Raw genomic sequence first — 51,512 nt, forward strand, 5'->3', positions numbered from 1 at the left:
TAATACAAAAGAGGGTGACCTTTTGGGACACCCTCTTTGCTTTTTATTATCTGAATTATATTGCTCTAAAGGCATATACAAAGGAGATTACAGAGACTAATATACCTACTGTGAAAACCGTATATGTTATGTTTAGAAAGCGATATTTTCTATTTAATACGGCTCCTAAACTGTAGAGGTCTTTTGTCAAAGCATGGTGAAGGTAGCCTTTGTCCTTCATGATATTCATTAGTGTATCTTCGTACTCCTGGTAGGGCATCTGGTGGAATGTACCAAAGAATAATAGATTGACCTCTCTATTTTCGACTTGTTCTCTTGTAAATTTTCCCGATGTTACTTTTGGTCTTGTCGATAAGATTGCAAATATGATTGTGGCTACACTGAATATCATCAAAATAAACGTGGGATATATCAAATGGGCATTACTTGGACTATCTAATTTAGGTATTAAAGTAGAGAGGCAAATCGAAATGATAATGGCGTTAACTGATAGCAGGATATTAGCTTTGCGATCTGCTATGGCACTTAGCTGAGTGTGATTTCTCAATGTTGTTCTAAATAGCGTATCAATCGTCCTATTGGTTTCGACCTTTTCTTTTTTCTTTTTCTTCTCTTTAATTTTTTCTATCTCCTTTAAAATTGCCAGTAAATTTTCTTGCTTTTTGGGTTGCCAATTTTGTTGTGCATAGGCAGTATAGTATCGATGTCTATACAGCATGACATCTCTATTTTGTTCGTGCCATTCTAAATCAGTGTACGTCTTGTGATTAAGAGACTGTAACTCTTTGCGCAAAAGGTTGCTTACCTCTACATAGTTGTCATCTGAGAAGTGGGCAAAATCTGCATCTTTTATTATGCACTCAAGGTCATTATCGGGGATATAATCGAGTTTTGTTGCTCTGATTAATTGCATTACTTGTAAAACAACATCGACATCAACGCCATTTTCTAACAAAAAGGTCTGTGCCATTTGAGCACCGCGTTCTTCGTGTTCTTCCAGTGAATTAATGTATCCAACATCGTGAAACCATGCAGCATATCTCAAAATTTCAGTGTCTTTTTCACTCATTGGTTGATGGATGAGTATTTCTTCTAATCCATTCACTACACGTAGAGTATGATTAAAATTATGATACGTATATTGATGTGATAATGTATCTTTGTGTATCTGAAAGATATGTTCTTCAACCTTTTGTAGAATTGTCATTTTTTCAAAAACTTTATTGACTCTAAATTATGAAATTAATTCCTCACATAGGACTAAACGCTGTTAAAAGTCCTTTAGTATCTATATTTAGTATTATTCTGCTGTCCTATGGTTGTGCTTCTTACAAAGATCGTGCAAACAATATGCAGGGAATGAGTATATCTCCCTCTTATGAACAGGTTGAGGTATCTCATACGTATTACCTGTTGGGAAATATGGGCTACTTGGAGAATGAAAAGGTCAATCCCTATTTTTTAAGTGGAGGGGATAAAGCGAATCAGACAATTGTATTCTTGGGAGATAATGTTAGTGGCGGCTTGTCAAAGAAGCATCAAGAACAATATCAAAAGAGTCTCAAACAACTTGAGAATGAGGTACAATTAGCTAAATCATTTGGAGGCAATACTGTGTTTATTAATGGAAATAAGGAATGGTCGGCTGGATATGAGGGTATCAAGCGCATAAGTGATTACTTAGAAAGTGAATTGGCAAATAAGAAAGCACTCTTACCGCGAAAGGTATGTGGTTTTGAGCGATTAAAGAACAATGATGAGACTGTATTAATTGTTGTAGATAGTCAATGGTATCTTGAGGATTGGAACAAGCAACCGAATATCAATGAAGATTGTGATATAAAGACAAGAGAGGATTTCTTCGAAGAATTAAGAGGGGAGATTAATAAGAATCAGAACAAGGTAGTGCTCTTAGCTATGCACCATCCGGTAGTGAGCAATGGAAATCACGGAGGCAAATTCTCTTTTAACGATCATTTGTTTCCCTTTGAGTCTAAGATTCCTATGCCTCTCATAGGCTCTCTATTTAACTATACTCGTGCTATGTCTGGAGTGTATGCGCAGGATTTGCAAAGTAAAAAATACAATGAGTTCAGTAAGCATCTTCGTACAATGACACAGATGTATGAGAATGTTATCCTTGTGTCAGGTCATGAAAAGAATCTACAGTATATAGAGAGTAGTGGTGTAAAGCAAGTAATTAGTGGTGCTATGACGAATAGTAATACTGCTGCTCGAGCAATTGATGTAAATGACTTCACATCTACTAAGAAGGGGTACGCCAAAATAGAAGTATTAAAGGATAGAACTACTTGGCTCTCTTTTTGGGCTTTAAACCAAGATAAAGAAGAGCTCATCCACCGTCAGAAAATACTTGAGATAGAAAATCCTTCCTTTGACCCTATTAATGAAATAGAGGAAGGAGTTACATTCGCAAGTGTTTACCCACAAGAATGGGTAAAGAAAACAAGTTGGTACAAGTTTTTATGGGGCGAACATTATAGGGATACTTATGGAACACCTATAGAAGTACCAATCGCAGATATAACGAAGATAAACGGCGGATTAACACCTACTATTTCTGGAGGTGGTAATCAATCTATGTCATTGCGTTTGGTCGATAAGGACGGAAAAGAATATGTCATGCGTGGAATTAAGAAGAGTGTGGCCAGATTTGTGCAAACAGCTGTCTTTAAGGATCAATATGTTATGAACTCTTTTGACAATACTTGGGCTGAGCGCTTTATTTATGACTTTTACACGACATCACATCCCTATACTGCTTTTGTGTTGGGAGATTTGTCAGATAAAATAGGATTGTTTCACACAAACCCTAAGCTGTATTATATCCCTAAACAAACTGCCTTGGGAAGGTTTAATGCAAACTATGGGGATGAGTTGTATATGATTGAAGAAAGGCCTACAGATGGCTTTGAGGAAGAAGATAGTTTTGGGAATGCTGCAAATATTATTAGTACTTCGGATGTGATTGCAAAATTGCGCAAAGATGAGAAGTACGAAATAGATCAAACAGCTTTTCTGCGCGCGCGCATTTTTGATATGCTCATAGGGGATTGGGATAGACATGGGGATCAATGGAGATGGTCAGAGTTTAAAGAGGAGGACAAAGTTATATACAAACCAATACCACGAGATAGGGATCAAGCTTTTGCCAAAATTGATGGTGCATTATTGAGGTTAATTAAGAAATTACCTCCTTTAAGACATATGCAGAATTATCAAAAGAGCTTTGCAAACCCAAGATGGCTAAATAAAACTGCATTTCCATTAGATCAATATTTATTAAAGTCAACAGAGTTAGATGATTGGTTAACTCAAGCAGAGGATATTGTCAGCAAGTTAGATGATGAATCTATTGAGACGGCATTTGCAGCATTGCCTAAAGAAGTTCAAGGTAAAGAAGTTGAGGATATTATTGCTGTTTTGAAGTGGAGGAGAGATCACATCAAAGGGTACTTACCTAAGTATTTTGATAAGTTGCGTCAATATGTGGTTTTGGCAGGTACAGATAAGAAAGATAGATTCGATATTGAGCGTTTAGAAAATGGAGATGTCAGCGTTAAACAATATCGCCTTAAAAAGAATAGTGATGAGTTAGTTTTTGAACATGTGTATTCTTCTGCTCAAACAAGTGAGATTTGGTTGTACGGACTTAATGATGAGGATGTTTTTAATGTAAGAGGAGAAAGTAAATCGACTATTCGCTTGAGATTAATCGGAGGCAAGAATCAAGATAAATTTGATGTTGCAAATCCATCGAAAGTAATCGTTTACGATTATAGAGATAAAACAAATGAAATCATTTCACCAAATGGCTCTGTCCGCAAATACATCAGTAATTCTTATGACTTAAATAATTTTAATTATGAGCGTTTGCCTTTAAATGTCAATATGCTGTTGCCTAATATTGGATATAATCCTGAAGATGGTGTAAAATTGGGATTCTTATATAGTTCGACACGTTCTAAATTTGTTCAAGATCCGTATAGTGCAAAACATACTTTGAAGGGTTTCTATTCTTTCAATACAAAGGGATTAGAAGCGGAGTATAAAGGTTATTTTCCTAATGCAACGAACAATTGGATGTTTACAATAGGAGGAAGAGCGACAAGTCCAAACTTTGCTATTAATTATTACGGCATAGGCAACGAGACTTATTACTTTGATAATGAACTTGGAAAGGACTATAAACGCGTTAGAATCGAAAGTTATTCTATATCCCCTGGATATAGATATGAAGGAAAACAAGGAGGGAGCTTTGAGACAAATATAGAATACGAAGCTTTGAAAGTGCAGGATAAAGCGAATCGATTTGTTACGAGTACACCTGAAGTTGTAAATCAAAAGGTGTTTGATTTTCAGCAATATGCAACTGTAAAAGGAGAGTTTAACTATGAACAGTATAATTACAAAGCAAATCCAACAGTTGGTTTTGGTTTTAATGCAAAGGTGGGTTGGAAGTTGAACTTAAGAGATACTGATCAAAACTTTACTTATTTGGATTTACAAATGAACTTTGTACATTTTATCGATAGGAGTGAGCGATTAGTACTCGCTACAAATTTTAATTATCAAACGAGATTTAATGATAATTACGACTTCTATCATGCATCAACTATAGGAGGAAATGCAAACTTGCGTGGTTTTAGACCTGAGCGATTTACAGGAAAGACTTCTTTTGTACAAACAACAGATTTAAGATATAATGTTGCTCAATTTACTGCTGGGTTTTTACCATTGACTTTTGGCCTATATGGAGGGTTTGATTACGGTAGAGTTTGGACACCAAATGAAAATTCAGACAAATGGCATAATGCCTATGGTGGTGGAATTTGGTTTACAGCAGTAGAACAAGCGACCATCCACTGTTCTTATTTTGGAAGTGTTGATGGAGGTCGCTTTGTATTTGGTTTAGGGTTTGGGTTTTAATGTACCCAAATCTACCTTGTAAATTTTACCGCCTTTTTTATCTTTGACTTCGTCAGCAAGATATAGCGTATTGTTGTCTTTGAATGTGATTGCCTCTTTTTGAGAAACGTGGTGTAGCTTATGTGTGGTAATTTTACCATCCATAATTGCATTTGGGTTAAAGCTATCTACGATCCACACTTTTGAATGTGATAATAATACAAAGGAGTTCTCATCTGGGCTAATGGCAGCACCAGTAATAGCACATTGTTTGTATATATTACAGCCTTTAAATTTCTGAACGTATTGTGCTTTGTGATGTCCAGCTACGTTTGGTACTTTATAGACTAAAGAAGTGCCATCAAATGCTTTGCTTCTATTCTTTGTAAAAATGTAGAAATTATCATTGTAAAAAAAGAAAGCCTCTGCATCGTAAAATAGTTCTGTATCAACAGGGGGGAATGCCGTTTGTTCTGGGTATTCAAATGAGATAATAGCAGCTGGTGTTGCTGACTTTTTACTTAGATCCTCTTTGTTGATTTTGATAATTCTCAAATCTTTTCGTTGGTTTTTGTTATTTCCAAAATCGCCAATGTACAGATTTCCTTCTCTATCAGCAGTTAATTCTTCCCAATCAATATTCTTCGTTTGGGCAACTTCTAACGTATTAATGATATTTCCCAATGAGTCAATTTGATATAGCTCACTTTTATTTCCGCTATCTTGTAGGGTCCAGAAAGTCTTTGATTCCGCATCATAGTGTATACCAGAAACTTCTTTCAGTTGATTTGGAAGCGTGATATAATCTTGTGTGATATCCTTTTTTTGTCCGCAGCTTGTCAGTGCAAACAGACTAAATAAAATCAGGGTAGAATATACTCTCATAGCAATAATTATTTTTAAACTATAAAGTTACTAAAGAGTTAAAGATAAATGAAGCTGTGTTTTGAAAAATATTGTGATTTTTTGAAGGAAATAGTTTATAATAATTTGATAGTCGACGAAAAAAAGCATATATAATTCAAACTTTAAAGTATATTTGCAAAATATAGGGTTATTGTACTGTAATAGAAAGAGTATAAACGCCTTAAAACAATGATTATATGATTATTGAAAGTGGTTTCAATACTTCTAATGGGCATGTAATCACTAATTAAACTTTGATATTACGAAGAATGAAGAACATTAGAAACTTTTGTATCATTGCTCATATTGACCATGGTAAGAGTACGTTAGCGGATAGATTATTAGATGCTACACAAACGGTAACAGCTAGAGAGCAACAGAATCAGTTGTTGGATAATATGGATTTGGAACGCGAGAGAGGTATTACTATCAAGTCTCATGCTATCCAAATGGAATATATGCACAATGGAGAGAAATATATTTTAAATCTAATTGATACTCCAGGGCACGTAGACTTTTCTTATGAAGTTTCTAGGTCTATTGCAGCGTGTGAAGGAGCGCTTTTGATTGTTGATGCTGCGCAAAGTATTCAAGCACAGACTATCTCTAACCTTTATTTAGCGTTAGAAAATGATTTGACAATCATTCCTGTTTTAAATAAAATTGATTTGCCAAGTGCCAATCCTGAAGAAGTAAGCGACGATATCGTTGATTTATTAGGTTGTGACTATGAAGATATTATCCCTGCATCTGGTAAGACAGGACTTGGAGTTGATAAGATCTTAGAGGCAATTATTAATAGAGTACCTTCTCCTAAGGGGAACCCAGAGGAACCACTACAAGCGTTAATTTTTGATTCTGTCTACAATCCCTTTAGAGGTATTGAGGTTATTTTCCGTGTGATAAACGGTAAAATTACGAAAGGGCAAAGAATTAAATTTATGGCTACTGGGAAGGAATATTTTGCAGACGAAATTGGGACATTAAAATTGACTCAAGCGCCTAAACAAGAAATTTCAAGTGGTGATGTTGGATATCTGATCTCTGGTATTAAGGAAGCAAGAGAAGTAAAAGTAGGGGATACGATTACTGATGCAAAAGTACCTACACAGAATATGATTGAAGGGTTTGAGAACGTGAAACCAATGGTATTTGCTGGTATTTACCCTGTTGATACGGAGGATTATGAAGAATTGCGTAACTCTATGGAGAAACTCCAATTGAATGATGCTTCTTTAGTATTCGCTGCAGAGAGTTCAGCAGCTTTAGGATTTGGTTTCCGATGTGGATTCTTGGGAATGTTGCACATGGAGATTATTCAGGAGCGTTTAGAGCGCGAGTTTAACATGACGGTTATTACAACTGTACCTAACGTGTCTTATTTAGCCTATACGAAGAAAGAGCCAGATACGGCTATTATTGTAAATAACCCGTCAGACCTACCTGAACCTTCTAAGTTAGAGAGAGTTGAAGAACCATATATTAAAGCAACTATTATTACTAAAGCAGACTTTGTTGGTCAAGTAATGAGTTTGTGTATTGATAAACGTGGTATTATTACTAATCAAACTTACTTAACTGAAGATCGTGTAGAGTTAATGTTTGATATGCCGTTAGCAGAGATTGTATTTGACTTCTACGACAGATTAAAAACGGTATCTAAAGGGTATGCTTCTTTTGACTATTCGCCTATAGGTATGCGTACGTCAAATTTAGTTAAAGTCGACGTGATGCTTAATGCGAATGTAGTAGATGCGCTGTCTGCTTTAATGCACGCAGATAATGCTTATTCAATTGGAAAGAAAATGTGTGAGAAGTTAAAAGAGCTTATTCCACGTCAACAATTTGATATTCCTATTCAGGCAGCTATTGGTGTGAAAGTTATTGCTCGTGAAACAGTAAAAGCTTTACGTAAAGACGTTACAGCTAAATGTTATGGTGGGGATATTTCTCGTAAACGTAAATTACTTGAAAAGCAAAAAGCGGGTAAGAAACGCATGCGACAAGTGGGTAACGTTGAGATACCGCAAGAAGCATTTATGGCAGTATTAAAATTGAACGATTAATTAGGGTAACTTACTCTATTTGACAATATTAAGAGACAATCATTTTTTAAGTGATTGTCTCTTTTTTTGCATTACATTTGCGGCGTTTATTTTTAAAATATATATGAAGATAATTTTAAGTAAAGTATTGTTTGCTTTATTGTTACTATTAGGTTTCTACGGATGTAAGGAACAAAAGGCGGCTGAAGTCGTTAAGGTAGTAGAAAATCAAGAATCGAAGGAAGTTCAAGAAGTTCAACAGGAGAAACCTATCACAATAGAGAAAACTGTTCTACCTAGAGAATCAAAAGTAAATTTCAATTTGATTATTCCTGCGTATTACAATCAGGAGGGAGAAAAGAGTGTTTACGAATCTATCAATGACTCTTGGTTGGAGTTTAGAGAGGTAAATGGTGCATTTGTCGTTCAAAAAGCAGAGTATAATCTATCAGATCCCCTGATGAATGAGTGTACAGGAGAATTACAAGTGGGAGTCTTTTCGCCAGATGAAGAAGAACCCCTTATTTATTTTTCACCTGATAATAGCGATATTAAAGAGGGAGAGTTGATCTCTTTGCCTAAAGGGGCTTTGCCATTCTGGACTGAGAATGTAGTAGAATACGTTTACCTTTTCATCTACAGGTAAGCTTACGGACTTTTATGAATATACTACAGATGACATTGAGGAGCCACAAATGCATAAAAGTTATTCGGACTATGTGTTGTATTTATCTGTCAATGGAAAAGACAAACAAGAGATACTCAAAGTAGATAGTTTCGATGGAACTTTTTTACAAGTTTTATTTGTAGGAGATATGGATGGAGATGGCAAACTTGATTTTATATTTGATACATCAAGTTTTTATGAAGAGAAATCTATTGATGTCTATTTATCGAAGGGAGCTAAGAATTACCTATACCTTGCCTCTCAAGGTAGAAATGACTTTAGTTGTTAATAAATAAAGAAGGAGATTACACTGTGTAATCTCCTTCTTTATTTAATAATTGTCTTGGTATTGATTGATATATCCCATCAGGGTCTGCTTATCCATATAGCCTGATTGTCTCCACAATAGTTTGCCTTTTCTAAAGAGCATCGTTGCAGGTACTCCTCTCAGTTGAAATTGCGTACTGTATTGTGCTACAATCGACTGGTTTTTATCAACGTCTATTTTGACAATTGTAATTTGATCTTCTAAAGTTCTTTTAACTTCTTCTAATACTGGTGCAAACATTTTGCATGGACCACACCAGGTAGCAAAAAAGTTAACAAGAACTAATTGATCGCGTTCGATTAGTTCTTGAAAATTATTCATTCTGATTATTTATTTGTAGTTGAACAAGTTGAAGAACAGCTTCCGCCTTCAATAAGCGATAAGTTGGTATTCTTGATTGCTCCAAATCCGCCAATTATATCTATCATATTGTGGTATCCTCTTGCCTTAAGGATAGAGGCTGCTATCAAAGAGCGGTATCCTCCAGCACAGTGAATATAAAACTTCTCATTCGTAGGGAAATCAGCAATGTTTTCATTGATGTAATCTAATGGAGAATGTGTTAAGTCACTGTAATTTAAGTGAGCAGAGTTGTACTCTCCTGGCTTGCGTACATCAACAACTTTAATTGGATCAGTATTTAACTTCTCAGCAAATTCCTCAGCAGTGATTTGTTGTACAGTGTCATATTCATGTCCGTCTTCTTTCCAAGATTTGAATCCTCCTTTTAAGTATCCAAGGGTGTTGTCATAACCTACACGTGACAGTCTAATGATCGCCTCTTCTTCACGTCCCTCAGGAGTTATAAGCATGATAGGTTGTTTTATATCTGTAATTAAAGCACCTACCCAAGGAGCAAACTGACCATCAAGTCCTATGAAGATAGAACCAGGGATGTGGCCTGAAGCAAATTCGGCTGCTGGTCTAACATCTAATAAAAGTGCCCCAGAATCATCAGCTAATGCTTGAAACTCTTTAGAGTTAAGGGCTTTGTTGTTAGTAACTATAGTTTCTACATTCTCATACCCTTCTTTGTTTAATTTAACATTCAACGGGAAATAGGCAGGAGGTGGTAGTAAACCATCCGTTACTTCTTTAACAAATTCAGCTTCTGTCATATCAGCTCGTAAAGCATAATTTGTTTGTTTTTGATCTCCTAATGTTCCTACAGTTTCTTTACTCAAGTTTTTACCACAAGCAGAACCTGCTCCGTGTGCTGGATAAACGATTACGTCATCAGCAAGCGGCATAATTTTGGTGCGCAAGCTATGGTACAAGGTAGCTGCTAATTGTTCTTGTGTTAAGTTAGCCGCTTTTTGAGCCAAGTCAGGTCGACCAACATCTCCTAAGAATAGGGTATCACCACTAAAGATTGCGTGATCTTTGCCGTTTTCATCTTTTAATAAGTACGTTGTACTTTCCATTGTATGCCCAGGAGTATGTAGGGCTGTAATAGTGATATTCCCAAGTTTGAATACTTCCCCATCTTTAGCTATATGTGCTTTATATGTAGGGTTTGCATTCGGCCCATATACAATAGGTGCATTTGTTTTTTCTGCTAAGGTGACATGTCCACTTACAAAGTCTGCGTGAAAGTGCGTTTCAAATATGTATTTGATTTTAGCGTTGTCTTTAGCAGCTCTATCTAAGTACGGTTGTACTTCTCTTAAAGGGTCAATGATTGCAACTTCTCCATTGCTTTCTATATAGTAAGCTCCTTGAGCTAAACATCCAGTATAAATTTGTTCTATTTTCATATCGTTGTTTATTTTTTTAAGTTAAGTAAAAGTAAGAAGTTGTTTTTAATAACACAGTAACTTAGGTTACAAACTATAAAAACACTTCTTTGATAAGTATGTAGATTGCCATAGTCAAGACAAAATAGCCAAAACCTTTTTTCAGATTATTGTCAGGAACGAATCGGGTAAGGTAGATTCCTATAAAGATTCCAATGATTGATATTCCACTAAAAGTCAGTAGTAAAGTCCAATCAATCAAAGTATGTGAGAGATCGCCTAAAAAGCCAATTAAGGACTGTATGGCGACAATACACAAAGATGTTCCTACGGCCATTCGCATGGGCATATTGGTAAATAAGACTAAAGCCGGTATAATTAAGAATCCTCCACCTGCTCCAACGGTACCCGCTAAAAGCCCAATCAATATTCCTTGAATGACAAGGTTAAATACACGAGGGTTGTCGTTTTGTATTTTTGAGGCCTTTGCAGGCTTAATCATTTTTGTAGCAGAAGTAAACATGACTAAGGCGAATAATACCATTAGAGCCATGTTTTTATCTATATTCCATGCTCCTATTGATATAAATGGGGGAATCAAGGGTAGCAAATAAGCGCGGGTGATAAAAACAGCAATAAGAGAAGGTATTCCAAATAAAACAACAGCTTTAAGATCTACTTTTTTGTCGATGTAGTTTTTTATTCCTCCGATTAATGCTGTAGAGCCCACAATAAATAGAGAATAAGCTGTCGCTACAAAAGGCTCTACTTTCATAATGTAAACCAGTATAGGCACAGTTAAAATAGATCCTCCACTTCCAATTAAGCCGAGTGATATTCCTATTAACAATGCAAGACCATAGCCTATAAATGCTAAATTTTCCATATTGTAATTAAGGTTTTAGCAGCTCAATATATTTTCTGTTAAGTTGTATGATACCCTCGTTTTCCAGTGTTTTTAGTATTCTTGAGATGACAACTCTTGAAGTATTAAGTTCGTCCGCTAATTCTTGATGTGTATTATTAATAAAGCGACTATTGTATATCTTAGCTTTGTTTCTAAGTAAATTACACAGTCTTTCTTCCATGTTCAAAAATGCCAAGCTATCGATAGCTGTTAGCATTTCATTCATCCTATTGTTGTAGCTATTTAATACGAAGTTTCTCCAACTTTTGTATTTGACCAACCACTCATCCATTTTGCCAACAGGGACTAAGACAACACTTCCATCTCTTTCAGCAATGGATCTGACTTGACTTTTAGTTTCACCTAAACAGCAAGTGAGCGTCATGGCACAAGTATCACCTTCTTCAATAAAGTACAAGACTATTTCTCCCTCTCTCTGATCTTCTCTAATAATCTTGATAGCGCCAGATAACAACAAGGGAATTTTTTTGATGTATTCTCCAATTTCCATTAGTATTTCACCTTCTTTAAAATCTTTAATTGTTGAAACTTCAATAATTTCATCTAATAGTTTTTCCTCGAAAGTGTGACGATATTTGTTCCTTATTGCATGTTCCATAGAAATGTGGTAAATGGTTTAAAAGTCCTAATTTACTTTATTGAGATAATATAACAAAAGTATTGGAGTTTTTAATCCAAATAGCACATTAATGAGGGAGCCATTTTCTAATTAGTCCGTAGAACCACGTACCTAAAAGTGCACCAATTATCGCTATCGCTATTGGATAGAAACCTGCACCTAATAAGGCAAACATTGGACCAGGACATGCGCCTCCAAGTGCCCATCCTAAACCGAAGAAAATACCGCCAATAAGATATCGAGGGATACTCTTTTCTTTTGGTGTAAATTCAATTTTATTTCCAGAAAAATCCTTAATATTTTTCTTTTTGATTATCAGAGTAGCAATAACGGCTATAGTTAAGGCTGTTCCCATAATCCCATACATGTGGAAGCTGTCAAACTGAAACATTTCATAGATTCTAAACCACGATGCTGCTCCTGATTTAAACATCCCTATTCCGAATAACATTCCTACTAATAAATATGCTAATTTTTTCATCTTGTATCGTTAATATAACTATTTGTGATTGTTTTTTTTTGTATTCCCTTTGAGTGAATGCTCTTGCTTAAAAGATGAAAGGGAATAAGATGTGAACCATAATAAGCCCACCGATGAAGAATCCAATAACCGCTATTAAAGATGGAAGCTGTAGATTGCTCAAACCGCTAATAGCATGACCTGAGGTACAGCCACCTGCGTAGCGCGAACCAAACCCTACAAAGAAACCTGCGATAAGCAATAGTACAATGGATTTCACTGATGAAAATGCTTCGGTTCCAAATAATTCAGTAGGGATATATGATTTTCCAGCACTTTCAATGCCAAGTTCACTTAGTTTGCTTATTGTATTTTCACCTAATGGAACCGCTGCAGTGTCTATGCTTAAAAAATGATACGCAATAAAACCACCTAAAATAGTACCCACTAAAAATAACAAGTTCCACGTTTGTGCTTTCCAATTAAAACAGAAAAAATCACAACTTTTTCCTGCTCCCATCATTGAGCACATTGTTCTTAAATTGGATGAGAATCCGAAAGTTTTCCCCATTAAAAGTAATAGTATTAGGGTTATCGCGATGAATATTCCTCCAATATACCAAGGCCATGGTTGTAGTATCAAATCCATAATTTTTGATTAAGTAAATTAATATTGTAGCAAATGTCTTTAATATAAATGAACTTAAATGTAACCTAAGATACAATACTCAAAAAAAAGTATTTCAAGTTTAATTAGGGCGATAGCTGTGGTTTTTGTAGTTTTATAGGTACATAAACAATATATCAAAAACTTTAAAATGTAGTATTATGAAAGATGCTAAACACAGAGTAGTTTTTCAACTGAACACAGATAATATTATCGAACAAAATGCTTTAGTTACTTATACTAATAATGTAAAAAAACATTGGGGAGATGATGTGGAAATTCACGTAGTTGTGCATGGACCTGGCATTGGTATGGTGAGAAAAAGTAAGTCTATGATCGAGGAGCCTATTAAGGCATTAATGCTTAAGGGAATTAAATTTTTTGCGTGTGAGAACACGATGAATGCTCGTCAGATTGACAAGGCTGATATCATGGAGAATGTTGGTTATGTTCCTTCTGGAGTGGTCTATATTATCGAACAACAAGAAGCAGGTTGGGCATACATAAAATGCAATTTATAATATAATTTTATTGTTGAGTTTTGCTTTTTATGTAAATATTGTCATTTACCTTTGTTTGTCTATTTTTCAATTTGATAGTGATGATATTTAATACAGATAAATTCTGCCAATATATTGGTGCAGAAGTTGTAGGCTATAGTACGCCTAATACCTTAGAAATAAATAATATATCTGTTGATAGTAGGTCTCTATTAAATGATGAACATACATTGTTTTTTGCACTTGTAGGTAAGAACCACAATGGGCATGACTATATAGCAGAGCTTATCGACATGGGAGTGAATTACTTTATTGTAAGTGAAGTCCCAGAGGTATATGGAGAGAATGTTACCTTTTTTAAGGTTGAGAATACGTTAGCTGCTTTTCAGAAAGCAGCTTCTTTTCACAGGAGTAATTTTAGTTTACCAGTCATTGGTATTACTGGCAGTCGAGGGAAGACTGTAGTGAAGGAATGGCTCAATTTTTTATTGAGTGAAGATTACTCTATTATTAAAAGTCCAAAGAGTTATAACTCACAGACAGGTGTTCCTCTTTCTGTTTTTGGAATTGAAGAAAAACACAATCTTGGTGTTTTTGAAGTAGGTGTTTCTCTTTCAGGAGAAATGTCTCATTTAGAACCAATAGTCAAGCCGACGATTGGGATTCTTACGGCAATCACAGACGAGCATAATGATGGTTTCGATAGCTTAGAAGATAAAGTTCGCGAGAAAGCACTACTTTTTAAAGATGTGGAGGTCTTAATCTGTGAAGATGATCCTTTGATTAGGAAGTTTGTAGGAGAAGATAAGATTTTTGGCTGGAGTTTGGGGAATAAAGACGCGTTAATCTACGGCTCGTTGGATAATGCTTCTTTAACCATTACATATAAGAAAGAGGTTACTTTCAACGTTGAGGTACCTTTAGCTGATATTACTTCCGTGCAAAACATCATGACTTGTATCGCTACTATGTTGTACTTAGGGTATGATTATGATTTAATAGCAAAGAGGATTGGTCTTCTTTATCCTGTAGAACTAAGACTTCGACTTACTAATGGTGTGCATAATTGCTCTTTAATAGATGATGCCTATAGTGCCGATTATCAATCTTTAGTTATTGCTTTAGACTTTTTAGAAAAGCACAAGATTAACAAGAAAAAAACGGTGATATTATCAGATGTGTTTTTTAGTGGTAAGAATGAACATGAAGTTTATCTCTCTGTCATAGAATTGTTGCAAACAAATAATATTACTCGAGTTTTTGGAATTGGACAACAGATTAGCAAGTATTTGGCGGATTGTCCAAACACTTATCTTTATGAGACAACAGATGAGTTTCTGCAAAAGGTTTCTACAGATGAATTTCAAGAAGAAACTGTCTTAGTGAAGGGGGCGAGAGCTTTTCGATTTGATAGAATTGTAAGCTTTTTGGAAACTAAAACACATGAAACTGTTTTAGAGGTTAATCTAAATGCTCTGCGTCACAATTTAAATTTTTATCGTTCAAAGCTAAATGCTGGAACAAAAGTCATGGTCATGGTCAAAGCTTTTGGTTATGGAAGTGGAAGCTTTGAGATTGCGAAACTACTTTCACATGAAAATGTTGAGTACTTAGGTGTTGCTTTTGCAGATGAAGGTATTGAACTTAGAAAGTCTGGGGTGAAAACGAAGATTATTGTCATGAATCCTGAGATAAATGCCTTTTCTGCAATGGTAGCTTATGATTTGGAGCCTGAGGTATATTCTATTCGAGAGTTGCATGCTTTTTTGAAAGTAGCAAGAGAGCGAAACTGTTATCAGTATCCTGTTCACATAAAACTTGAAACAGGGATGCATCGCCACGGTTTTGTCAAATCTGAGTTAGCTGAATTGATAGATATCTTGCGTTATACTAATGTCGTTGAAGTGAAGTCAATATTCTCTCATTTATCTTCCAGTGATATGCCAGAGTATAAAGAATTCACATTGCAGCAAATTCATACTTTTAAGGAAAATGCTGATTATTTGTGTTCTTCTTTAGAGATTGAACCCATACGCCATATTTTGAACACGTCGGGGATTTATAATTTTGCCGAGTATCAAATGGATATGGTTAGGTTGGGTATAGGTTTGTACGGTGTAGGTAATGATGTACAAGAGATGAGTAAATTGCAGAATGTCAGTACATTGAAAACCCGAATTATGCAAGTTAAAGATATAGAAGATACTGAGAGTGTAGGGTATGGAAGAAGGTATCGAGCAAATGGTAGACGCACCATAGCAACGGTTCCAATTGGCTATGCAGATGGTATAAGTCGATCTTGGGGTAATGGTGTTGGTTATGTGTTAGTTAATGGGTCGAAAGCAATGATAGTTGGTGCAATTTGTATGGATATGTTGATGGTAGATGTGACAAATCTCGAATGTAAAGAAGGTGATGAAGTAGTGATTTTCGGTGAAAAACTCCCCGTTACAATTATATCAGATGCTTTGAATACCATACCGTACGAGATTTTGACTAATATTGCACAAAGAGTTAAAAGAATTTTTTTTCAAGACTAAAAATGTTATATTTTTGCGAAGTAAGAATTTATTAATAACCGTAAAAAGAAAATAACTATGGGATTTTTAAAAGAGTTTAAAGAGTTCGCTGTAAAAGGGAACGTGATGGACTTAGCAGTTGGGGTAATCATTGGGGGAGCATTTGGTAAAATTGTAACAAGTGTTGTAAATGATGTAATCATGCCTGTTGTATCTGCGATTATTGGTACACCTGATTTTAGTAATATGTATTTAGTACTAAAAGGTGAAGCAGCCGATGGAGCTCCTTTAGCAGCAGCGAGAGGAATAGACGGTAATGTTGTTTTTGCTTATGGTAGTTTTATTACTGAGGTAATTAACTTTACATTATTGGCTTTATGTGTATTCTTGATGGTTAAAGGAATCAACAAATTGAGAAAAGCAGAAGAAGCAGCGGTGGAAGAAGCACCAGCAGTTGAAGAGCCAAAAGCTCCTTCACAAGAAGATTTGTTAGCTGAAATCAGAGATTTACTTAAAAATCAGAAATAAGATTTCTTTTGAGAATAAAGTTTTTAGAAAAGAGTGGTGCTTTAAGTACCGCTCTTTTTTGTTTATCTAATGTTTGTGTTTGGTATTTCACGTTGTGATTGAGTAATATAAAAATTAAGTATTTTTGCCTTTTAAAGAAAATTTTTGAAATGCCATTAATTCAAGTGATCGAACATTCAGCTGATGTTAAAGCCTATGTTTGGAAAGTAGAGGAGTCAATAGAGGAGTTGTTGGCTGGTTTGCGTTTAAGAGTAGAAACTCAAAAGCGTTTGCAAGGGATGAAATCGCAAGTACATCAAAAGGGGTTTTTAGCTATAAGACAACTTTTGAATGGAATTGGCTACAGTGATTTTGATTTGCTTTATGATGGAAATGGAAAACCTTATTTGATTGATGGGAAATTTATTTCAATCTCGCATTCATTTGAGTATGCTACTATCATTGTGGGTAATGTCTCTGTAGGTATCGATGTTGAAAAAATTAGAGAGAAGATATTTCGCATTGCAGAAAAGTTTTGTAATGACGAAGAACTTCTTTTTGTGGGCAAGAGTGAACATCCAATCAATGTTTTGACTAAGATATGGTGTGCAAAAGAAGCCATGTTTAAAATGTGTGATTCGAAGGGAATTAGTTTTAAAGATCATATGCATGTAACTTTCGATGGTAAGGCAAGTGTAAAAGGAGATAGTATTAATAAGGATTTTTGTTACTATACTGTTAATTTATCGGGCTTTACTTTAGTTTATGCAATTGAGCAGTTAAAGTAGTATTGTAAATTGTAATCTTTTTGTATTTTCGTCAAAATATTAAATGGTATATGGAGAATAATTTAGATTTTGCAACACCTGTTGCTTTAGAGTCAGAAGCAGTTAGAATACAATTCTATAAGAGAACTTATGGAAGTTTGGCTTTAGGGGTACTTCTATTTGTGATTTTTGAAGCTGTTTTATTAAACACGCCTTTAGTTGTAGATGGTATGATGTCATTTATGGTAGATACTAAGTACGCATGGTTAATGATTTTAGGAGCTTTTATGGGAGTTAGCTATATCGCTCAAAACTTAGCTTATAATTCTGCAAGCAAGCCAAAACAATATGCTGGATACGCGTTGTATATTTTGGCACAAGCTTTTCTTTTTGTTCCTCTAATGGTAATAGCTGTTAGTAAAACAGGAGACTTTTCGCTTGTTTCTCAAGCAGGTGTAATGACTTTAGCGTTATTTGGTGGATTGACAGGAGTAGTATTTGCTACTAATGCGAATTTTTCAATCTTAAGATCAATAATAACAATTGGATCATTTTTAGCTTTAGGAGTTATAGTAGCTGGAATCTTGTTTGGATTTAGTATTGGTTTATGGTTTTCTTTTGCTATGGTTGCCTTAGCATCTGCAGCTATTTTATACGATACTTGGCAGGTTAAAAATAAGTTTGCGGCAGATCAATATGTTGCAGCTTCTTTGTCTTTATTTGCCTCTCTGATGCTGTTATTGTGGTATATCCTAAATATACTATCTGGTAGAAATAATTAATATAAAAAAATATAAGTTACATTTGAACCACATTATAGCTATAATGTGGTTTTTTTATAGTAAATAGATAATAAGTGATCTCATGTTTGATTTCTTTTTTGGGGTGTATAAAGATGCTCCATTGTTACAAATTGTATTAGAGTCCATCGTTTTTCTTTTTGGAATATTAAGTGTATGGTATGCGGGTAAAGAGAATATTTTAGTTTATCCTACCGGAATAATAGCTACTGTTATTAGTGTTTATCTTTTATACGTAGCTGGTTATTTGGGTGATATGATTTTGAATGGATACTATTCAATTATGAGTGTATTCGGTTGGTATAATTGGTCACGGGTAGAGAACAATGAAAAAGTTTTAAAGATAAGTAGAACAAATTCAAGGGAGAAAGTCATCGGTTTAGCTATCTTTTTAGTAACTCTTGTTGTCATTTACGTTGTTTATACTTTAGTTGGTAATAAGATTGAACCAGAGAATTACATTGATATTTTTACTTCAGGTGTGTTCTTTACGGGTATGTATTTTATGGCTTTAAAGAAGATAGAGAATTGGACTTTATGGATTTTTGCTGATCTTATTTCTATACCTCTTTATGCTTATAGAGGTCTGGGGATTTTAGCGGTTCAATTTGCTATCTTTACAGTAATGGCTACGATGGCTTATATTTCGTGGTATAAAATTTTGGAAAATGATAAGAGAAATAATTGAAAAGGAATGTGATTTTAAAGCAGTTCGAAGTGGTGGTGCTGGAGGTCAGCATGTAAATAAAGTATCTTCAAAAGTTGTACTTTTTTGGAATGCAAAGTTATCTCAAGGTATCACTAACGAAGAGAGGGAACTTCTTTTTGAACGTCTGAAAAATAGATTTAATAAAGAAGGAATCTTGATTATTGAAGCAGATACTACACGTAGTCAAATTAAGAATAGAGAAATAGTTATCCAAAAGCTTTTTGACTTGTTGAGTAAAGGATTAGCAACTCAAAAAGAGAGAAAGGCAACAAAAACACCTAAACGCATAGTGCAAAAGAGAAAGGAAACAAAGGAAAAAATCTCACTTAAAAAAGCTTTGCGAAAGCGTATTTTTTAATGATTTGATAATATAGAATAGCAAATTGATAATGATTATCTAACATTCAAAAAGGGGATTAACAGTATTATTGGTATAGAATATTTAAGCGAATAAATAGATGATACCGAAGATAATACACCTGTGTTGGTTTGGAAAAAAACCATATTCTGATAAAGTACAAATGTGTTTAAACTCATTTCACAAGTATTTACCTGAATACGAGATTATGTTTTGGAATGAAGACAACTTTGATGTAACTGAGCTAAAATTTGTCCAGGAAGCCTATGCTGAGAAGAAATATGCTTTTGTATCTGATGTTTGTCGATTACACGCTTTAAAATTGCATGGAGGAGTTTATTTTGATACTGATGTTGAAGTGCTTCAAGAGTTGGATTCTTTTTTAGACTTTAGCTTTTTTTGTGGTTTTGAATCGGATAAACTTTTAAGTACCGCTGTTATTGGTGCGGTTCCAAATCACCCAATTATAAATGAATTATTAGATTTTTATAGTAATAAGACTTTTTATAGAAAGTACCACCCTTATAAGAAATACTACACTACGCCGAATACAATTCACGTCACTAAGAAGATTAAGGAAAAAGGTTTAGTATTAGAGGATAGGATGCAGAGGTTAGCAAATAATGTAGCTATATTTCCCACTTCGTATTTTAGTCCTATATGTACAAAAACAGGTGTATGTCATTTAACAGATAATACCTTTACAATTCACCATTTTACTGGTTCGTGGCAAGGTGGTAAAAATCGCAAGGAATGGATAAAGTCTTTCTTTGGTTTGTAAATGAAAGAAGAGTGCCTATATTTGCAACATAAAATCTCAAAGGGGTGCCTTACGGCTGAGATCATACCCATAGAACCTGGGCGGGTAATGCTGCCAAGGGAGTAAACAACATTTCTTTGTTGTAATGGAATAAGTGTAATTATTAATCAATAGAAATAATTGCCCCTTTTATTTGTGAAAAATACTTTTTTTACGAATGAAAAATAAATTTTCAAAATCATTTTTAGTGTGTGGCCTTGCCATAAGTCTACCTGTATTTGGGGTGGCTCAAGAGAAAGTAGTAAATGATAGCATTCAGCATACTGCCTTGAATGAAATCGTGTTGTCAGCTACTCATATTGATGAGAAAACACCTATCGCTTTTACAAATGTTAGTAAACGTGAATTAAGCAAACGCAATTTGGGTCAAGATATCCCTTCATTGTTAGGTCTTTTGCCTTCTGTTGTTACAACTACTGATGCTGGTGCTGGTATAGGGTATTCAAGTTTTCGAGTTAGGGGGTCTGACGCTACTCGTGTCAATGTGACCTTGAATGGTATTCCTTATAACGATGGTGAGTCTCAAGGATCTTTCTGGGTGAATATGCCTGATTTTACTTCTTCTGTACAAAATATCCAATTGCAAAGAGGTGTTGGTACATCAACTAATGGAGCTGCTGCATTTGGTGCAAGTTTAAACCTTAATACAGATGAGTTTTCACATGAAGCTAATGGTGAAATTTCAAATAGCTTTGGTAGTTATAATACAAGGAAATCAACTGCTAAGTTTAGTACAGGGTTAATCAACAACAAATTTGAGTTGGCAGGTAGATTGTCTGATATGAAGTCAGATGGATATATCGATAGAGCCTCGGCAGATATGAAATCATACTTTTTACAAGGGGCTTATGTGGGTGAAACTACTATGATTAAAGCACTGGTTTTTGGAGGTAAGCAAAAAACGTATCAAGCGTGGAGTGGAGTTTATCAAGATGACCTTGATAAATACGGTAGACGTTATAACCCTGCAGGAAAGTATAAGGATGATAATGGAAACGAGCAGTTTTATAAGAATGAAACGGATAATTATATTCAAAAACACTATCAACTTCACTGGACTGAAAGATGGAACGACGCATGGTCTTCTAACGTCTCTTTACATTATACGAAGGGAGATGGTTATTACGAAAATTATAAAAAGAAGCAAGATTTAGAAAGTTATGGACTATCTCCTGTAATCGTTGATGGAAAGGATATTCGCGAGAGTGACTTGATAAGACGCAAACACTTGGATAATCACTTTTATGGAATGGTTTTCAATACTAAGTACGCTACGGATAAGCTTAGTGTAGTTTTAGGTGGGGGAGCGAATAAGTATGAAGGTGATCACTTTGGAGAAATACTATGGGTAAAGGAAGCGGTAAAGCATTCGTACAAACAGGAATATTATCGCGATGATGCTGTTAAAACAGATATGAATTTCTATGCTAAAGCAACTTGGCAATTTGTTGATAAGTGGAGTCTGTTTGGAGATATGCAGTATAGGAGGGTTACCTATGAAGCTAATGGAATTGAAACAGGGCTTGTAAATGACAAGTTTAACTTCTTTAATCCTAAAGGAGGAATAACTTACCAATTGGATAATCAGAATCAGTTTTACTTTTCTTATGCTCGTGCAAATAGAGAGCCGAATAGAAAAGATTATGAAGGACTTGGAAAGCCCAAAGCGGAGAAATTAAATGATTATGAATTAGGATGGCGTCACAAAGGAGAGAGAGCCTCAATCAATGTGAATGCTTATTTGATGGATTATAAAGATCAATTGATACTTACAGGAGAAATCAATGACGTAGGGGGGATGTTGAGAGCTAATAGTGGTGATAGTTATAGGCTTGGACTTGAGGTCGAAGCAAATGTAAAAGTCTTAGATAAAGTGTATTGGTCTCCGAGTTTAACTATAAGCACAAATAAGAATAAGAACTTTAAGACAAACATAGACGAACAATCAGTTAATTTAGGAACGACTAATATCGCTTTTTCTCCTGATTTTATAGCGTCGAATACACTGACTTATCTGCCTATAAAGGGTATGAGTGTTTCTTTGTTAACTAAGTTTGTAGGGGAGCAATATATGGCTAATATAGATGCTAAAGAGTCTAAGTTGGATTCCTATTTTATTAATGATTTAAATGCGACCTACGAGTTCCCTATTAAAGGATGGGTAAAGTCTATAGGGGTATCAGTTTTAGCAAATAATATTTTTAATGTCAAGTATATATCAAATGGATATTATGATACTGATTGGGGACCTGCTTATTATTCCCAAGCAGAGTTTAATATTTTAGGTGGGGTAACAATTAAGTTTTAAAACGCTGAAATAAGAGTTGTGGATTAATAAAAGAAAGAGGTTTAAAAAACCTCTTTTTTTATTAATATTTTACATAGATAACGTCTCCTTTTTTTTGGGTATCAGGATAAGCCTTTAAAGCATATTTAAGCTTAATTCCTACAGGTCTCCCCCAAGCTCCTGTAGCTATATCGTAAGAAACTTTCTCTCCATTATGCAGATGTGTTGCAGTACAATAGAAAAATGTTTTGCGAGTAGGGTCTTGAATAAGTATGGAAGAACCATCTGCTTGTATATGGTGATTGGGGCAAGTTAGTTCATAACTGTAATATTCATTCATTCCATTTGACGAGTAAATAGCTACACCTGAAATACCTGCTTGAGCTGACCGATCTACGTAGACTCCACCTGGATATCTTAAGTTATCAGCATAGGATAAGGGAATACTTAAACTTACATTCTGACTTGGTAGATAGGGATTTGAATTATTGATATCACTTTTTGAACAGCTTGTTATTAAGACTATTGTGGTAAAAAGCACTAATGTTTTTTTCATTGTCTAAATATTTGTAAAACAAATTTAATTATTTAACTTTGACAAAGTGTTGAAGGACACAGTTAATAACATAGAAACGTAAAAAAAATACAATATTGTAAGAAATCCCGTATTTATGGGATTTTTTCTATTTATATAAACCATTAATTATGAGTAAGATTTCGTATTATACTGCTGAAGGACTAAAGAAATTGAAAGACGAATTAGAGCAGTTAAAAAGTGTTGAGCGTCCGAAGGCTTCTCAAGCAATTGCTGAAGCTAGAGACAAGGGAGATTTATCGGAAAATGCGGAGTACGATGCAGCTAAGGAAGCACAAGGTTTATTGGAACTTAAAATTGCTAAATTAGAAGAAGTTGTTGCTAGTGCAAGATTAATTGATGAATCACAGTTAGATAATTCTAAAGTGTTAGTATTATCTAAGGTTAAGATCAAAAATCAGGCGAATGGAATGCAAATTACATATACATTAGTTGCAGAAAGTGAAGCTGATTTGAAAACTGGAAAGATATCTGTTACTTCACCTATAGGTAGAGGACTTTTAGGTAAGAGTGTAGGAGATGTTGCTGAAATTCAAGTTCCAAATGGAATTATGAAGTTTGAGATTCTTGAGATAGGTAGAGATTAATTAAAAAGATATTAATATGAGCTCAATATTTACAAAGATTATAAGTGGGGAGTTGCCTGCTTATAAAGTGGCAGAAGATGATAATTTCTTAGCTTTTTTGGACATTAATCCTAATGCTAAAGGTCATACTTTGTGTATTCCGAAGAAAGAAATAAATAAGATCTTTGACATGGATGAGGATCATTATTTAGAGCTAATGAAGTTTTCGAGAAAAGTGGCTATAGCTTTAGAAAAAGCGATACCATGTAAGCGAGTTGGTATGGCTGTTGTCGGTTTAGAAGTTCCTCATGTTCATGTGCATCTAATCCCTTTACAAGAAATGGATGATATGCGCTTTACTAAGAAGGAGAAATTAACTACAGCTGAATTCGAGCAAGTTACTGAAGCTATTAAAGCTGCCTTGTAAGGGAATTGAGTTTCTAATAAAAACAAAAAAGTCGATAAGAAATTATCGACTTTTTTGTTTTTTATATGTCAAGCAGAAAGTTGTGCCTTTGCCTACTTCTGAGTGATAAACTTTAATTTTTCCACTTTGAAATTGCTCTACTATTCTCTTGGTAAGTGATAGTCCTAATCCCCAACCTCTTTTCTTGGTTGTATAGCCTGGCTCAAATATTTTTGAGTGAAGTTTCTTTGGGATCCCACTACCCGTGTCCGTAATGAATATGTTTACAGTTTTGTTGTTATCCTGTATGAGAATGTCTAACTTACCTATACCTTTCATTGCATCAATGGCGTTTTTGATTAAGTTTTCAATTGTCCAACTGTGAAGCTCTTTGTTTAGAGGAATCATAATTGGGTAGTCAGGTAGGTTGATTGTATATTCAATTTGTTTAGAATTTCGAGGACTGAGATACTCAAAAGTCTTTCTTGTTTCTTCTACAATATCGTAGGGACTAAGTTGAGGTTTAGATCCTATTTTAGAAAAGCGATCAGCAATTGTTTGCAAGCGAGCTACATCCTTGTGAATTTCTGATGTAATCTGCTCATCTACGTTTTCAAGCTTCATTATTTCAATCCATCCGAGTAGCGAAGATAGTGGAGTTCCAATTTGATGCGCCGTTTCTTTGGCCATACCTGTCCAAAGCTTATTTTGCATAGCACTTCTATGGCTCCTATAAAAATTGAAGATAAGTACAGAGAAAAATAGAAATACTAAAACTAATGATATTGGATAGTATTTGAGTTTAGTTAATAGGGATGAGTTACCATAATATAAATATTGGATTTCATCACCTATTTTTACTTCCATCGGAGTATTTTGTGATTTTAATTTCTTTAAGTAATCCTGCGCTTTCTTAGGGTTGTTTACTATTCGTTCATCTACATTAATAAAGGATAATATACTGTCTTTTTCAGTAGTTTGTACAATTGGAATAGTCTTGTTCTCTGTCAGAATAAGAAGAGAGAGTCCTAAACTTGTATCGCTTAGTTTCGCATTGTATAATGTATTGGTCGTTTCCGCCCAGATGTTCATTTTAATACGTTCTTCTTCTTTGTACATTTGGAAGAAGGTATAAGTATTCCACAAAATTAGTACAAGAGTGAAAAAAGCTGCTGTTACAAGAAGCCAACGTATTATTTCCTTTTTGTTATTCAATTGCGTATTATTATTAGCGTATATAAAAGTATGTAAATTAAACGAGAAAGTTCTTTTAGAATTGTATCCTTATAAAATTTTCCCTTTCTAAAAGCTTTTGTAAATTTACTACTTTACAAAAATATAACATTATGAAGACTATAAAACCAAGTGATATTAGCGTAGTGGAACTACAGGGTTTCTTACAGAGTTCTGTTGGCCCTCGTCCTATTGCGTTAGCTAGTACTTTGGATGCTGATGATAAGCCTAATCTTTCCCCTTTTAGCTTCTTTAATTTGTTTAGCGCTAATCCTCCTATTTTGGTATTTTCACCTTCGAGAAGGGTAAGGGATAATACATGTAAGCATACATTGTTCAATGTACAAGCGACAATGCAAGTAGTTATAAATGTCGTGACATATGATATGGTACAGCAAACTTCTTTGTCAAGTACTGAGTATAAGGATGGTGTTAATGAATTTATTAAGGCAGGTTTTACCATGATTCCATCGGACGAGGTTAGGCCATTTAGAGTTAAAGAAAGCCCAGTGCAGTTTGAATGCATTGTGCAAGAGGTAATTGGTTTAGGAAATGAGGGAGGAGCTGGTAATTTAGTGATTTGTGAAGTTGTCAAAATGCACATTGATGAGGGTATCCTGACTAGTGATGGGAAAATAGATCAAACTAAATTAGACTTAGTTTCTCGCATGGGGGGCAATTGGTACTCACGAGCTAATGAGGGGATGTTTGAAGTAGAAAAACCTTTGACTACATTGGGAGTAGGAGTTGATGTTATACCACGCGATGCTTTGGATAGTGGTGTTTTTAATGGAAATGACTTGGGGATTTTAGGCAATGTAGAGCACTTGCCAAGTGAAGAAGATATTTTGAAATTCGTAGAGTCAAATAATGAATTAAGTGATATCTTGCAAGGTGGAAATGTAAATGATAAATTTGCATTGGCTAAAAAGTATTTAGAAGAAAATAATGTACCTTTGGCTTGGAAAACCATACTGGCAAAATAGTTAATAAAAAACGAGGAAAATATTTATACAATGGAAGTTACAGGAAGAATCAAATTGATTGGACATATTCAAGATATTAGTTCAAGTTTTAGAAAAAGAGAGGTTGTCGTAACAACAGATGAGCAGTATCCACAACATATTATGATTGAGTTTACTCAAGATAGAGTTAGTTTGTTAGATACATTTCAAGTTGGAGAACCTGTTCGTGTTTCAATTAATTTGAGAGGAAGAGAATGGGTTAGCCCACAAGGTGAAACGAGATACTTCAATACAATTCAAGGATGGAGAATTGAGAAAGCTGCTGCTGGACAACCGGGTCCTGATATGCAACAAATGCCTAATCAAGGATTTGGTGGTAATAATATGAACCAAGGTGGTTTTGGAAACCAAGGTCAACAGAACCAGGGATTCCAACAACAGCAAACACAACAAGGTGGTTTTAACCAAAGTAATGACGGTTCTCAGTTTAACAATCAACAAGGTGGGTTTAATAATCAAGCTCAACAAGGTCAAGGTTTCCAACAGCAACAAACGCAACAAGGTGGTTTTAATCAAGGAAACCAAGGAATGTATGCTCAGAATCAAGGTCAAAACCAATTTAATCAATTTGGACAACAGAATACAGGAAATCAGTTTCCGCCTGCTTCAAGCTATAATGAAGAGGAACACGATGATTTACCTTTTTAATTAAAATAGAAAGTCCCTGAGTTAACCTTAGGGACTTTTTTTACCTTTTTTTAAATGATTACTCTCTTAAATGAACATTACCTAAGTTTTCCAGATGTTGATCAAGCCCATGAATCAGGCATACTTGCCTTAGGTGGAGACCTTTCTCCAGAAAGATTGGTGTTGGCTTATAACTCTGGTATTTTCCCTTGGTTTGAAGACGGTGAACCTATTACTTGGTGGGCACCTAACCCGCGTATGGTTTTGTTTTTTGATAATTTAATCATTTCTAAGAGCATGCGTAATGTCTTGAATAGAGGTTCATTTCGCATTACCATGAATACTTGCTTTAGAGAGGTAATCACGAATTGTCAAAGTATTAAACGCGTAGGGCAAAATGGTACCTGGATTACGGATGATATGATTGAGTCTTATTGTACTTTACACGAGATGGGAATTGCTAAATCTTTTGAGGTTTGGCAGGATGGCAATTTGGTTGGTGGGTTATATGGAATTGATTTAGGCCATATCTTTTGTGGAGAGAGTATGTTTTCGAAGGTTTCTAACGCAAGTAAGGTTGCTTTTATTTACTTAAGTCAATATCTCCAGTCAATGGGATATAAACTGTTAGATTGTCAAGTTTATAATGATCATTTGAGCAGTTTAGGCGCAATAGAAATTCCAAGAGATGTTTTTATGGAATACTTACTTCAAGGTTAGTCCTTTTTCTCAATTGCTTTCTTCATTCTGTTGATAAGTATTAGTTTTTATACCTTTTTTCTTTTTTTGTTGATAACTAATATGTTTGTGCTTTATTAGTGTTGATAACTACTTTATATCTGTTGATAAGTGCTCATATAAGCCCTATGAAATGTTGATAACTCTTTATTCGTGTTTATAAATTCCCTTTTTATTGTTTATAACTGAAGTATTGATGTTAATAAGTTAAGAGGTTAGATCTCACAGGAGAGCTATTCTTTTGTGTAAAATAATTCCCCTGTGAAATTCTTACTCATGTCTTAGAGGTATAGTTCCTTTCCCATTTCTATAAATTCTTCTGACTTTTCTCGCATTCCTTGCTCTGCTGTATCTCTAATCTCTTGTGATATTTTCATAGAGCAGAACTTAGGTCCACACATTGAACAGAAGTGAGCTACCTTTGCACCATCTGCTGGTAGAGTCTCGTCGTGAAATTCTCTTGCCGTATCAGGATCTAGTGATAAGTTGAATTGATCTTCCCATCGAAACTCAAAGCGTGCTTTACTTAACGCATTATCTCTGTATTGTGCTCCTGGATGCCCTTTGGCTAAGTCTGCGGCGTGTGCAGCAAGTTTATAGGTAATTACTCCATCTTTTACGTCTTTTTTGTTCGGTAGTCCTAAGTGTTCTTTGGGAGTAACATAACACAGCATGGCTGTTCCATACCAACCGATCATTGCCGCTCCAATGGCTGAAGTGATGTGATCATATCCTGGTGCAATATCTGTAGTTAATGGTCCTAATGTATAAAAGGGTGCTTCTCCACAATCGCGTAATTGCTTTTCCATGTTTTCTTTAATCATGTGCATAGGTACATGTCCTGGTCCTTCTATCATGACTTGTACATCGTGTTTCCAAGCGATTTTGGCTAATTCTCCTAAGGTTTCTAATTCTGCAAATTGTGCTGCATCATTAGCATCAGCAATTGAACCTGGCCTTAAACCATCCCCTAAGGAGAAAGCGATATCGTACTTTTTCATGATCTCGCAGATTTCTTCAAAATGGGTATATAGAAAATTCTCCTTATGGTGAAACAAACACCACTTCGCCATTATAGATCCTCCGCGGGACACTATACCTGTCACTCGATTAGCAGTGAGGTGTATGTAGCGCAGTAGTACCCCTGCATGAATGGTGAAATAGGACACGCCTTGTTCAGCTTGTTCGATTAGGGTATCTTTGAATATTTCCCAAGTTAGATCTTCTGCTATCCCTTTTACTTTTTCTAAGGCTTGATAAATTGGTACTGTACCTATAGGGACAGGTGAGTTGCGTATTATCCACTCTCTTGTTTCGTGAATGTTTTTACCTGTTGATAAGTCCATTATGGTGTCCGCACCCCAACGACAAGCCCATACTGCTTTCTCTACTTCTTCTTCTATAGAAGATGTAACTGCGCTATTTCCAATGTTTGCATTGATTTTTACTAAGAAGTTACGACCAATAATCATGGGTTCACTCTCTGGGTGATTGATATTGTTTGGAATGATAGCGCGTCCACTTGCTATTTCTTCACGGACAAATTCTGGAGTAATAAAATTTTTAGGAGTATTAGCGCCAAAGCTATTGCCTTGATGCTGCTGCTTCATAGCTGAGGTAGCTTTGTTTAGCTGTTCTATTCTTTGGTTTTCTCTGATAGCTACGTATTCCATCTCAGGTGTGATTATTCCCTGTTTAGCATAGAATAATTGAGTTACGTTAGCTCCTTCTTTAGCCACTTTAGGGTTGTGTCTAAATTCGAAGCGCAAATGATTGAGTTTTTCATCTGCCAATCTTGCTTTGCCGTACTCTGAAGTGATTGATCTTAGAATATCTACATCCTCTCTGTCTATGATCCACTGTTCTCTTAGGCGTGGTATTCCTTGGCGGATATCGATTGTAATGTTTGGATCTGTGTAAGGGCCAGAAGTGTCGTATACTGTGACGGGAGGATTGTGTTCTGTGGTTCCATTGGAGAGTTTAGTGTCGCTTAGTGAGATTTCTCTCATTGCTACTTGAATAGGGTAGATTGTTCCCTTGATATACACTTTTCTTGAGTTGGGAAAAGGCGTTTGTGAAATGCTGTGTTGTTCCATTGTCTTATTTAGTTTAATGAGTAAATACTTGTTAGATTGAATGGAACCACTTGATTGTAGTACGTGTGATTATTTGGTATATCCTTACTTATAGACAATTGCTGCGTTGGTGAGATAGTATTGACGTTAGTAGTCTTATTGACCTTTACAATTCTCTGTCTTTGTATTGCAGTAAGGCTTACAATAAACTGTTTACAAGTGAATCGTTTGTAGCAGAAAAACGGTACGCTGTGTTTATAGATTTTAAGTTCCATTCCTTTTGTTCTTATGAGATATAACTTTAGGAATGGCTACAAGAAGGCACGGTCGTACCTATTTAATGAAGTCATCTTACTTTTCCCTACGCTAGTATTAACCAGATCAGGTTCAAAGGGTGAAGTCTCAGCCTACAATTTGTGTAGACACCCCTAAAGCTTGAGGCAAATATAGCCATTAATCATTAGCAAACAAATTACCCGCTTGTTCCTCATCGGCCAAATAAAAAACGCTGAGAACTAATCTCAGCGTTTCTATTTATATTTTTTCTGCATAAAGAATATAGTATCTTGGAGTAAACCACCTCAAGAGAGGTCTGATACCTAACTTTTTGATTGGGTGTGTCCACATATCTCTATCGATGATCTTATATCCAGCTTTTTGTACAAGCCAATCTAATTGCCAAGATTCAAATTCGTGATAATGTCTGTCTAACATATCCGTTTTACTTCTATAGGCAGTGCTAAACCACAATCTCAACGGAACTGATATTACAATTTTATTAGCCTTACATGATTTAAGTACTGTATAAGGATTTAGTAAGTGTTCTAAAATTTCAAAAGCCGTTAAGACTTCGTAATCTCCATTTGTTAAAGCACTCTGATCTTCATCTAAATCTTCTCCGGTGGTATTGGTAACTTTGAATCCATCTTCTTGCATAATTTTAGAAAGTGGATTAACTACCCCTAAGTCTAGAATGGTTGAGTCTTTCGCAATATGTTTATTGACAAACTCCATTGTCTTTCTAAATCTCTTACTTGGATATGTTTTTTCGTACATGGTATTTTAAACGAACTGAATTGTATTAAGCTTCTGCTGGTATAGTTTTACTTTTCGATATTTTGTTTACGATTATAGCGATAGCTCCATCTCCCATAACATTACATGCTGTTCCAAAACTATCCATAGCGATATAAAGTGCAATCATTAAACTTTGTTGCTCCATATCGAATCCCAAGATAGAGGCTAATACTCCTAATGAAGCCATAATAGCACCTCCTGGTACTCCTGGTGCAGCTACCATAGTGATTCCCAACATAAAAATAAATCCAACCATGAGGGTAAAATCAACTGTTTGACCTTGTACCAACATCAATGCAATAGCACATGCAACTATCTTCAAGGTACTTCCAGCTAAGTGAATGGTTGCACATAGAGGTACTGTAAATCCTCCAATTTTTGGATCGACATTATTTTTTATTGTCTGCTCTAATGTAATTGGAATTGTTGCAGCAGAAGATTGTGTTCCTAAAGCAGTGAAGTAGGCGGGTAGCATATTCTTCATCAGCATGAAAGGATTTTGCTTACTTATTGTACCTGCAATTACATATTGGAATACTAATACAAAGACGTGCAGGATAAAGATCACTCCGATTATTTTTACAAACGTATCCAGTACAACGAATACTTGACCGTTATAAGTCATATTCAAGAATATACCGAATATAAACAGCGGTAAGAAGGGAATGATTGCTTTATTGATAACAGACATAATGATGCTCTGAAAATCGTTAAAAACACCCTCTAAATACGTGAAATTACCTTTTGATATTCCTATTCCTAACAGAAAAGAGATAACGAGAGCACTCATAACGTCAAACATGGGGGGCATAGCGATATCAAAATAAGATTCCAAGTTTTTAGTAGATTCTGTAATATTGCCCAGCTGTTCAGTGGCTAAAATATTAGGGAAAGTAGTAATACTTACTCCATAGGAGATAAATCCAGCGAATAGCGTAGAGCTATAAGCAATGGCGGTGGTAATTAATAAAAGTTTACCGGCATTTTTACCAATATTTCCAATTGCTGGTACTATTAGACCAATGATGATCAGGGGAACAATAAATTTTAAAAATCCTCCGAAAACACTATTAAAAGTGCTGAATATTCTCCCAATTGATTCTGGGAGGCGGTTACCTAACACGCTACCTAACACGATAGCAATAATAATCTGTATTAATAGGTTGTTTTTTAAAAATTTCATAATAAAAACTAGTTGTGCTGGGTAAAAGTAATAAAAAAAAGCCTCAGAATTAACTGAGGCTTTTATAAATATTGCTAAAAGGTTGTTGATTAACCTAAAGAAGCTCTTTTGAATCCAGTGATTTCTACACCAAAACCTTTCACGTATTCTCCAACTTTTTTAGACTCATCTTTAATAAAGTTTTGGTCTAATAAAGCTTTCTCTTGATCTAAAGTAGTGTTGTCACTGATGAAACGTTGAATTTTACCAGGTAAAATTCTATCCCAAATATTTTCTGGTTTACCTTCAGCTTTTAATTCAGCTTTAGCATCTTCTTCCGCTTGTTTTAATACTTCGTCAGTAATTTGAGCGTAAGAAATATATTGAGGTACATTTTTAAGAGTTTTTCCTAAACGTACTAATTCTTCATTTTCTTTTACGATAACAGCAATACGAGCTTCAGTTTCTTTAGCTACGAACTCTGGATCGAAATCTTTGTAAGACAATGTTTCAGCTCCCATAGAAGCAACTTGCATAGAGATATCTTTTCCTAACTCCTCAGCTTTTGCAATTACAGCAGATAAAGCAGTGATAGCAGCAATTTTGTTACCGTGGATGTAAGTACCGATATAAGCTCCTTCTAAAACTTCGAAAGATCCGATTTCAATTTTCTCACCGATAACTCCAGTTTGCTCGATTAACTTGTCAGCTACAGTCATACCTTCAAATTCAGAAGCTAAGAATTCTTCTTTTGTGTTGAAGTTGATTGCTTTTTGAACCATTTCTTTTGCAAGAGCAACGAAAGAATCATTTTTACCTACGAAGTCAGTTTCACAGTTTAATGTGATAACAACTCCTCTAGTTTTAGTATCATTTACGTAAGAAATAGCTACTCCTTCGCTTGACTCACGGTCAGAACGGTTAGCAGCAACTTTTTGTCCTTTTTTACGTAACACTTCGATAGCTTTATCGAAGTCACCTTCAGCCTCTACTAAAGCTTTTTTACAGTCCATCATTCCGGCACCTGTAATTTGTCTTAGCTTGTTTACTTCTGCAGCAGTAATATTTGCCATTGTTCGTTGTATTAAATAGTTAATAAAAAAAGTCGTTATCGACAGCGCTTACAAAAGTAGACAACTATCAGCATAACGACTTTATGATATTGTTAAAAAATTATGCTTTAGGAGCATCAACTTTAGCAGCTGCTGCTTCTTCTTTTTCAGATTTTCTTTCTGCATTACCTTCGATAATAGCAGAAGTAACTAAAGATAATATTTTTTCAATTGATTTAGAAGCATCATCGTTTGCTGGGATAACGAAATCAACTTGACGTGGGTCAGAGTTAGTATCTACCATAGCGAAGATCGGAATGTTTAATTTTTGAGCTTCTTTAATCGCAATGTGTTCAGCTTTGATATCAACTACAAATAGAGCAGCTGGTAGACGAGTCATGTCAGCAATAGAACCTAAGTTCTTCTCTAATTTTGCGCGTAGACGTTCAACTTGTAAACGCTCTTTCTTAGAAAGAGTCATAAATGTACCGTCTTTTTTCATTCTATCGATTGAAGCCATTTTTTTAACAGCTTTACGAATAGTAACGAAGTTTGTTAACATACCACCTGGCCATCTTTCAGTGATGTAAGGCATGTTAGCTGCAGCTGCTTTTTCAGCTACGATGTCTTTCGCTTGCTTTTTTGTAGCAACGAAAAGGATTTTTCTTCCTGATGCAGCGATTTTTTTCAAAGCTTCATTAGCTTCTTCAATTTTAGCTGCAGTTTTATATAGATTGATAATGTGAATACCATTACGCTCCATATAGATGTAAGGAGCCATATTTGGGTCCCATTTTCTAGTCATGTGTCCGAAGTGAACACCTGCTTCTAGTAATTCTTTAACTTCTACTTTGTTTGCCATTTTTGTAATAGTTTACGTTCTGTTACTTTAGCAATGGATGAGTAGCGAGGATAAATTCGGTCCCAACCATTTAGATGCTAAACTACCTCTTGCCTCGGCAAGTGGGCAACAAAAACTTAGATTTTTTAATAATATGTAAATATTAACGTTTAGAGAATTGGAATCTCTTACGAGCTTTCTTCTGACCGAATTTCTTACGCTCAACCATACGTGGGTCACGTGTAAGTAATCCTTCTGGTTTTAAGATTGCTCTGTTTTCAACTTCTACTTCACACATTGCTCTTGCAATTGCCATACGCACTGCTTCAGCTTGTCCTGTAGTTCCTCCTCCGTATACATTTACTTTGATATCAAAGTTCTCAGCATTCTCAGTCATTGCTAGAGGCTGTAAAACTTTGTACTGTAATGTACCAGTTGGGAAATAAGTTTTAAAATCTTTTTTGTTTACTGTGATGTTTCCTGTTCCTTCTGAAACATAAACACGAGCCACAGCAGTTTTTCTTCTACCGATTTTGTGAATAACTCCCATTACTTAATTTCGTTTAAATTAACGGTTTTAGGTTGTTGAGCTTCGTGTTTGTGCTCAGCACCTACATTTACATTTAGATTACGGAATAATTGTGCTCCTAATTTGTTTTTAGGCAACATTCCTTTTACTGCTTTCTCGATCAATAATGCAGGGTTTTTTTGTTGCATTACTTTAGCAGTTAATGATCTTTGTCCTCCTGGGTAACCTGTGTGACGGATGTAAGTCTTGTCATCTAATTTGTTACCTGTTAGGTTGATTTTTTCTGCGTTGATAACGATTACGTTGTCTCCACAGTCTACGTGCGGTGTGTAATTTGTTTTGTGTTTACCTCTTAAAAGTACTGCAACTTTTGAAGCAAGACGTCCCAAATTTTGACCTTCAGCGTCAACAATTAACCACTCTTTTTGAGCAGTTGCTTTGTTAGCCGATACTGTCTTGTAGCTTAAACTTTCCACAATAAATTTGTATTTAATTAAACATTCCATTCCCAATTAAGGGAGTGCAAAATTACATAAAATCTTTTACTATACAAATTTATAGTCTTTTTTTTCGAATTAATTGGGGCTCAATCGTTTGAATAACAATTGTATCGACAGAAGTTTTGTCCTGCTTTATGCTATCTTTTAATGTGCCATTTTCTTATCTATACTTTTTTTCTTTTGAAAAGAGATGCTTAGAGGTAATTGTTTTATTTTTAGTAGCTTATTATACAAAGAATAGTTATGAAAAAGTTATTTGTTTTTCCAATTGTGTTTCTTAGTTGTTTGTTTTCTATGAGCTGTAATCAGACTCATAAGAATAGCGCGTCAGTAATTACTGATACAAATAGTACCTCTCCTGTCATAATTGATAATAAACACGAAAGGCAAAATGCGTTATATGATCGTGTAAAAGTAGATTTAGTGGAAGGTAGATTTACAGAGGCACCTTCGGAAATTGAACTGAGTATTTGGAATCAATCACAGGAGGTAATCAAGGTGAAAGGCGATTATAGGATTTGCATATTAGAAGGTAGAGAGTGGATCCCTATTGATTTTGAAGATCTGTCAATAGGAGGTGACTCTTATGTTATTAGTAAAGGTGTGAGTGTGAAAGTATCTGTTCAGATACATCCTAATTTGGTTGAGTACAAGCAGGGGGACTATCGGGTTTCTGTTGCTATTGATAGTGATGTAGGAGAGGTCGAAGTAGATGGATATTTCTCTATTGTGAAGTAGATTAGAGATGATAAAAAGAAGTTGTGATTTGCTTTTATACGTTTAGAGATTCAGATGATCAGGTGTGCTTATGCTTTAAACAAACAAGGAACAACTGTTTTTTTAGTTGTTCCTTGTTTGTTATTTTACTTAGTACAGTTTGGGGTTATATAATTCTGGATATTTTGCCATTTTGGCATCATAGTAAGGAGTTATTATATCTAATGTTTGTTCAAAAGTTAAGTCGCTGACCGATATTAACTTAAATATACCACATTCTTTTTTTCTATAATCTGCGTAACAAAGTGCTACGGGAATATTTGCTTGTTTGGCTATTTGATAGAATCCTTGCTTCCATTTGTCTGAAAATGATCTTGTTCCTTCTGGGGTGTTTACAATGGCAATTTTCTCTGCCTCGTTGATTAATTCTACAGCGTACTCCACTAAATTCTGTCTTTTTGATCGATCAACTCCTATACAGCCTAATGCTTTAAAGAAAAAGCCAAACCACGACTTAGTATAATAATCTTTTATAAACATTTTGAAGGGAACTCCCATTATCCAAAAACAAGCTAAACTGTAGTAGAAATCCCAGTTTGAAGTGTGAGGAACACAGATTAATACTGTTTTTTTAGCTTCATCAATAGAAATTCCATTCGTATTCAATTTCCATCCTGTGACTCCTAACATTAAACGACCAAGCAGTTTTTTCATTTCTCTTTGTTTGTTAATTATAAAAAGCAAATATAGAATAATTTACGTGTCCCCACTCGTGGTATAATTTGTAATTAAATGCTAATCTTTTTTCGCTAACTATTGTATTATTCTGATTTCTCTTCTTTTCTCAACTTTTTGGTTGTCTGTATATAGAAGTAGTAGTTAATCGATAAGTTCGAGAAGAAATAGATATTCGGAAAACTTAAGCTAAGACCTATTTTTTAAGAATATTCCTATACTGAACAATGTACTGAGTATAAGCAAGACCAGTAGTTCTTTCATCGGATTGGGATGGTTGGCTTTTTGCATGATACGCACACCAATTTTGTAATACACGGAGTGAGCTATTGTAAAGACAAAGAAAGGATATAGTAAGAATAGTATGACAAACAAAGGTGGGTAGATGGTAAAGTATGAATGATGAAATTTTAAGACCGCCAGTGCTAATAAAAAGAGCCCAAAGAATAAAATTGTAAATAGGACAATGAGGATCAATGTTAGCTTTATCCGTGTTCTGATTGTTTTTGCAGTAGGTGTTTTTGGTACTGTAGTCATTTGCCTTAGTCCAATTTTTAGAATAGTATTTTCCAGTATTTCAATTCGTATGGTGTAAGTAAAATTTCTGAGTATTAGTTGATTAAACTTTATTTCTATCGTAAAACATAGAGTTGTACTTCACTCAAATCTGGGGAGAACGCAGAAGTACACAATCAGTGTAGTGATGGAAAAAAAGCAATGAGTCACATGTGATGTTCTTAATTTTTGTTATTGGAAAGATTAACTGTTGTAGTATCTGGTATTTGTATGGATAAAAGGGATAAGGTTGTTTATTTGTGAATAGCAATAAGTCATTTTTATTTATTACAAGGTAATCTGTTATAATTTGTTAAATTTACATGTTTTTTTGTTTATATAAGGAGGGTATGATAATAATAAAGGAGGCAAGAGATAAATATTTTAGTACATTAGAACGTGTGACCACTACAGGGACGTTTACTTGTCCAGAGTGTCAGAAAACACATCGAATGCAAATAGAAGCTATATGTACAGTTGAGCATATAGTGTATGTACCAATCTATGCCCATCAGAAAAAAGTTATCGTTCGTTGTCCTGTCTGTGATACAATGTTTGCTCCAGCGTATTTTCCGACAGCATCGCGAGAGGTGATTTCGCGATTGGAAAAGAAGTCGTATCGATGGTATCATTTTTTGCTATCTGGATTTACTATTTTATTTGTGTTAATCTTTGTGATAGGGATGTGGATTGGAAATAGGCAAGAGAATGATTACAAAAGAGATCAAATCGCTATTTTAGAAACAGGTGATGTGGTGTTCTACGAACTTGAGAACGGTGATCGTTCGGCTATGTACGTGACAGAAGTAGCAGGTGATACTTTGTATGTCAGACAAAACAGAAAATCTGTGCAAAAAGGGGATGTGTTTTTGATCGATGAACCGATGTACTACACAGAAAAGGTGACGCTGTTTTCTCGCACGAAGTTAGAAGAACTGTTTGCTGAGGATAAGGTATATAAGATATATAAAAGTACAACTACAATCGAGTTTAACCCTGAAATATTTGAAAATATAGATCAATAATTTTTTAAAGAGTATGACAACACTAATCTTTAAGGTACTTAATCGAAAAAAGTATAACATCACAATGATTGCAATCTTTGCCGTAGTATTGATATATTGCTTTATTAATCTGATATCGATTGTACATGCATTTAATACAGGGAGTACAAGTGCGTTTATATATATTACAGTATTTGTTGTGGTCATTCTACTGATTGTCAGATTGCGTTCAGTGTTTACTACGCAAGTATGCATTGATATTAATGAACAAGGAGTGACAATTAAGAAAGGTAGAGAAGTGAAATCTATCAAACACGCAAATATTGTTATGGTTAAACGATATTCAGCTGTTGCAGGGGATTTGGTGATTTTCTTTGCAGCCGGTCAGGAAGAGCCTTTCTTTTCTTTTGAATCTGCTGACCGAACGATGATAAATACCCTTTTAGGGCGCTTGGAGAATTATCAGAGTTATACTGCTGTTGATCGAGTAGGTAAATTAGATGAGCATTGGACAGAATACCTAAATGGAAGAGCTGTAGAGGGAAATGTAAACCTCCTTGCTAATGCGAGAGAACATGAGGTGAAAGGTAATAAGAAGATATTTGTTATTATCGGTGTAGTATTAGGTTTGGTCGTGTTGTTCCCTATTATGTCATTGTTGATTAGTAATAATGAATATTATGAAGCGAGGGATGGTCAGATGTATTATGGGGATGTACTATTAGAAGGTGTTAATCCTGATGCGATCCGCAGGTTAGACGCAAATGTGATCAAAGACTCTACACATGTCTATTATAAGGATCAGGTACTTGCATGGGCTGACCGTCCTACATTTAAATATTTAGGTACAGTGTTCTTTAGTGATAAAAATGGGGTGTACTTCGAGACTAATAAGATGTTTGGTTCGAATGAGATAAAACCGTTGGAAGGGGAGTATGACAAGGCTACTTTCAAAGCGTTAGGTAATTCTTTTTTATATAAGGATGCAAATTATCTTTATCATTTAAAAGCAGGTATGGAAGGAGAAAAAAGTCCGTTGTCAATACTCGAAGTAGAAGGGCTTGATCTGAATTCATTAGAAGTACTAAATGACAAATGGGCAAAAGATAAGGGGCAAGTTTACTTTGTAACTTGGGAGACTTTGCGTCCGTGTCTGGAGATAGATGTAGCTTCTTTCGAGGTGATAGATGGAACAGTAGCGAAGGATAAAACATCAGTATACTATCTATCTAAAGATCTAAAGTCTGATAATGCTCGTGCTACCAAAGATGAGAATTATGCTATACTAAAAGGTGCAGATGCGCCTACCTTCGAAAAAGTAGATTATAAGACGTATCAAGATAAAAATACGGAATGGTCTATCTATAGTGAACGTGAACAAAAAAAGAGGAAGGAAACTCAAATTCGAGATCGTGAGGATGTAGAGTAAATACCAATTGTTGTATGTAAAAAAGAAGTCTTGCGAAAGACTTCTTTTTTGGGAAAAGTTTAGGAATATCCTAATCAAACAATTAGGACTTTGGTTTTATAGTGGTAAAAGTACAGAGATTGAGTTTATACAAAAATGTATTTTGGGTGAACTTAGCTAAAAATTGAGTAAAGCAATCATTTAGTTGGGGGAGAGGACATTCGGTGGTAGTTTTTCACGCGGTATTTTTGTCTTTTTTATGAAAGATAATGTTGAAAAAGAAAATCCCATTTGATTTTTTATCAAATGGGATTTGTTTGTTTTATTAATGTGCTTCAAGCCAATTTTGTCCTACTCCTAAGTCAACTATTAATGGTACGGTAAGAGTGAAAGCATTTTCCATTTCTTGTTTAACCATTGTTTTTAAGTTTTCTAATTCTTCTTTATGGGCATCAAAGACAAGCTCATCGTGTACTTGTAAGAGTAATTTTGATTGCCATTTTTCTGAGATTAACTTTTTGTGAATGTTAATCATTGCTATTTTGATAATATCTGCAGCGCTTCCTTGAATCGGAGCGTTTACGGCATTTCGTTCAGCAGCTCCTTTTACAACTGCATTGTGGGAATTGATGTCTTTCAAATATCTTCTTCTACCTAAGATAGTTTGTACATAACCATGTTCCCTTGCAAAGTCAATTTGCTTAGCAATATAATCTTTTAGTTTTGGATATGTTGCGTAGTAAGTGTCTATTAACTCTTTACTCTCTGAACGAGATAAGTTAGTTTGATTGCTCAATCCAAATGCAGATACACCGTAGATAATCCCGAAGTTAACAGTCTTTGCATGACTACGTTGTTCCTTAGTTACTTCTTCAAGAGGTACATTAAACACTCTTGCAGCAGTAGAACGGTGAATATCTTCTCCGTTTTTAAAGGATTCAATCATATTAGGTTCTTCACTCAAAGCTGCAATAATTCGCAGTTCTATCTGTGAATAATCGGCTGCCATGATTACGTAGTTTTCATCTCTTGCAACAAATGCTTTTCTCACTGAACGCCCTCTTTCTGTTCTAATAGGTATATTTTGCAAGTTTGGATTATTAGAACTTAGACGACCTGTTGCGGCTACAGCTTGCATATATTCTGTATGAACTCGCTTTGTTTTCGGATCCACTTGTTTAGGTAAAGCATCTACATAAGTGTTTTGCAATTTTATCAGTTGTCGCCAATCTAAAATATCTTGCACTATTTGGTGCTTTGGAGCTAAGTCGCTTAAGATTTCTTCTCCAGTAGCATATTGTCCTGTTTTTGTCTTTTTTGGTTTGCTTCCTCCAATCTTTAACTTGTCAAATAAGATATCGCCAAGTTGTTTCGGTGATGCTAAGTTGAATTCTTCTCCAGCTTCTTCGTAGATTGCCTTTTCTAATTGTTTGATATCCTGATTTAATGCACCTGATAGGGAGGCAAGGAAGTCTATATCTAAGCGGATTCCTTCGCTTTCCATATCTGCTAAAACAGGTACTAAAGGCACTTCTATATTTTGAAATAGTTCAATCGTGTTTGTCGCCTGCAATTGAGGTTCAAAGTTTTGTTTTAACTGAAAGGTGATATCGGCATCTTCTCCTGCGTATTCTTTTACCAATTCAGGAGAAATGTCTTTCATAGACTTTTGATTTTTACCTTTTTTGCCAATCAAATCTTCAATTGGTTGTGGGGTATATCGCAAGTATGTTTCAGAAAGGATATCCATATTATGACGCATGTCTGGATTGATCAGGTAGTGCGCGATCATGGTATCGAATAGAGGTCCTTTTACTTCAATGTTATACTGTTTGAGTACTTTAATGTCATACTTGAGGTTCTGACCAATCTTCTCTATTTGTTCAGATTCAAAAAACGCTTTGAAAGACTCGAGTAATTCTTGAGTTTCTTCTTTGTTGTCAGAGAACGGAACGTAGAATGCAGTGCCTTTTTCGTAAGAAAAAGCAATACCTACAAGTTCAGCATTTAAAGCATCTAAACCTGTTGTTTCAGTATCAAAACAAACACTTGTCTGCTGAAGTAAACTTTGAACTAAAAGGCGAATACTCATTTTGCTATCGCATAATTGGTAAACGTGATTTGTTGTGCTCAAGTTAGCAAAATAAGGAGAGTCGCTATTTGTAGTATTTTCAACCTCTCCAAAAAGTGAAAATTGATCGTCTAAAGTGGCATTTTTTGCGTTAGACGTAACAGTTTCTGGCGTTTTTATCGATGTTTGGTTTACACTGAATATTTTGTCAAATTGTTCTTTCATCCTTCTGAATTCTAATTCTACGAATAGAGCTTCAGACTTTTCGATATCTGGTTGTTCAAGAACAAATTGATTAGCATCGAAGGTAACAGGGCAATCAAGCATGATCGTCGCAAGTTTCTTTGAAAGAATTCCCTTTTCTTTATTGTTTTCAATGTTCTCTTTCATTTTTCCTTTTAACTGATGGGTGTTGTCAAGTAAGTTTTCCATTGAGCCATACTCTTTCAAAAACTTCTTTGCTGTTTTTTCACCAACACCAGGTAATCCTGGAATATTGTCAACTGAATCTCCCATCATACCTAAAAAGTCAATAACTTGAATAGGTTCTTCAACTTCGAATTTCTCTTTCACTTCATCTATTCCCCATATTTCAACGCCATTGCCCATTCGCGCTGGTTTGTACATGAATATGTTCTCTGATACCAACTGAGCATAGTCTTTATCAGGTGTAACCATATATACTTTGAAGTCTTCTTTTTCAGCTTGTTTTGATATTGTACCAATCAAATCATCTGCTTCAAAACCACTTACTTCAATAATTGGAATGTGCATAGCCTTTAAGATCTCCTTAATGTACGGTACAGCTATTTTAATAGCTTCTGGCGTAGCATCTCGATTTGCTTTATATTCTGGGAATAACTCTAAACGATCCTTACTTCCTCCATTGTCAAATGCTACTGCTAAATGATCAGGTTGTTCTTTTTTGATAACATCTAATAGTGAGTTCATGAAACCCAAAATAGCTGATGTGTCTAATCCTTTTGAGTTTATTCTTGGGTTTTTGATAAATGCGTAATACCCTCGGAATATTAAAGCATAAGCATCAAGTAGAAAAAGACGTTTTTTATTATCCATAGGAAGAATTTATTTGTTTCTAAAATTAAGTTTCAAAGATACGCAATTTGGTCTTCGCTTGAAAATCACTCCTCCATAATGTCTTTGTGGAGAATGGTATTAAATAATGTTAAAGGTATTTTGTAGACTGATACAAAAGGGTAAATTTGAAATAAATGTATTCACTCATGTTGAAGTTTTTAATTATCGGGCTGTTGTTGTTTGTTATCGAGTTTTATACTTATCAAGCATTTAAACAATACTTTAAAAAGTTTTCAAGTCGCTTACTCTATGTGATGGCATCTGTTATTCTTGTTCTTTTTATTGGCTATGGCTTTTCAAAGTTCGATCCTAAGTCAGGTGATATGAATTTACCATTGACTGCTGGAGCTCTTATTGTATTATTTTATTTACCAAAACTTATTCTGACTCTTGTTTTGTTGGTGGAGGATGTCGCGCGTTTATCGATTGGTGTTTATCGATTTATTCAAAGGGAGTTAGGAGATAAGCAATCTTCCAGAGTGAATGAAGATGAGAAAGATTCTATTATACCAGGTAGAAGGAAATTTGTTACCAACATAGCTTTGGGTATAGTGTCAATTCCTTTTTTGTCTGTATTGCACGGTATTACTATTGGACGTTATCGATTTCAAGTCCACGAGCATATAATTGAATTTAGTGATCTTCCATCTGCATTTGATGGTTTTAGATTTACGCAATTATCCGATATTCACTTTGGTAGTTTTGACGATCCTGAAAAGTTGATGCATGCTGTTGAATTGATTAATGCTCAGAGATCTGACATGTTGCTTTTTACGGGTGACATGGTTAATAGCGTGGCAAGTGAAGTGAATCCGTGGTTGAGTACTTTTCGAAAGATTCGCCCACACAAGTATGGGCAATTTTCAATCTTAGGGAATCACGATTACGGAACTTATGCTCATTGGGAAACGGACGAGATGGAAGACAAAAACTTCAACGAAATCTGTGATATTAGTGATAAACTTAATTTTCAACTGCTGAGAAATGAACATGTTAGTATCAATAAAGACGGTGAGTCTATTTGTGTAGTTGGGGTTGAGAACTGGGGTGCAAATGGCAAGTTTATGAAATTTGGAGATTTAGATAAAGCCACACAGGGAATAGAATCGACTGATTTTAAAATTTTGATGAGTCACGATCCATCGCACTGGGATGCTCAAATTTTAGATCATCCGATGAATTTCCAATTAACCTTATCGGGTCATACACATGGTTCGCAATTTGGAATTGAAATTCCTGGCTTTCTAAAGTGGAGTCCTATTCAGTATGTGTATAAGCAATGGGCAGGTCTTTATGAAACATTAGGGAAGTACTTGTATGTGAATAGAGGGTTTGGTTATCACGCATATAAAGGTCGTACTGGTATTTGGCCTGAGATTACAGTTATAGAATTACGAGTGAAAAAGTAAGTTTTTACACAAAAAAGTATATTTTTGTATATATAAGTAGAGTAAATATCTAAAAACGAATAAAAAATAATTATATGTCAAAGTTTGGGGATTTAGTAGAAAGAGATGTACCTGTATTAATTCAATTTTTTGCGAAATGGAATGATGGGTGTACAAAAATGAATCCTGTATTACACGATGTGGCGGCAGCGATGGGTGATCGTATTTTAATCGTAAAGATTGATGTAGAGAAAAATAGCGAATTGGTGGAAGCTTTGCGTATTAAGCAGGTACCTACTATGCTATTATATAAGAATCATACGATGATTTGGCGTCAGACAGAAGTAATGGATGCGAATTCATTAATCAATGTCATGACTTCCTTACTATAATAAAGTGTCAAAGGTATAGCCTTTATCTAATAAGCTTTCGATTAGTATAGGCAATGCGTATTTCATGTTTTCTTGCGCTTTTAGGCTGTCGTGAAATACTATTATACTTCCTTTTTTAAGGTGCTTTAAAGAGCGTCTTAAGCATTGTTTTGGGGTTAAATTCCTATCGTAATCTTTGGTGAGATTGTGCCACATGATTATTTCATATCCTTTATCGCTTAGTCTTTTAGCTTGTGCTGTCTTTATTTTTCCATAAGGAGGTCTAAACAGCTTAGAATCATTTGAGCAGTACTTTTTTATCTCTTTTTCACATAGTATTGCGTTGGCAATATAGTCTTCTTCACTGGTTTTCCAACCGTTTAAATGATTGAAGGTGTGATTGCCTACTTGGTGACCTTCATTTATTATTCTCTTAAATACTGAAGGGTGTTTTCGGATATTATCACCGATGCAAAAGAAAGTAGCTTTTATGTTGTAATGTTGAAGGAGGTCGAGTACCCATTCTGTTACTTGGGGAATAGGTCCGTCATCAAAAGTTAGGTACACTTTTAATTCACTTGTTTTTCTGATCCAAGTGTATTTAGGGAAAATCTTAGTTAGTATGTATTGACCTATATTCATAGAAACAAAGATAAAAAAAAGAGTGGCTGAAATTTTCAACCACTCTAATTATCGAATAACAATTAACTATAAACGTTATTTTACACCTCCACCTACAGCTCTGTATAAAGTAACTAAAGAGTTAAGTTGAGCTAATTCAGTATTGATATAAACTAGTTCAGCAGCCAAAGCACTTTCTCTTGCTGTTAATACATCAAGATAAGTTGCTAAGCCTTGAACTAATAATTCTTCTGAGTATTCAGTTGCAAGTTGATAAGACTTGTACTCTTGTTCTTTTAATACCAGTTTATCTTTTGAACTTTCGTAGTTGTACAGCGCATCAGAAACTTCTTTTGAAGCATTTAAAACTGATTTTTTATAGTTTAAATATGCTTTTTCTTGATTTGCTTGTGCTACTTGATGTTGAGTTCTCACTTGTCTACCATTTAACAAAGGTTGAGTTAATCCACCAATAATATTAGCGAATAGAGAGTTGGTATTGAATAACTCGTCAAAGTCTAAGCTTTGTAAGCCTCCATTAGCAGTAATGCGGAATGAAGGGTAGAAATTACTACGAGCTACATTTGTCATTTCAAAAGCATTGATAAGTTCAAATTCAGCAGCTCTAACGTCAGGTCTGTTTGTAAGCAGTTGAATAGGCACTCCAACAGTTAAATCTGTGTTTAACGTTTGACCATCAAGTTGCCCTCTTTTAATCGCATTTGGATTTTCTCCAAGTAGAATACTGAACGTGTTTTCCGTTAACTTGATGCTGTTGTTGATGTCAACTAACAAAGCTTGTGCGTTATATAGCTGAGCCTGTGTTTGTTTTACTGCAACTTCATTAACCTGTCCTGCTTCTTTTAGAGCTTCAATTGTTTCTAAACTATTCTTTCTATTGACAATTGTTTTTTCTGTAATTGCCTTTTGTTGATCAAGAGCTACTAATTGAAAATAAGTACTTGCAATTGAAGATATTAACTGTGTTTTTACAGTTTGATGGGCAGCTACAGATTGTAAATAACTTGCTGTAGATGCTCTTTTGCCACTTCTGATTTTACCCCATACATCTAATTCCCAAGAGAATTGTCCTGTAACGTCGTATAAATCGGTTTTTACTCTTGTATCTCCAAAAGCTATTCCTTGTGGTCCATTTTTAGACGCAACAGAGTGAGTGTAGTTTGCACCTACATTTAAGGTAGGGGCATATCCCCATTTACCTTGTTGCATATAAGCTTTAGCAGCATTCATATTCTCTAAGGCAATGCGAATGTCTAAATTGTTTTCTAAAGCTTGATCAATATATTGTTTTAAAATTTCGTCTGAGAATAACTCTTTCCATGACACATTGGCCATAGAAAGAGTATCTTGAGAAATCTTATCAGTTCTAAAGTATTGCTCATCGATAACCTCTGGTCTATCGTATTTTTTGGCAACAAAGCACGATTGCATTGTCAACCCCAAAAGAGCAATAGGAATAACTCTATATAAAGTTTGTTTTTTCATTTCTTAGTGCGTTTTTTCTTCAAATTTAACAGGCTTCACTTTTTCTTGAAGATATTGGAAAATAGCATATAATACTGGAATTACGAAAACTCCAATGATTGTACCGATTAATAATCCAAAGGCAGCACCTGTACCGATTGAACGGTTACCAACGTCTCCAACTCCTTTTGCAAATACCAATGGCATAAGACCAAGGATAAATGCGAATGAAGTCATCAAGATCGGTCTTAAACGCGCTTTAGCACCGTTAATAGCAGATTCTGCAATTGACTCCCCATGTTGTCTTCTCTGAACAGCAAACTCTACAATCAGAATGGCATTCTTGGCAAGTAATCCCACAAGCATGACCAGAGCAATCTGGAAGTAGATGTTATTCTCTAATCCTGCTAATTTCTGTGCAAGGAATGCTCCCATAACTCCTGTAGGTAATGAGATAATTACCGCAAATGGCAATAAGTAACTTTCGTATTGAGCAGATAGTAAGAAGTAAACGAAGATTACACAAAGTGCAAAAATCATTACTGTTTGGTTACCTGCATTAATCTCCTCACGAGATAGTCCTGTAAAGTCAATACTGTGACTTGTTGATAATGTTTTTTGAGCAACCTCTTGTACTGCGCGAATTGCATCCCCCGAACTATATCCTGGTTTCGGAGCACCATTGATATTTGATGATGTAAATAAGTTGTAACGGTTTACAGATTGCGGACCATATACTTTTTTCAAATCAACAAACTGGTTTACTGGTGCCATTTCTCCTGTAGATGTTCTAACGTAGATTTCACTTAAGCTATTTACATCTGATCTATATTGTGGCAATGATTGAACCATTACGCGGTATTGCTTACCAAAACGCGTAAAGTCTGCTGCATATATACCTCCAATATAACCTTGTAAAGCCGAGAAAATATCACTTACTAAAACACCTGATTCTTTTGCACGAGGAATATTTAATTCAAGTTCGTATTGTGCATAGTTTGTATTGAATGACGACTGAGCATATAATACTTCAGGGCGCTTCATTAATTCACCTACGAATTCTTGTGATTTTTTATCGAATTCTGTTAATTCACCTCCACTGCGATCAAGTAATTTCATCTCAAATCCGGCAGACATACCGAATCCTGGTATACTTGGTGGTTGGAAGAAAATCATTTTCGCATCTTGGAACTGAGTTGCAGCAAGTCCAAATAATTTACCAATGATTACATCTGTTGCAAGATCGTCTGTTTTTCTTTCAGAGAAATCCTTTAACTTAATCATCGCCATACCATAGTTAGAACCTTGTCCATTGATGAAAGAGAATCCCGAAACAACAGTTACGGCATCTACACCAGGAATTTGTTTTACTACAGCAGAAAACTCTTTTTGTAAACTTGTTACACGGTCTTGTGATGCTCCTGTAGGTAATTCAATATTACCCATGATGAACCCACGGTCTTCGTTTGGTACGAATCCTGTTGGCATTGTCTTAGCAGAGTAGTATGTAATTCCAAGACATCCTAATAAGATTACAAATGTTAACCACTTGTGTTTTAATAAGAATTTGAATGAATTACCATATCTATGCGTTAAGTTGTTAAACCCAACGTTGAATGCGTCGAAGAAACGTTGAACAAAATTTCTTTTTCTTCCTTCGTGATTGTCATGTTGCTTTAAGAAGATAGCACATAACGCTGGACTTAAAGTCAAGGCATTTACTGCTGAAATCAAAATAGCTACAATAAGAGTAATACCAAATTGTTTGTAGAATACTCCAGTTGGACCACTAATAAAGGTTACTGGGATAAATACCGCAGCCATTACTAATGTAATTGAGATAATGGCACCTGAGATCTCTCCCATTGTACTAACACTCGCATCCAATGCATCTTTACCCGTTTCCTCCATCTTGGCGTGGACGGCTTCCACCACAACTATGGCGTCATCCACCACAATACCGATGGCCAGTACTAATGCGAAAAGAGTAAGTAAGTTTAATGAAAATCCAAATACACTTAGGAAAAAGAAGGTACCAACAATAGAAACTGGTACCGCAATTAACGGAATAAGTGTCGATCTAAAGTCTTGTAAGAAGATATACACTACCACGAATACTAAGATAAACGCTTCAATTAAAGTACTTACTACTTTGCTAATCGAAGCATCTAAGAATTCGTTTGTATCCATCAATACTTTGTATTTCATTCCTTCAGGAAGGTTTTTCTCCATTCCCTTTAGAATCAAATGTAAGTTTTGGATAATCTCTTGGGCGTTAGAACCTGGTGTTTGGTAAATAGCCATTGCTACTGCTGGGTTACCATCAAGTTCAGAACTACCTACATAAGATTGTGCTCCAAGTTCAATACGAGCTACGTCTTTTAACCTTAGGATTTGTCCGTTACCTAAAGATTTTACTACGATATTTTCATATTGTTCTTGAGTTTTATACTTACCACTGTATTTTAATACATATTGAAATGCCTCAGCATTGTTTTCCCCAAGCTGACCAGCAGCTGCCTCTAAACTTTGCTCGTTTAGTACTCTAACTACATCGGAAGGAACTAAGCCGTATGCTTTCATTTTTGCAGGTTCAATCCACACACGCATTGAGTAGTTTCGAGAACCAAATGCTTGTGCATCTCCTACACCAGTAACACGTTTCAGCTCTGGGATTACGTTAATGTTCATATAGTTTTGGATATAGATAGCATCATAATCCGGGTTTGTCGAATAGAACGACAAGAACATTAATGCACTTGTTTGCTGCTTTTGTGTGGTAACCCCCGAACGAGTTACCTCTGCTGGTAACAATGGAGTAGCTCGAGCAACACGGTTTTGTACGTTTACCGCTGCGATGTCTGGGTCAACTCCTTGTTTAAAAATTACTTGAATACTTGCACTACCATCATTACTTGCTGTTGATGTAATGTAGTCCATGTTTTCCACCCCATTCACTTGTTCTTCAATTGGGATAATCACAGATTGCATTACAGTTTCAGCATTTGCTCCTGGGTAGCTCGCCGCAATTTGTACAGTCGGCGGTGCAATATCTGGATATTGCGTTACTGGAAGTGCGGATAGTCCTAACACCCCAAGTATTACTATAAGGATAGAAATAACTGTAGATAATACAGGTCTTTCGATAAAAGTCTTTAACATGCTTTAGAAAGTTGATTTTATAGCTTCGTTGATAGAGTTGAATTCTACTTTGTCTGGTGTAATTGCAGAACCATTACGCAATGTTCCTAATCCTGTACCAACAATAGTTTCTCCTTTTGCAACTCCTTCTTTAACAATAGCTAATTTGTTTACTCGATCAATTACATTAATTTTTGCAGCCTTTGCAGTATCATTTACAACGCGGTAAACATAAATTTGTCCTTGTTGTTCGAAAGTCGATGATTCTGGAACAACTAAAACATCTTTATATTCCACAGGTAGTAATAAAGACCCACTGTTACCATTGCTCAAAATGTTATCTGTGTTAGGGAAAGATGCTCTTACCTGAACAGTTCCTGTAGCAAGGTTTACTTGACCTGTCATTGTTTCAATTTTACCTGTACTTGAGTATGTTTGTCCATTGGCTAAAACTAATTTTACTTCTGGTAAGTGCTTTAATTTTTCGCTGATTGACTTTCCTTCAATTTTTTCTAAGAAGTTAAAATACTCCTTTTCATTCATTGAAAAGTAAGCGTACATCTCACTGTTATCTGAAACAACTGTTAACGGTTGTGGATCACTTGGACTAACTAATGAACCAACTCTAAAAGGAATAGCTCCTACGATACCGTCAATTGGACTTTTGATTATAGCGTAATCAATATTAGCAACGATACTTTGATGTTGTGCCTTAGCATTTGCTAATTGACCTTTAGCACTGTTTAGTGTAGCCTCAGCAGTATCTAATTGAATTTTACTAATGATACCTTTATTTACAAGAGGAACTAATTTATCGTAGTTTACTTGTGCTACGCTAACTTGTGCTTCTGCTGCTTTTACGGCTGCTAAAGCGGCGTTTGCATTTTCATTTAATGTATTAGTCTCAAGTCTGAATAAAGGTTGTCCTTTGCGTACAACCGAACCTTCATCAACGTAAAGTTCCTGAATATATCCAGCTATTTTAGCTCGTACATTACTTGTAACCTTACCTTGTAGAGTAGTTGGGTAAGTATTGTGTCCTATCACTGTTTGTGTAGGTACTTGCACTACTTTATATGGTAGTGGGCCGTGAGCTGCTTGCTGTTCTTTTTTACCACAAGAACCTGCTGTAATCGCAAGCGACGCTAGAACGATAGTATGGAAATAACGTTTCATATAATTACTTAATTTGTACTTTTTAATTTTTCTATAGTTTCTGTTAAATGTTTTTTGCTCTTTTCAAGGTGATCGATATATAATTTCATTTTCATCTCACAGTTTTGTGCATTGATTTCACCGGTTGTGACAAAGTTTTCTAATCGCAAACTTAGATTGTGCTCTCTCTCCAGTAAATCGCGTATTAACTGCAATCTTGTGGTCATGAAATTAGGGTTTAATCTAAAAAATCTTTTTCTTTCATCTATTTTGTTAAAATGTTCTATTTGGTTGTTTGAAATTAATAAATTTAAACTATTTGACACAGAACTTTTACTTGCATTTAATTTTTCTACTAACTCATCAAAAGTCACGCCATCTCTATTATTATTAAACATAATATAGGTGTATATCTGAGCCGTCAGAGGCGAGAAGTGATAAACTATCTCATGATGTGAACAGAAATCTTGAAATAAATCAACTAATTCTGGATTGTATTGTCGCATAGATGTCGTAATAAAGATTTGAGAGCAAAGATAGTTTTAGTTCGGTAAATACAAAACTAAAAAAACTTAATTTTTTTATAATTATTTAAACGGCGTATAAATAAGGGGAACTTACTGTCGATAGCTCCAAAATGTATTTCCTTGATAATGTGATGATATTTATGTGGCATCGTTTTTCTGCTTATTTTTTTTAAAAAAAATTGCATTGATTCTGAAAATAGCTTTATATTTGCCCTCACAAAATGCGGAAGTAGCTCAGTTGGTAGAGCTCCAGCCTTC

General features: G+C 35.1%; 48 protein-coding genes and 1 riboswitch. Of the genes, 23 read left to right on the forward strand and 25 right to left on the reverse strand.

The window, feature by feature from the left end; translation table 11 throughout:
- Positions 1–55: 55 nt before the first annotated feature.
- The gene (locus tag GJV76_RS09965) at positions 56–1,207 is read right to left on the reverse strand and encodes a Pycsar system effector family protein (RefSeq protein WP_155092469.1); all 1,152 of its coding nucleotides are present in this window, start codon (positions 1,205–1,207) and stop codon (positions 56–58) included.
- 29 nt (positions 1,208–1,236) lie between these two features.
- On the opposite strand from GJV76_RS09965, the gene GJV76_RS09970 reads away from it, so the two are divergent.
- Positions 1,237–4,950 (forward strand): BamA/TamA family outer membrane protein, encoded by a 3,714-nt coding sequence (locus GJV76_RS09970; protein WP_155092470.1) that lies wholly within the window; start codon positions 1,237–1,239, stop codon positions 4,948–4,950.
- On the opposite strand, the gene GJV76_RS09975 is transcribed toward GJV76_RS09970, so the two are convergent.
- Positions 4,933–5,814, reverse strand: a complete 882-nt coding sequence (locus GJV76_RS09975; protein ID WP_155092471.1) for an esterase-like activity of phytase family protein — start codon at positions 5,812–5,814, stop codon at positions 4,933–4,935. The two genes, GJV76_RS09970 and GJV76_RS09975, sit on opposite strands and share 18 nt — an antisense overlap.
- Before the next feature lie 290 nt (positions 5,815–6,104).
- Between GJV76_RS09975 and lepA the strand changes: the two genes are divergently transcribed.
- The 3 genes from lepA (at position 6,105) to GJV76_RS09990 (ending at position 8,836) form a co-directional block, all read left to right on the forward strand.
- Positions 6,105–7,901 (forward strand): translation elongation factor 4, encoded by a 1,797-nt coding sequence (lepA, locus tag GJV76_RS09980; RefSeq protein ID WP_155092472.1) that lies wholly within the window; start codon positions 6,105–6,107, stop codon positions 7,899–7,901.
- A gap of 103 nt (positions 7,902–8,004) precedes the next feature.
- Entirely contained in the window at positions 8,005–8,526 is a 522-nt protein-coding gene (locus GJV76_RS09985) for a hypothetical protein (protein ID WP_155092473.1), read from the forward strand.
- 49 nt (positions 8,527–8,575) lie between these two features.
- Positions 8,576–8,836: a hypothetical protein gene (locus tag GJV76_RS09990; protein WP_155092474.1), complete on the forward strand. Its 261-nt coding sequence runs from the start codon at positions 8,576–8,578 to the stop codon at positions 8,834–8,836.
- A 42-nt stretch (positions 8,837–8,878) separates the two neighbouring features.
- Here GJV76_RS09990 and trxA read toward each other — a convergent pair whose 3' ends face one another.
- The 6 genes from trxA to GJV76_RS10020 form a co-directional block, all read right to left on the reverse strand.
- A complete protein-coding gene (trxA, locus tag GJV76_RS09995) occupies positions 8,879–9,196 on the reverse strand; it encodes a thioredoxin (RefSeq protein ID WP_155092475.1) in 318 nt (105 codons plus the stop codon).
- A 5-nt stretch (positions 9,197–9,201) separates the two neighbouring features.
- The gene (locus tag GJV76_RS10000) at positions 9,202–10,632 is read right to left on the reverse strand and encodes an MBL fold metallo-hydrolase (protein WP_155092476.1); all 1,431 of its coding nucleotides are present in this window, start codon (positions 10,630–10,632) and stop codon (positions 9,202–9,204) included.
- A 73-nt stretch (positions 10,633–10,705) separates the two neighbouring features.
- On the reverse strand, positions 10,706–11,497 hold the full coding sequence (locus GJV76_RS10005) for a sulfite exporter TauE/SafE family protein (protein WP_155092477.1): 792 nt from the start codon (positions 11,495–11,497) through the stop codon (positions 10,706–10,708).
- Positions 11,498–11,504: 7 nt separating this feature from the next.
- Positions 11,505–12,137, reverse strand: a complete 633-nt coding sequence (locus tag GJV76_RS10010) for a Crp/Fnr family transcriptional regulator (protein ID WP_155092478.1) — start codon at positions 12,135–12,137, stop codon at positions 11,505–11,507.
- An 88-nt stretch (positions 12,138–12,225) separates the two neighbouring features.
- The gene (locus GJV76_RS10015) at positions 12,226–12,639 is read right to left on the reverse strand and encodes a DUF6691 family protein (RefSeq protein WP_155092479.1); all 414 of its coding nucleotides are present in this window, start codon (positions 12,637–12,639) and stop codon (positions 12,226–12,228) included.
- 67 nt (positions 12,640–12,706) lie between these two features.
- Complete coding sequence (locus tag GJV76_RS10020) at positions 12,707–13,267, reverse strand: YeeE/YedE family protein (protein WP_155092480.1); 561 nt, start codon at positions 13,265–13,267, stop codon at positions 12,707–12,709.
- A 179-nt stretch (positions 13,268–13,446) separates the two neighbouring features.
- Between GJV76_RS10020 and GJV76_RS10025 the strand changes: the two genes are divergently transcribed.
- From GJV76_RS10025 to GJV76_RS10065, 9 genes are all read left to right on the forward strand, one after another.
- Complete coding sequence (locus GJV76_RS10025) at positions 13,447–13,806, forward strand: DsrE family protein (RefSeq protein WP_155092481.1); 360 nt, start codon at positions 13,447–13,449, stop codon at positions 13,804–13,806.
- Between the two features lie 80 nt (positions 13,807–13,886).
- Complete coding sequence (locus tag GJV76_RS10030) at positions 13,887–16,325, forward strand: bifunctional UDP-N-acetylmuramoyl-tripeptide:D-alanyl-D-alanine ligase/alanine racemase (protein WP_155092482.1); 2,439 nt, start codon at positions 13,887–13,889, stop codon at positions 16,323–16,325.
- A 57-nt stretch (positions 16,326–16,382) separates the two neighbouring features.
- Complete coding sequence (gene mscL / locus GJV76_RS10035; protein ID WP_155092483.1) at positions 16,383–16,832, forward strand: large conductance mechanosensitive channel protein MscL; 450 nt, start codon at positions 16,383–16,385, stop codon at positions 16,830–16,832.
- A 149-nt stretch (positions 16,833–16,981) separates the two neighbouring features.
- Entirely contained in the window at positions 16,982–17,599 is a 618-nt protein-coding gene (locus tag GJV76_RS10040) for a 4'-phosphopantetheinyl transferase family protein (protein ID WP_155092484.1), read from the forward strand.
- A 50-nt stretch (positions 17,600–17,649) separates the two neighbouring features.
- On the forward strand, positions 17,650–18,360 hold the full coding sequence (locus GJV76_RS10045; protein WP_155092485.1) for a Bax inhibitor-1/YccA family protein: 711 nt from the start codon (positions 17,650–17,652) through the stop codon (positions 18,358–18,360).
- An 82-nt stretch (positions 18,361–18,442) separates the two neighbouring features.
- Positions 18,443–19,066 carry a nicotinamide riboside transporter PnuC gene (gene pnuC / locus GJV76_RS10050; protein WP_155092486.1) on the forward strand — a complete coding sequence of 208 codons (624 nt, stop codon included), beginning with the start codon at positions 18,443–18,445 and terminating at the stop codon, positions 19,064–19,066.
- Positions 19,047–19,445, forward strand: a complete 399-nt coding sequence (gene arfB, locus GJV76_RS10055; protein ID WP_155092487.1) for an alternative ribosome rescue aminoacyl-tRNA hydrolase ArfB — start codon at positions 19,047–19,049, stop codon at positions 19,443–19,445. The genes pnuC and arfB overlap by 20 nt, the downstream gene beginning before the upstream one ends.
- A gap of 100 nt (positions 19,446–19,545) precedes the next feature.
- Positions 19,546–20,226 carry a glycosyltransferase family 32 protein gene (locus tag GJV76_RS10060; RefSeq protein ID WP_155092488.1) on the forward strand — a complete coding sequence of 227 codons (681 nt, stop codon included), beginning with the start codon at positions 19,546–19,548 and terminating at the stop codon, positions 20,224–20,226.
- A gap of 196 nt (positions 20,227–20,422) precedes the next feature.
- Positions 20,423–22,573 (forward strand): TonB-dependent receptor, encoded by a 2,151-nt coding sequence (locus GJV76_RS10065; protein ID WP_155092489.1) that lies wholly within the window; start codon positions 20,423–20,425, stop codon positions 22,571–22,573.
- Between the two features lie 61 nt (positions 22,574–22,634).
- On the opposite strand, the gene GJV76_RS10070 is transcribed toward GJV76_RS10065, so the two are convergent.
- Positions 22,635–23,108: a hypothetical protein gene (locus GJV76_RS10070; protein WP_155092490.1), complete on the reverse strand. Its 474-nt coding sequence runs from the start codon at positions 23,106–23,108 to the stop codon at positions 22,635–22,637.
- 149 nt (positions 23,109–23,257) lie between these two features.
- On the opposite strand from GJV76_RS10070, the gene greA reads away from it, so the two are divergent.
- Entirely contained in the window at positions 23,258–23,734 is a 477-nt protein-coding gene (gene greA / locus GJV76_RS10075) for a transcription elongation factor GreA (RefSeq protein ID WP_155092491.1), read from the forward strand.
- 16 nt (positions 23,735–23,750) lie between these two features.
- Positions 23,751–24,140 carry an HIT family protein gene (locus GJV76_RS10080; protein WP_155092492.1) on the forward strand — a complete coding sequence of 130 codons (390 nt, stop codon included), beginning with the start codon at positions 23,751–23,753 and terminating at the stop codon, positions 24,138–24,140.
- A gap of 42 nt (positions 24,141–24,182) precedes the next feature.
- On the opposite strand, the gene GJV76_RS10085 is transcribed toward GJV76_RS10080, so the two are convergent.
- Positions 24,183–25,334 carry a sensor histidine kinase gene (locus GJV76_RS10085; RefSeq protein ID WP_155092493.1) on the reverse strand — a complete coding sequence of 384 codons (1,152 nt, stop codon included), beginning with the start codon at positions 25,332–25,334 and terminating at the stop codon, positions 24,183–24,185.
- Between the two features lie 131 nt (positions 25,335–25,465).
- Here GJV76_RS10085 and GJV76_RS10090 point away from each other — a divergent pair, with 131 nt between their 5' ends.
- The 3 genes from GJV76_RS10090 to aat are packed head-to-tail and all read left to right on the forward strand — an operon-like array spanning position 25,466 to position 27,724.
- On the forward strand, positions 25,466–26,338 hold the full coding sequence (locus tag GJV76_RS10090) for a flavin reductase family protein (RefSeq protein WP_155092494.1): 873 nt from the start codon (positions 25,466–25,468) through the stop codon (positions 26,336–26,338).
- A 30-nt stretch (positions 26,339–26,368) separates the two neighbouring features.
- The gene (locus GJV76_RS10095) at positions 26,369–27,025 is read left to right on the forward strand and encodes a DUF3127 domain-containing protein (RefSeq protein ID WP_155092495.1); all 657 of its coding nucleotides are present in this window, start codon (positions 26,369–26,371) and stop codon (positions 27,023–27,025) included.
- 54 nt (positions 27,026–27,079) lie between these two features.
- The gene (gene aat, locus GJV76_RS10100; protein WP_155092496.1) at positions 27,080–27,724 is read left to right on the forward strand and encodes a leucyl/phenylalanyl-tRNA--protein transferase; all 645 of its coding nucleotides are present in this window, start codon (positions 27,080–27,082) and stop codon (positions 27,722–27,724) included.
- A 299-nt stretch (positions 27,725–28,023) separates the two neighbouring features.
- Here aat and thiC read toward each other — a convergent pair whose 3' ends face one another.
- From thiC to rplM, 7 genes are all read right to left on the reverse strand, one after another.
- Positions 28,024–29,838 (reverse strand): phosphomethylpyrimidine synthase ThiC, encoded by a 1,815-nt coding sequence (gene thiC, locus GJV76_RS10105; RefSeq protein ID WP_155092497.1) that lies wholly within the window; start codon positions 29,836–29,838, stop codon positions 28,024–28,026.
- 320 nt (positions 29,839–30,158) lie between these two features.
- Positions 30,159–30,257, reverse strand: a riboswitch (TPP riboswitch).
- Positions 30,258–30,351: 94 nt separating this feature from the next.
- Entirely contained in the window at positions 30,352–30,831 is a 480-nt protein-coding gene (locus GJV76_RS10110; RefSeq protein WP_155092515.1) for a methyltransferase domain-containing protein, read from the reverse strand.
- Positions 30,832–30,898: 67 nt separating this feature from the next.
- Positions 30,899–32,077 carry a dicarboxylate/amino acid:cation symporter gene (locus GJV76_RS10115; RefSeq protein WP_155092498.1) on the reverse strand — a complete coding sequence of 393 codons (1,179 nt, stop codon included), beginning with the start codon at positions 32,075–32,077 and terminating at the stop codon, positions 30,899–30,901.
- 89 nt (positions 32,078–32,166) lie between these two features.
- On the reverse strand, positions 32,167–33,129 hold the full coding sequence (tsf, locus tag GJV76_RS10120) for a translation elongation factor Ts (protein WP_155092499.1): 963 nt from the start codon (positions 33,127–33,129) through the stop codon (positions 32,167–32,169).
- Positions 33,130–33,229: 100 nt separating this feature from the next.
- Entirely contained in the window at positions 33,230–33,970 is a 741-nt protein-coding gene (gene rpsB, locus GJV76_RS10125) for a 30S ribosomal protein S2 (RefSeq protein ID WP_155092500.1), read from the reverse strand.
- A 142-nt stretch (positions 33,971–34,112) separates the two neighbouring features.
- Positions 34,113–34,499: a 30S ribosomal protein S9 gene (gene rpsI, locus GJV76_RS10130; protein ID WP_155092501.1), complete on the reverse strand. Its 387-nt coding sequence runs from the start codon at positions 34,497–34,499 to the stop codon at positions 34,113–34,115.
- Positions 34,499–34,954 (reverse strand): 50S ribosomal protein L13, encoded by a 456-nt coding sequence (rplM, locus tag GJV76_RS10135; RefSeq protein ID WP_160338948.1) that lies wholly within the window; start codon positions 34,952–34,954, stop codon positions 34,499–34,501. Before rplM ends, rpsI begins: the two co-directional genes overlap by 1 nt.
- Before the next feature lie 267 nt (positions 34,955–35,221).
- On the opposite strand from rplM, the gene GJV76_RS10140 reads away from it, so the two are divergent.
- Positions 35,222–35,716 (forward strand): immunoglobulin-like domain-containing protein, encoded by a 495-nt coding sequence (locus GJV76_RS10140; RefSeq protein WP_155092503.1) that lies wholly within the window; start codon positions 35,222–35,224, stop codon positions 35,714–35,716.
- Between the two features lie 129 nt (positions 35,717–35,845).
- Here GJV76_RS10140 and GJV76_RS10145 read toward each other — a convergent pair whose 3' ends face one another.
- Complete coding sequence (locus GJV76_RS10145; protein ID WP_155092504.1) at positions 35,846–36,409, reverse strand: 1-acyl-sn-glycerol-3-phosphate acyltransferase; 564 nt, start codon at positions 36,407–36,409, stop codon at positions 35,846–35,848.
- 926 nt (positions 36,410–37,335) lie between these two features.
- Between GJV76_RS10145 and GJV76_RS10150 the strand changes: the two genes are divergently transcribed.
- Positions 37,336–38,010, forward strand: coding sequence for a hypothetical protein (locus tag GJV76_RS10150; protein ID WP_155092505.1), 675 nt, complete (start codon positions 37,336–37,338; stop codon positions 38,008–38,010).
- A 13-nt stretch (positions 38,011–38,023) separates the two neighbouring features.
- Positions 38,024–39,418, forward strand: a complete 1,395-nt coding sequence (locus tag GJV76_RS10155) for a DKNYY domain-containing protein (protein ID WP_155092506.1) — start codon at positions 38,024–38,026, stop codon at positions 39,416–39,418.
- Between the two features lie 304 nt (positions 39,419–39,722).
- On the opposite strand, the gene polA is transcribed toward GJV76_RS10155, so the two are convergent.
- Positions 39,723–42,545, reverse strand: a complete 2,823-nt coding sequence (gene polA / locus GJV76_RS10160) for a DNA polymerase I (protein ID WP_155092507.1) — start codon at positions 42,543–42,545, stop codon at positions 39,723–39,725.
- Positions 42,546–42,712: 167 nt separating this feature from the next.
- On the opposite strand from polA, the gene GJV76_RS10165 reads away from it, so the two are divergent.
- Positions 42,713–43,975, forward strand: coding sequence for a metallophosphoesterase (locus GJV76_RS10165; protein ID WP_155092508.1), 1,263 nt, complete (start codon positions 42,713–42,715; stop codon positions 43,973–43,975).
- A gap of 74 nt (positions 43,976–44,049) precedes the next feature.
- Positions 44,050–44,346, forward strand: a complete 297-nt coding sequence (locus tag GJV76_RS10170; protein WP_155092509.1) for a thioredoxin family protein — start codon at positions 44,050–44,052, stop codon at positions 44,344–44,346.
- Here the strand turns inward: GJV76_RS10170 and GJV76_RS10175 are convergent.
- The 6 genes from GJV76_RS10175 to GJV76_RS15920 all read right to left on the reverse strand — a co-directional run.
- Positions 44,341–44,967 carry a polysaccharide deacetylase family protein gene (locus tag GJV76_RS10175; RefSeq protein WP_155092510.1) on the reverse strand — a complete coding sequence of 209 codons (627 nt, stop codon included), beginning with the start codon at positions 44,965–44,967 and terminating at the stop codon, positions 44,341–44,343. The genes GJV76_RS10170 and GJV76_RS10175 overlap by 6 nt on opposite strands.
- A 75-nt stretch (positions 44,968–45,042) precedes the next feature.
- Positions 45,043–46,452, reverse strand: a complete 1,410-nt coding sequence (locus GJV76_RS10180; RefSeq protein WP_155092511.1) for an efflux transporter outer membrane subunit — start codon at positions 46,450–46,452, stop codon at positions 45,043–45,045.
- A 3-nt stretch (positions 46,453–46,455) separates the two neighbouring features.
- Entirely contained in the window at positions 46,456–49,593 is a 3,138-nt protein-coding gene (locus GJV76_RS10185; protein ID WP_155092512.1) for an efflux RND transporter permease subunit, read from the reverse strand.
- A 3-nt stretch (positions 49,594–49,596) separates the two neighbouring features.
- Positions 49,597–50,748, reverse strand: a complete 1,152-nt coding sequence (locus GJV76_RS10190; RefSeq protein ID WP_155092513.1) for an efflux RND transporter periplasmic adaptor subunit — start codon at positions 50,746–50,748, stop codon at positions 49,597–49,599.
- Between the two features lie 8 nt (positions 50,749–50,756).
- On the reverse strand, positions 50,757–51,233 hold the full coding sequence (locus GJV76_RS10195; RefSeq protein WP_155092514.1) for a GbsR/MarR family transcriptional regulator: 477 nt from the start codon (positions 51,231–51,233) through the stop codon (positions 50,757–50,759).
- Between the two features lie 56 nt (positions 51,234–51,289).
- Positions 51,290–51,512: hypothetical protein (locus GJV76_RS15920; RefSeq protein ID WP_230381532.1), on the reverse strand; the 223-nt coding region annotated here is incomplete at its 5' end.

The sequence above is a fragment of the Myroides albus genome, from assembly GCF_009711045.1.
GTDB classification, from domain to species: Bacteria; Bacteroidota; Bacteroidia; order Flavobacteriales; family Flavobacteriaceae; genus Flavobacterium; species Flavobacterium album_A.

What these genes read in the sequence shown, in the direction of transcription:
- GJV76_RS10030 (WP_155092482.1), top strand. Translation starts at nt 13,887, where the DNA reads ATGATATTTAATACAGATAAATTCTGCCAATATATTGGTGCAGAAGTT.
- mscL (WP_155092483.1), top strand. Translation starts at nt 16,383, where the DNA reads ATGGGATTTTTAAAAGAGTTTAAAGAGTTCGCTGTAAAAGGGAACGTG.
- thiC (WP_155092497.1), bottom strand. Translation starts at nt 29,838, where the DNA reads ATGGAACAACACAGCATTTCACAAACGCCTTTTCCCAACTCAAGAAAA.
- GJV76_RS10015 (WP_155092479.1), bottom strand. Translation starts at nt 12,639, where the DNA reads ATGAAAAAATTAGCATATTTATTAGTAGGAATGTTATTCGGAATAGGG.
- GJV76_RS10185 (WP_155092512.1), bottom strand. Translation starts at nt 49,593, where the DNA reads ATGTTAAAGACTTTTATCGAAAGACCTGTATTATCTACAGTTATTTCT.
- GJV76_RS10155 (WP_155092506.1), top strand. Translation starts at nt 38,024, where the DNA reads ATGACAACACTAATCTTTAAGGTACTTAATCGAAAAAAGTATAACATC.
- GJV76_RS09990 (WP_155092474.1), top strand. Translation starts at nt 8,576, where the DNA reads ATGCATAAAAGTTATTCGGACTATGTGTTGTATTTATCTGTCAATGGA.
- GJV76_RS10005 (WP_155092477.1), bottom strand. Translation starts at nt 11,497, where the DNA reads ATGGAAAATTTAGCATTTATAGGCTATGGTCTTGCATTGTTAATAGGA.
- aat (WP_155092496.1), top strand. Translation starts at nt 27,080, where the DNA reads ATGATTACTCTCTTAAATGAACATTACCTAAGTTTTCCAGATGTTGAT.
- GJV76_RS09975 (WP_155092471.1), bottom strand. Translation starts at nt 5,814, where the DNA reads ATGAGAGTATATTCTACCCTGATTTTATTTAGTCTGTTTGCACTGACA.
- GJV76_RS10020 (WP_155092480.1), bottom strand. Translation starts at nt 13,267, where the DNA reads ATGGATTTGATACTACAACCATGGCCTTGGTATATTGGAGGAATATTC.
- GJV76_RS10180 (WP_155092511.1), bottom strand. Translation starts at nt 46,452, where the DNA reads ATGAAAAAACAAACTTTATATAGAGTTATTCCTATTGCTCTTTTGGGG.
- GJV76_RS10060 (WP_155092488.1), top strand. Translation starts at nt 19,546, where the DNA reads ATGATACCGAAGATAATACACCTGTGTTGGTTTGGAAAAAAACCATAT.
- trxA (WP_155092475.1), bottom strand. Translation starts at nt 9,196, where the DNA reads ATGAATAATTTTCAAGAACTAATCGAACGCGATCAATTAGTTCTTGTT.
- GJV76_RS10025 (WP_155092481.1), top strand. Translation starts at nt 13,447, where the DNA reads ATGAAAGATGCTAAACACAGAGTAGTTTTTCAACTGAACACAGATAAT.
- GJV76_RS10010 (WP_155092478.1), bottom strand. Translation starts at nt 12,137, where the DNA reads ATGGAACATGCAATAAGGAACAAATATCGTCACACTTTCGAGGAAAAA.
- GJV76_RS10070 (WP_155092490.1), bottom strand. Translation starts at nt 23,108, where the DNA reads ATGAAAAAAACATTAGTGCTTTTTACCACAATAGTCTTAATAACAAGC.
- GJV76_RS10090 (WP_155092494.1), top strand. Translation starts at nt 25,466, where the DNA reads ATGAAGACTATAAAACCAAGTGATATTAGCGTAGTGGAACTACAGGGT.
- pnuC (WP_155092486.1), top strand. Translation starts at nt 18,443, where the DNA reads ATGTTTGATTTCTTTTTTGGGGTGTATAAAGATGCTCCATTGTTACAA.
- GJV76_RS10175 (WP_155092510.1), bottom strand. Translation starts at nt 44,967, where the DNA reads ATGAATATAGGTCAATACATACTAACTAAGATTTTCCCTAAATACACT.
- GJV76_RS10165 (WP_155092508.1), top strand. Translation starts at nt 42,713, where the DNA reads ATGTTGAAGTTTTTAATTATCGGGCTGTTGTTGTTTGTTATCGAGTTT.
- polA (WP_155092507.1), bottom strand. Translation starts at nt 42,545, where the DNA reads ATGGATAATAAAAAACGTCTTTTTCTACTTGATGCTTATGCTTTAATA.
- greA (WP_155092491.1), top strand. Translation starts at nt 23,258, where the DNA reads ATGAGTAAGATTTCGTATTATACTGCTGAAGGACTAAAGAAATTGAAA.
- GJV76_RS10115 (WP_155092498.1), bottom strand. Translation starts at nt 32,077, where the DNA reads ATGAAATTTTTAAAAAACAACCTATTAATACAGATTATTATTGCTATC.
- GJV76_RS10045 (WP_155092485.1), top strand. Translation starts at nt 17,650, where the DNA reads ATGGAGAATAATTTAGATTTTGCAACACCTGTTGCTTTAGAGTCAGAA.
- rpsB (WP_155092500.1), bottom strand. Translation starts at nt 33,970, where the DNA reads ATGGCAAACAAAGTAGAAGTTAAAGAATTACTAGAAGCAGGTGTTCAC.
- GJV76_RS10040 (WP_155092484.1), top strand. Translation starts at nt 16,982, where the DNA reads ATGCCATTAATTCAAGTGATCGAACATTCAGCTGATGTTAAAGCCTAT.
- GJV76_RS09970 (WP_155092470.1), top strand. Translation starts at nt 1,237, where the DNA reads ATGAAATTAATTCCTCACATAGGACTAAACGCTGTTAAAAGTCCTTTA.
- rpsI (WP_155092501.1), bottom strand. Translation starts at nt 34,499, where the DNA reads ATGGGAGTTATTCACAAAATCGGTAGAAGAAAAACTGCTGTGGCTCGT.
- GJV76_RS09985 (WP_155092473.1), top strand. Translation starts at nt 8,005, where the DNA reads ATGAAGATAATTTTAAGTAAAGTATTGTTTGCTTTATTGTTACTATTA.
- lepA (WP_155092472.1), top strand. Translation starts at nt 6,105, where the DNA reads ATGAAGAACATTAGAAACTTTTGTATCATTGCTCATATTGACCATGGT.
- GJV76_RS09965 (WP_155092469.1), bottom strand. Translation starts at nt 1,207, where the DNA reads ATGACAATTCTACAAAAGGTTGAAGAACATATCTTTCAGATACACAAA.
- GJV76_RS10065 (WP_155092489.1), top strand. Translation starts at nt 20,423, where the DNA reads ATGAAAAATAAATTTTCAAAATCATTTTTAGTGTGTGGCCTTGCCATA.
- tsf (WP_155092499.1), bottom strand. Translation starts at nt 33,129, where the DNA reads ATGGCAAATATTACTGCTGCAGAAGTAAACAAGCTAAGACAAATTACA.
- GJV76_RS10140 (WP_155092503.1), top strand. Translation starts at nt 35,222, where the DNA reads ATGAAAAAGTTATTTGTTTTTCCAATTGTGTTTCTTAGTTGTTTGTTT.
- GJV76_RS10170 (WP_155092509.1), top strand. Translation starts at nt 44,050, where the DNA reads ATGTCAAAGTTTGGGGATTTAGTAGAAAGAGATGTACCTGTATTAATT.
- GJV76_RS10145 (WP_155092504.1), bottom strand. Translation starts at nt 36,409, where the DNA reads ATGAAAAAACTGCTTGGTCGTTTAATGTTAGGAGTCACAGGATGGAAA.
- GJV76_RS10095 (WP_155092495.1), top strand. Translation starts at nt 26,369, where the DNA reads ATGGAAGTTACAGGAAGAATCAAATTGATTGGACATATTCAAGATATT.
- GJV76_RS10000 (WP_155092476.1), bottom strand. Translation starts at nt 10,632, where the DNA reads ATGAAAATAGAACAAATTTATACTGGATGTTTAGCTCAAGGAGCTTAC.
- GJV76_RS10150 (WP_155092505.1), top strand. Translation starts at nt 37,336, where the DNA reads ATGATAATAATAAAGGAGGCAAGAGATAAATATTTTAGTACATTAGAA.
- GJV76_RS10110 (WP_155092515.1), bottom strand. Translation starts at nt 30,831, where the DNA reads ATGGAGTTTGTCAATAAACATATTGCGAAAGACTCAACCATTCTAGAC.
- GJV76_RS10190 (WP_155092513.1), bottom strand. Translation starts at nt 50,748, where the DNA reads ATGAAACGTTATTTCCATACTATCGTTCTAGCGTCGCTTGCGATTACA.
- arfB (WP_155092487.1), top strand. Translation starts at nt 19,047, where the DNA reads ATGATAAGAGAAATAATTGAAAAGGAATGTGATTTTAAAGCAGTTCGA.
- GJV76_RS10080 (WP_155092492.1), top strand. Translation starts at nt 23,751, where the DNA reads ATGAGCTCAATATTTACAAAGATTATAAGTGGGGAGTTGCCTGCTTAT.
- GJV76_RS10195 (WP_155092514.1), bottom strand. Translation starts at nt 51,233, where the DNA reads ATGCGACAATACAATCCAGAATTAGTTGATTTATTTCAAGATTTCTGT.